The sequence below is a fragment of the Streptomyces sp. NPDC050564 genome (assembly GCF_044457265.1).
Taxonomy (GTDB): domain Bacteria; phylum Actinomycetota; class Actinomycetes; order Streptomycetales; family Streptomycetaceae; genus Streptomyces.
The window spans coordinates 337,455-387,710 of the sequence record NZ_JBITGS010000003.1; the positions used below are offsets into that span (position 1 = coordinate 337,455).

General features: G+C 69.1%; 44 protein-coding genes (1 of these 44 cut by a window edge). 13 read left to right on the forward strand and 31 right to left on the reverse strand.

Going from position 1 to position 50,256, the window contains the following annotated elements:
• The 14 genes from ACIBK0_RS07420 to ACIBK0_RS07485 all read right to left on the reverse strand — a co-directional run.
• Window positions 1–309: the start of a DEAD/DEAH box helicase gene (locus tag ACIBK0_RS07420; RefSeq protein ID WP_399076606.1), read on the reverse strand. 2,553 nt of this gene lie to the left of the window's left edge; the window shows 309 of its 2,862 coding nt (coding positions 1–309); its start codon is at window positions 307–309; the stop codon falls past the left edge of the window.
• A 40-nt stretch (window positions 310–349) separates the two neighbouring features.
• Window positions 350–1,240, reverse strand: a complete 891-nt coding sequence (locus tag ACIBK0_RS07425; protein ID WP_399076608.1) for a diacylglycerol kinase — start codon at window positions 1,238–1,240, stop codon at window positions 350–352.
• A 31-nt stretch (window positions 1,241–1,271) separates the two neighbouring features.
• The gene (gene tatC, locus ACIBK0_RS07430; protein ID WP_399076610.1) at window positions 1,272–2,219 is read right to left on the reverse strand and encodes a twin-arginine translocase subunit TatC; all 948 of its coding nucleotides are present in this window, start codon (window positions 2,217–2,219) and stop codon (window positions 1,272–1,274) included.
• A gap of 47 nt (window positions 2,220–2,266) precedes the next feature.
• Window positions 2,267–2,551 carry a Sec-independent protein translocase subunit TatA gene (gene tatA / locus ACIBK0_RS07435; RefSeq protein WP_399076612.1) on the reverse strand — a complete coding sequence of 95 codons (285 nt, stop codon included), beginning with the start codon at window positions 2,549–2,551 and terminating at the stop codon, window positions 2,267–2,269.
• Window positions 2,552–2,789: 238 nt separating this feature from the next.
• Window positions 2,790–2,984, reverse strand: coding sequence for a hypothetical protein (locus ACIBK0_RS07440; RefSeq protein ID WP_399076614.1), 195 nt, complete (start codon window positions 2,982–2,984; stop codon window positions 2,790–2,792).
• Between the two features lie 10 nt (window positions 2,985–2,994).
• Window positions 2,995–3,321, reverse strand: a complete 327-nt coding sequence (locus tag ACIBK0_RS07445; RefSeq protein WP_399076616.1) for a hypothetical protein — start codon at window positions 3,319–3,321, stop codon at window positions 2,995–2,997.
• Between the two features lie 20 nt (window positions 3,322–3,341).
• Window positions 3,342–4,367 carry a helix-turn-helix transcriptional regulator gene (locus ACIBK0_RS07450; protein ID WP_399076618.1) on the reverse strand — a complete coding sequence of 342 codons (1,026 nt, stop codon included), beginning with the start codon at window positions 4,365–4,367 and terminating at the stop codon, window positions 3,342–3,344.
• Between the two features lie 16 nt (window positions 4,368–4,383).
• Window positions 4,384–5,337: a helix-turn-helix transcriptional regulator gene (locus ACIBK0_RS07455; protein WP_399076620.1), complete on the reverse strand. Its 954-nt coding sequence runs from the start codon at window positions 5,335–5,337 to the stop codon at window positions 4,384–4,386.
• Between the two features lie 198 nt (window positions 5,338–5,535).
• A complete protein-coding gene (locus tag ACIBK0_RS07460) occupies window positions 5,536–5,907 on the reverse strand; it encodes an FKBP-type peptidyl-prolyl cis-trans isomerase (protein WP_369245382.1) in 372 nt (123 codons plus the stop codon).
• A 55-nt stretch (window positions 5,908–5,962) separates the two neighbouring features.
• Window positions 5,963–6,943 carry an FKBP-type peptidyl-prolyl cis-trans isomerase gene (locus ACIBK0_RS07465; protein WP_399076622.1) on the reverse strand — a complete coding sequence of 327 codons (981 nt, stop codon included), beginning with the start codon at window positions 6,941–6,943 and terminating at the stop codon, window positions 5,963–5,965.
• Window positions 6,944–7,092: 149 nt separating this feature from the next.
• Entirely contained in the window at window positions 7,093–7,761 is a 669-nt protein-coding gene (locus tag ACIBK0_RS07470) for a hypothetical protein (protein ID WP_399076624.1), read from the reverse strand.
• Window positions 7,762–7,775: 14 nt separating this feature from the next.
• Window positions 7,776–8,351 (reverse strand): matrixin family metalloprotease, encoded by a 576-nt coding sequence (locus ACIBK0_RS07475; protein ID WP_399076626.1) that lies wholly within the window; start codon window positions 8,349–8,351, stop codon window positions 7,776–7,778.
• A gap of 531 nt (window positions 8,352–8,882) precedes the next feature.
• Complete coding sequence (gene pafA, locus ACIBK0_RS07480; protein ID WP_059196529.1) at window positions 8,883–10,244, reverse strand: Pup--protein ligase; 1,362 nt, start codon at window positions 10,242–10,244, stop codon at window positions 8,883–8,885.
• A gap of 9 nt (window positions 10,245–10,253) precedes the next feature.
• Window positions 10,254–11,513, reverse strand: coding sequence for an MFS transporter (locus ACIBK0_RS07485; RefSeq protein ID WP_399076629.1), 1,260 nt, complete (start codon window positions 11,511–11,513; stop codon window positions 10,254–10,256).
• Window positions 11,514–11,650: 137 nt separating this feature from the next.
• Here ACIBK0_RS07485 and ACIBK0_RS07490 point away from each other — a divergent pair, with 137 nt between their 5' ends.
• Window positions 11,651–12,679, forward strand: a complete 1,029-nt coding sequence (locus ACIBK0_RS07490) for a LacI family DNA-binding transcriptional regulator (protein WP_399076631.1) — start codon at window positions 11,651–11,653, stop codon at window positions 12,677–12,679.
• 380 nt (window positions 12,680–13,059) lie between these two features.
• Here ACIBK0_RS07490 and prcA read toward each other — a convergent pair whose 3' ends face one another.
• The 5 genes from prcA to arc all read right to left on the reverse strand — a co-directional run bounded on the left by prcA (window position 13,060) and on the right by arc (window position 18,742).
• Window positions 13,060–13,806, reverse strand: a complete 747-nt coding sequence (gene prcA / locus ACIBK0_RS07495) for a proteasome subunit alpha (protein WP_369245386.1) — start codon at window positions 13,804–13,806, stop codon at window positions 13,060–13,062.
• 56 nt (window positions 13,807–13,862) lie between these two features.
• Window positions 13,863–14,708 carry a proteasome subunit beta gene (prcB, locus tag ACIBK0_RS07500; RefSeq protein WP_399076635.1) on the reverse strand — a complete coding sequence of 282 codons (846 nt, stop codon included), beginning with the start codon at window positions 14,706–14,708 and terminating at the stop codon, window positions 13,863–13,865.
• A 147-nt stretch (window positions 14,709–14,855) separates the two neighbouring features.
• Window positions 14,856–15,074, reverse strand: coding sequence for a ubiquitin-like protein Pup (locus ACIBK0_RS07505; RefSeq protein ID WP_006350198.1), 219 nt, complete (start codon window positions 15,072–15,074; stop codon window positions 14,856–14,858).
• A 155-nt stretch (window positions 15,075–15,229) separates the two neighbouring features.
• Window positions 15,230–16,741, reverse strand: coding sequence for a depupylase/deamidase Dop (gene dop / locus ACIBK0_RS07510; RefSeq protein WP_399076637.1), 1,512 nt, complete (start codon window positions 16,739–16,741; stop codon window positions 15,230–15,232).
• 234 nt (window positions 16,742–16,975) lie between these two features.
• On the reverse strand, window positions 16,976–18,742 hold the full coding sequence (arc, locus tag ACIBK0_RS07515; protein ID WP_399076640.1) for a proteasome ATPase: 1,767 nt from the start codon (window positions 18,740–18,742) through the stop codon (window positions 16,976–16,978).
• 253 nt (window positions 18,743–18,995) lie between these two features.
• On the opposite strand from arc, the gene ACIBK0_RS07520 reads away from it, so the two are divergent.
• Window positions 18,996–19,301, forward strand: a complete 306-nt coding sequence (locus tag ACIBK0_RS07520; RefSeq protein ID WP_399076643.1) for a ferredoxin — start codon at window positions 18,996–18,998, stop codon at window positions 19,299–19,301.
• 93 nt (window positions 19,302–19,394) lie between these two features.
• On the opposite strand, the gene ACIBK0_RS07525 is transcribed toward ACIBK0_RS07520, so the two are convergent.
• The 3 genes from ACIBK0_RS07525 to ACIBK0_RS07535 form a co-directional block, all read right to left on the reverse strand.
• Window positions 19,395–19,967, reverse strand: coding sequence for a hypothetical protein (locus tag ACIBK0_RS07525; protein WP_399076645.1), 573 nt, complete (start codon window positions 19,965–19,967; stop codon window positions 19,395–19,397).
• Between the two features lie 202 nt (window positions 19,968–20,169).
• Window positions 20,170–21,072, reverse strand: a complete 903-nt coding sequence (locus ACIBK0_RS07530) for a tRNA (adenine-N1)-methyltransferase (protein ID WP_339128330.1) — start codon at window positions 21,070–21,072, stop codon at window positions 20,170–20,172.
• Window positions 21,073–21,110: 38 nt separating this feature from the next.
• The gene (locus ACIBK0_RS07535; protein WP_399076648.1) at window positions 21,111–22,682 is read right to left on the reverse strand and encodes a site-2 protease family protein; all 1,572 of its coding nucleotides are present in this window, start codon (window positions 22,680–22,682) and stop codon (window positions 21,111–21,113) included.
• A 174-nt stretch (window positions 22,683–22,856) separates the two neighbouring features.
• Here ACIBK0_RS07535 and ACIBK0_RS07540 point away from each other — a divergent pair, with 174 nt between their 5' ends.
• Both ACIBK0_RS07540 and ACIBK0_RS07545 read left to right on the forward strand, forming a co-directional pair.
• Window positions 22,857–23,867 carry a RecB family exonuclease gene (locus ACIBK0_RS07540; protein WP_399076650.1) on the forward strand — a complete coding sequence of 337 codons (1,011 nt, stop codon included), beginning with the start codon at window positions 22,857–22,859 and terminating at the stop codon, window positions 23,865–23,867.
• A 14-nt stretch (window positions 23,868–23,881) separates the two neighbouring features.
• The gene (locus ACIBK0_RS07545; protein WP_399076652.1) at window positions 23,882–24,553 is read left to right on the forward strand and encodes a response regulator; all 672 of its coding nucleotides are present in this window, start codon (window positions 23,882–23,884) and stop codon (window positions 24,551–24,553) included.
• 71 nt (window positions 24,554–24,624) lie between these two features.
• On the opposite strand, the gene ACIBK0_RS07550 is transcribed toward ACIBK0_RS07545, so the two are convergent.
• The 4 genes from ACIBK0_RS07550 to metH all read right to left on the reverse strand — a co-directional run bounded on the left by ACIBK0_RS07550 (window position 24,625) and on the right by metH (window position 32,737).
• On the reverse strand, window positions 24,625–26,208 hold the full coding sequence (locus ACIBK0_RS07550) for an ABC transporter substrate-binding protein (RefSeq protein WP_399076756.1): 1,584 nt from the start codon (window positions 26,206–26,208) through the stop codon (window positions 24,625–24,627).
• Between the two features lie 66 nt (window positions 26,209–26,274).
• Window positions 26,275–27,876, reverse strand: coding sequence for an ABC transporter substrate-binding protein (locus ACIBK0_RS07555; RefSeq protein ID WP_399076655.1), 1,602 nt, complete (start codon window positions 27,874–27,876; stop codon window positions 26,275–26,277).
• Between the two features lie 422 nt (window positions 27,877–28,298).
• The gene (locus ACIBK0_RS07560; RefSeq protein ID WP_399076658.1) at window positions 28,299–29,000 is read right to left on the reverse strand and encodes an HAD family hydrolase; all 702 of its coding nucleotides are present in this window, start codon (window positions 28,998–29,000) and stop codon (window positions 28,299–28,301) included.
• 209 nt (window positions 29,001–29,209) lie between these two features.
• Window positions 29,210–32,737, reverse strand: a complete 3,528-nt coding sequence (gene metH, locus ACIBK0_RS07565; RefSeq protein ID WP_399076660.1) for a methionine synthase — start codon at window positions 32,735–32,737, stop codon at window positions 29,210–29,212.
• 268 nt (window positions 32,738–33,005) lie between these two features.
• Here metH and ACIBK0_RS07570 point away from each other — a divergent pair, with 268 nt between their 5' ends.
• The 6 genes from ACIBK0_RS07570 (at window position 33,006) to ACIBK0_RS07595 (ending at window position 40,015) form a co-directional block, all read left to right on the forward strand.
• On the forward strand, window positions 33,006–33,770 hold the full coding sequence (locus ACIBK0_RS07570) for an IclR family transcriptional regulator (protein ID WP_399076662.1): 765 nt from the start codon (window positions 33,006–33,008) through the stop codon (window positions 33,768–33,770).
• 371 nt (window positions 33,771–34,141) lie between these two features.
• On the forward strand, window positions 34,142–34,936 hold the full coding sequence (locus tag ACIBK0_RS07575) for an MIP/aquaporin family protein (RefSeq protein ID WP_399076664.1): 795 nt from the start codon (window positions 34,142–34,144) through the stop codon (window positions 34,934–34,936).
• A gap of 111 nt (window positions 34,937–35,047) precedes the next feature.
• Window positions 35,048–36,586 (forward strand): glycerol kinase GlpK, encoded by a 1,539-nt coding sequence (gene glpK, locus ACIBK0_RS07580; RefSeq protein WP_399076666.1) that lies wholly within the window; start codon window positions 35,048–35,050, stop codon window positions 36,584–36,586.
• An 8-nt stretch (window positions 36,587–36,594) separates the two neighbouring features.
• On the forward strand, window positions 36,595–38,211 hold the full coding sequence (locus tag ACIBK0_RS07585; protein WP_399076668.1) for an FAD-dependent oxidoreductase: 1,617 nt from the start codon (window positions 36,595–36,597) through the stop codon (window positions 38,209–38,211).
• A gap of 308 nt (window positions 38,212–38,519) precedes the next feature.
• Window positions 38,520–39,185 (forward strand): LLM class flavin-dependent oxidoreductase, encoded by a 666-nt coding sequence (locus ACIBK0_RS07590; protein ID WP_399076670.1) that lies wholly within the window; start codon window positions 38,520–38,522, stop codon window positions 39,183–39,185.
• 158 nt (window positions 39,186–39,343) lie between these two features.
• Window positions 39,344–40,015 (forward strand): FadR/GntR family transcriptional regulator, encoded by a 672-nt coding sequence (locus tag ACIBK0_RS07595; protein WP_399076672.1) that lies wholly within the window; start codon window positions 39,344–39,346, stop codon window positions 40,013–40,015.
• Between the two features lie 33 nt (window positions 40,016–40,048).
• Here the strand turns inward: ACIBK0_RS07595 and ACIBK0_RS07600 are convergent, their stop codons facing one another.
• The 4 genes from ACIBK0_RS07600 to ACIBK0_RS07615 are packed head-to-tail and all read right to left on the reverse strand — an operon-like array spanning window position 40,049 to window position 44,934.
• Window positions 40,049–41,068, reverse strand: a complete 1,020-nt coding sequence (locus ACIBK0_RS07600; RefSeq protein ID WP_399076674.1) for an ABC transporter permease — start codon at window positions 41,066–41,068, stop codon at window positions 40,049–40,051.
• Window positions 41,065–42,591 (reverse strand): sugar ABC transporter ATP-binding protein, encoded by a 1,527-nt coding sequence (locus ACIBK0_RS07605; protein ID WP_399076676.1) that lies wholly within the window; start codon window positions 42,589–42,591, stop codon window positions 41,065–41,067. Before ACIBK0_RS07605 ends, ACIBK0_RS07600 begins: the two co-directional genes overlap by 4 nt.
• 1 nt (window position 42,592) lies before the next feature.
• Entirely contained in the window at window positions 42,593–43,624 is a 1,032-nt protein-coding gene (locus ACIBK0_RS07610) for a sugar ABC transporter substrate-binding protein (protein ID WP_399076678.1), read from the reverse strand.
• Window positions 43,621–44,934 carry an enolase C-terminal domain-like protein gene (locus ACIBK0_RS07615; RefSeq protein WP_399076680.1) on the reverse strand — a complete coding sequence of 438 codons (1,314 nt, stop codon included), beginning with the start codon at window positions 44,932–44,934 and terminating at the stop codon, window positions 43,621–43,623. The genes ACIBK0_RS07610 and ACIBK0_RS07615 overlap by 4 nt, the downstream gene beginning before the upstream one ends.
• 269 nt (window positions 44,935–45,203) lie before the next feature.
• Here ACIBK0_RS07615 and ACIBK0_RS07620 point away from each other — a divergent pair, with 269 nt between their 5' ends.
• A complete protein-coding gene (locus tag ACIBK0_RS07620) occupies window positions 45,204–46,262 on the forward strand; it encodes a PAC2 family protein (protein ID WP_399076682.1) in 1,059 nt (352 codons plus the stop codon).
• Between the two features lie 54 nt (window positions 46,263–46,316).
• Here the strand turns inward: ACIBK0_RS07620 and ACIBK0_RS07625 are convergent, their stop codons facing one another.
• A complete protein-coding gene (locus ACIBK0_RS07625; protein WP_399076684.1) occupies window positions 46,317–47,252 on the reverse strand; it encodes an SMP-30/gluconolactonase/LRE family protein in 936 nt (311 codons plus the stop codon).
• 377 nt (window positions 47,253–47,629) lie between these two features.
• Between ACIBK0_RS07625 and ACIBK0_RS07630 the strand changes: the two genes are divergently transcribed.
• Both ACIBK0_RS07630 and ACIBK0_RS07635 read left to right on the forward strand, forming a co-directional pair.
• Window positions 47,630–49,390, forward strand: coding sequence for a S8 family peptidase (locus ACIBK0_RS07630; protein WP_399076686.1), 1,761 nt, complete (start codon window positions 47,630–47,632; stop codon window positions 49,388–49,390).
• 101 nt (window positions 49,391–49,491) lie between these two features.
• Window positions 49,492–50,151: a hypothetical protein gene (locus ACIBK0_RS07635; RefSeq protein ID WP_399076688.1), complete on the forward strand. Its 660-nt coding sequence runs from the start codon at window positions 49,492–49,494 to the stop codon at window positions 50,149–50,151.
• Window positions 50,152–50,256 lie beyond the last annotated feature (105 nt).

Sequence of the window (50,256 nt, forward strand, 5' to 3'; positions counted from 1 at the left end):
CTTGATCGGCGTCGTGTAGAAGCACTTCTTGCCCTGCTGGAGGGCCAGGTGGACGGCGAACTCGCCGACGACCGTCTTGCCCGAACCGGTGGGCGCGGCCACCAGGACGCCCTTGCCCCCCTCAAGGGCTTGGCAGGCCTCGATCTGGTAGGGGTCGAGGCCGAAGTCGTACATCTCGCGGAAGGAGGCGAGCGCGGTGGCCTGCTCGACAGCGCGCTGTCGTGCTGCCGCGTACCGCTCGGCCGGTGAGAGGTCCTCTGTCATCGTGCTTTCGAGACTACCGGGAGGCACTGACAACAGGACGATCAATATTCGGATCCGATGCTGTGAGACCCGCAGTCCTCGCAGCTCAGGGAACCGCCACCCGCACCGCCGCCGGTATGCAGCGCGCGGTGAGCGGCAGCGGGCCGAGCGGTTCACCGTCCGCGTACCCGGTGATGCCCTCCGCGACGAGTTCGACCTTGGCGGCCCGGTACACGGTGACCTTGGGGTGGTCGAGGTGGGTGCCCTTGTAGACCCTCGGGAACACTGTGAGCAGCGTCATACGGCTGCAGTCTCCGACGACCGTGATGTCGAACAGCCCGTCACCGAGGTCCGCGTCCGCGCAGATCCTCATGCCGCCGCCGTACGACGATCCGTTGCCGACGGCCACGAGCGTCGCCTCGATCTCCTGGACCTCGCCGCCGTCGAGCGTGATCCGGTACGGGAAGGGCTTGAAGGCGGCCAGTTCGGCGAGCATGGCGAGGTCGTACTTGAAGCGCCCTGTGGGCCATCGCATGCGATTTCCGCGGTCGTTGACCCGGGAGTCGAAGCCGGAGGCGAGGACGGTGCCGAACCAGGTGTCGCCCACCCGCCCCAGGTCGACGTCGCGCAGCCGCGCCGCCTTGAGGGCCTCGGCGATCCCGCGCCCCGCGGCCGCGGGGTCGCGTACGGGCAGACCCAGCGCCCGCGCGAAGTCGTTCCCGGTGCCGACGGCGACGAGGCCGAGCGGGGTGCGGGTCCCGGCGACGGCCTGCAGGGCCAGGTTCGCCATGCCGTCACCGCCGACGGCTATGAGGGCACCGGTGCCGCCCTCGACAGCGGCACGCGCGCGCGTGAGGGCGTCGTCCGCGTTCTCGCCGAGGATCGTGCGGACGGAGAATCCCGCCGCCCGCAAAGCCGAAGCGGCCGGCAGCGCCGCCTGGGCGCCCCGGCCGCGTCCCGCGGTGGGATTGACGAAGAGGGTGATCTCGCTGGTCACGGCCCTGACCCTACGAGGTCCGAGCGCTTTGTCAGGTCACGTCGTCATAACCGTTGACCCGGTCCGAACTCGCCTGCTCCGGCAGTGCCCGGCTGGCCGACACGGTCTCGACCTCGCCGACGTCCTCGGGTGTGAGGTCGAGGTCGGAGGCCTCGTCGTCGGCCGGGCCCTCGGCCTCGCGGCGCTGCTTGCGGCGGTCGTTGAGAAGCGAGAAGGCGACGGCACCGAAGTACAGGATCCAGATGGGTCCGGCGAGCGCCAGCATGGTCAGCGGGTCGGTGCTGGGCGTGGCCAGGGCCGCGAAGACCGTGATGCCCATGATCATGCCGCGCCACCAGCCGAGCATCCGCTTACCGGTGAGGATGCCCGTGAGGTTGAGCATGACCAGCAGCAGCGGCAGCTCGAAGGAGAGACCGAAGACGATCACCATGCGCGTGACGAGGTCTAGCAGATCGTCCAGCGGCAGCAGGTTGTTGACGCCGTTCGGCGTGAAGTCGATCAGGACCTTCGCGGTGGTGGGCAGCACCCTGTAGGCGAAGAAGGCGCCGCCGAGGAAGAGCGGAACACCGGTGCCGACGAACGCGTACGCGTACTTCTTCTCACTCTTGTGCAGGCCCGGCGCGACGAACGCCCAGAGCTGGTAGAGCCACACCGGCGAGGCGAGGGCGACGCCGGCCATCAACGACACCTTCAGGGCCAGGGTGAACGGAGCGAGCAGACCGTTGATGGTGATCTGCGCGCACTGCTTGCCCTTGGGCATCTTCGCGAGCTCGGCGAAGGTCTTCGGACACCCGACCGAGTCCAGGACCGGCTTGGTGAAGAAGTTGATGATGTCGTTGTAGTAGAAGGCGGCCACGATCGTGACGATGACGATGGCCAGCATCGCCTTCGCGAGCCGGTTCCGAAGCTCACGAAGGTGCTCCGCGAGGGGCATCCGCCCCTCGGGATCCTTCTCCTTGTTGCGGGCAGACTTGAGCAACCCACGTTCCCATCTCGTGCGGCGGGCCGGAGGTCACCGGCCCTGCGTCAGCGCTTGGTCGTGTCCGTCGGCTCGCTGACCGGGCGCGAGCTGGTCACGTCGCCGGGGGCGGCCTGGATGGTGCGCTGCGCGGGGGGCTGCTCGTCGGTGTTCGGCGGGCCGGCCGGGGTGGGCGTGCTGCCCTCGTCCTTCATCGCCTTGGCCTCGCTCTTGAGGATGCGCGCGGACTTGCCGAGGGAGCGAGCCATGTCCGGAAGCTTCTTCGCGCCGAACAGCAGGATGATGACGACGAGGATGAGAATGATCTCGGGAGCTCCGAGCCTTCCGAACATAAGTCTTTACCTTCTCACCGAGGCTGCATGGTCGGGGTGCTGTCCGATCGGCCGGACATCTGTCCGATCGTCGTGTTGACAGCGATCGTAACGCTCAGGGGTAAACGCGGGGCAATCCCTGTGCGTACTCCCAGTTCGCGACTCGCGCCTCGTTCTCCGGGCCGCGACCAGCAGCGTACCTGCCGTTGCCGGAAAGGTGACAGGGCGAAAGCCACTCAAAGCGCAACGCGCTCACGACTCACAGGGCATCCACAGAGCTCGCCGTACTCACGGTTGCCCGCTCCAGATCCTCCGCGGCCCTGCTGATGCGGCGCGCGGAGTCGGAAACCTGTCGGCCCAGACGCTCCGCCTCCAGAAAGACACGGACGGCGAGCACGCCGAGTACGGCGATTCCCACGAATCCCACAGCGATCGCAAACATCGGCCAGAACATGACGTCGACCCTAGAGGGTGGAGTGCAGGCGCAGGGTCCGCACCCCGCCGCCGGTGAGCAGTTCGACAATGCGCTCACCCGCGGGCTTGCGGACGGCGGAGCCGCACTCGGGGCAGGTGAAGGAGTAGAAGGTGGTGCGGCTGCTGCCGCCGATCGCCAGCCGCAGGGCGCTCGCCGTGAGCTCGAACCCGGCCCGGCAGTCGGGGCAGGCGGCCTTGAACATCACATCGACCACCCTTCTCATCCCGGCGAAGGCCGTCACGACCGACATCTCCGGGGCACCCGACGGCGCTCCGGCCCTCCCGGACGTGCCGGTCCGCTCCGGCGCACCGGACATCCCAGACATCGACGACGTGCTCAAAGGCCCTGCTCCTGCCTGTCGTACGGCCCGTCCTGATCCCCGTGCAGCCCGTCGAGCCCGTCGTAGGCGGCGAGCGCCTCGCGAGCCGCCTGCCGCGCGCTGTCCGCGAGGTCCTGCGGCGACACGATCCGGCCGTCACCGCCGAGGCGCAGCGCCAGCCGTCGCAGCGAGGCGGGATCGGGGGTCCGCAGAGTGATACGCAGGCCGCCGTCCGGCAGCTCATCCGCGCTGTCGTGCGGGTAGTACTCGGCGACCCAGCGGCCGCCCGGCCCGACCTCGACGACGACCTCGGGATCCTCGGCGGCGGGCTGCACCAGCCCCTCGGAGAGGTCCCGCAGCTCGACCTCGGGCGGCGCGGACGGCTCGTCCAGGATGCGGATCTCGGCGACCCGGTCCAGCCGGAAGGTGCGGCGCGCCTCGGAGCGGCGGCACCAGGCCTCCACGTACGTGTGCCCGACGCTGACCAGGCGGATCGGGTCGATCTCGCGCTCGGTCAGCTCGTCCCGCGAGGGCGAGTAGTAACGGATCCACAGTCGGCGCCGCTCGGAGATCGCCCGGTCGACGTCCGCGAAGACCCCGCCCTCGGACTCGAAGGTCACCGAGAGCCGGGAGCTGGCTCCCGCCGCCTCGCCCGAGGCGGCCTCCACCTTGGCGGTGGCGCGCAGCAGCGCCTGCCGGTCGCCCTCGCGAAGGCCGGGCAGCGTGGACACGGCACGGGCTGCCACCAGCAGCGCGGTCGCCTCGTCGGCGGCGATGCGCAGGGGCTCCGCGACATCGTCCGGGTTGTGCCACCAGATCCGGTCGCCGTCGGTGTCGATATCGAGCAGATCACCGCCGCGGAAGCTGGTGCCGCACAGCGGCAGCACGTCGAGATCGGAGATCAGCTCGTCCTCGGTGATCCCGAAGGCCCGGGCGACGTCGCCGACGCGCGCGCCGGGGCGCTCACGGAGATAGGTCACCAGGGAGAGCATCCGCCGGGTCTGGTCGATCGCGTTCGTGGGCCTGGCCGGTTTTCCTACCACTTTCTTACGTTCCCCCTCAGCCCTTGGCCACGGCGCGCAGCCGGTCCACGACGTCGGCCCGCAGCTCCGCGGGCTCCAGGACCACCACGTCGGGCCCGAACTCGACGAGCCAGGCGTCCAGGCCGTGCCCGTACGGAATCTCCAACTCGTCCCAGCCGTCGCCCAGTTCCCGTACGGAGACGGCCTTGGCCCGCAGGGGGTAGCCCGAGCCGGAGCGCAGCCGGATCAGCGCGGAGCGGTCGGCGATCTCCCCGGCCCAGCCGGCGACGGTCTCGCGCACGGTGACGACGTCGGGCACCTCGGCCGTGTAGCGCCCCGCGCGGGCGCGGACCTTGCCGGTGATCCGGGAGAGCCTGAAGACACGCTCGGCGCCGCGGTCGCGGTCCCAGCCCGCCAGATACCAGTGGCCGCGCCAGCACTCCAGGGCCCACGGCTCGATGTGCCGGGTCTCGGGGTGCGCGGCGGTGGCCTTGCGGTAGTCGAAGACGACGGGGCGGCGGTCGCGGCAGGCGAGCATCAGCGGCTCGAAGGCCGCCTCGTGGACGGGGATGTGCGGCTCCAGGGCGCCATGGGCCTCGTACGGGTCCACGTCCTCGGGCAGGCCCGCCGCCCGCAGCTTCTGCAGGGCACCGCTCGCCGCGCCGGCGAGGCGAGCCTGCTGCCAGACCTTGGCGGCGAGACCGAGGGCGGCGGCCTCCTCGGCGTCGAGCGTGATGGGTGGCAGCCGGTTGCTGTCGCGGCGGGCGAGATAGCCGACCTCGCCGTCGAGGTTCTCCACCGTCTCGATGACCAGGCCGAGTTCGCGCAGATCGTCCTTGTCACGCTCGAACATCCTGTTGAAGGAGTCGTCCGAGCCCGCTTCCAGATAGGCCTCGATGGACTCGCGCAACTCGCGCTTGCTGAGCGGCCGCCGTGTCCCGAGCAGACACAGCGCCAGGTTCATCAGCCGCTCGGCCTTGGCAATGGCCATCGATGCCCTTCCCTATGGTGCTTCCGACCGATGACCGTACCGCTCCGGAGTGTCGCGGCAAAAGCCGAGGGCCCATGCCCGGACAGGCATGGGCCCCAGGTGATCGAGTCCGGTCAGACCCTGATCACACGGCGTGTGAGGATCGGACCGAAGTCCGGCCCTCGTGATGATCGGACCGGAACCTGATCGCGGCGAGGATCAGACCGAAACCAGGTCGCAGACGAAGATCAGCGTCTCGCCGGGGGCGATACGGCCGCCGGCGCCGCGGTCGCCGTACGCGAGGTGCGCCGGGATGATCAGCTGGCGGCGGCCGCCGACCTTCATGCCCTGCACGCCCTGGTCCCAGCCGCTGATGACCTGGCCGACGCCGAGCTGGAACTCGAGCGGGGTGCCGCGGTTCCAGGAGGCGTCGAACTCCTCGCCGGTGGAGAAGGCCACGCCCACGTAGTGGACCTTGACGAAGTCGCCGGCCTTGGCGACCGGGCCGTCGCCCTCCCAGATGTCCTTGATCTCGAGGTCCGCCGGGGGCTCGCCGCCCGGGAAGTCGATCTCGGGCTTCTCGATGCTCACTTCATTACTCCTTGTTGCACGGCCTGCGTCCCGGACAGTCTCACAGACTCTGTGGTCAGACCGTGCCGAGGATATCGACCACGAAGACGAGAGTGTTCTTGGCCAGCTCGCTGCTGGGGCTGGCGCCGTAGCCGAGGGAGGGCGGGATCACCAGCAGGACGCGGTCGCCCACGTTCTTGCCGACGAGGCCCTTGTCCCAGCCGGCCACCACGGAGCCGGTGCCGATCTGGAAGGCGGTGGCGCCACCGTGGTCCCAGGAGGAGTCGAACTTCTTGCCGTCCTCCCACTTCACCCCTGTGTACTGGGCGATGAGGCCCTGGCCGGCCTCCACCTTCTTGCCGGTGCCCTTGATCAGCACCTGCTCCTTGAGGTCCTTGGGCGCCTTGGTGTCCTTGGGGATGGTGATGGTCGCCGCCTTCGGCGCGGGGGCCGACACCGTGGGCATGCCCGGCTCGGGTGCCGCCTGCGTCCCCTTGACATAGGCCTTGGCGTCGACACCGGCGGAGCCGACCGCGTCGACCACCCAGATCAGCACATCCTTGGCGGTGATGCCGGAGGAGGTGTTCAGCCCCGCGCCGATCAGGTCGCCGGCGGTGCCCTGCACCAGGATCCGGCTGCCCGTCTTCTGCCCCTTCACGGCGTCCAGGACCTTGGCGGGCAGCTGCTGGCTCTGCTTGCCGATCTGGTCGACGGACTGCTGCCGCGGGGTACTGGAGCCGGTGGTCGCCGAGGCCCAGGTGCCACCCAGCGCCTGACTGCTCCCCCACTTCTCGACGGTCCAGTCGAGCCGGACGAAGTCGGAGGCCTTGATCACGGCGCCGCTGCCCGTCGAGACCGTCTTGACCACGGTCTTGTCGGACGGCTTCCCGCTCTTGGGCACGGAGATCTCGGGCTTGGCCCCGAACTCCCCCTTGACCTGAGCGACGCCCGCTGACGCCTCGCTGTCACTCTTGTTGTCCGATCCGCACGCGGCGGTGAACAACAGGGCGGGAACGGCCAGCAGCGCGACGGCACGTCGTTTCACGTTGTAGTTCATCAGTCCAACTGGGAGTCGGGGGTGGGGGGCAATGGCCGCCACTCTACGACCTACTTGCACCCCGTACGGTCTGACGCGAGACACGCCGTCGCCCGGACCGGTGACCGGTCCGGGCGACTGTCAGCCCTGAGCGACCCGCGGACGGTCCGTCAGGAGGCCGTCTTCACGGACAGCGGGCGGAGCTTTCGAAGGAACTCCGTCCGGTTCATCCGGTCGGCGGGCCCTCCGTCGTACGCACCGCGCGCGTAAGTGGCGTCCACGACCGTGTCACCGGTTTCCCGGTAGAGGAAGTTGGGCGTGATGGCCGGTCCGCTCTCCGAGTCCACGGCCGTGTACTCGCTGCCGAAGACGACCAGCGAAGTGCCCTTCGTGAACGTCTTCTTGGCCGGGGCTTCCTCGATCGCGTACCGGACTCCGTCGGCGGTGCCGCCCATGGACCGTACGACGACCTCGGCGCCCTTCTTCAGCGCGCCCTTGTGGACCGTGTCGACCCTGACGACGACGGGCGTGTACACGACCTCGAACTTCGTTCCGTCGTCGAGCACGTCCGTGGCGTGCACATCGGGACGCCGGTCCACGACCGTGCCCTCGAAGACGTTCTCGTTCATCGGGAACGCGATCGCGGCCGCGGGGCTGCTGTCGACGGCGTACGGGTGCCCCTCGATGACGCGCACGGCCTTGGTGCCGGACTTCTTCGCCGTGCCCTCGTGCCCCCCGCCGGTGGACCCGGCGCACGCCGAGGCGCCGAGGGCGAGCAGGGCGAGAGCGGCCGAGGCACGCACCAGGGCGCGCGGCCTCACTGTGCGAACTGCACTCATTTCTGCTTCCCCCGTCAGTAGATGGCCCGGACGCCGGCTATGTCGTCGCTGTTCAGAGCGCGCCGGGTCCCCGTGTTGATGGTCGTCATGACCGACCCCTTCTCCGCGGCCGTGTACGCCGACCCGTCCGTGCAGGGGCCGGGCCACGGGTGGGCGAGGCCGGTGAAGTGACCGACTTCGTGCACGACGACCGTCTGGACGTCCGCCTTGCCCTGGCCGATGTTCTGACTGGCGTTCACCCAGGTGAAGCGGTTGGACAGGTGCAGCGTTCCGCCGTTGTGCGTGCGTCCCGACACCTGAGTGGCGGCGTACCCCGGCGCGTTGCCCATGAGGCTGGTGTAGCTGTAGGAGGCGCGGAAGGCGTAGATCTGCCAGCCGCCGGTGTACACGGGCGAGTTGTACCGCAGCGCGGAGCTGCTGCGGTTCCACTGCTTCAGGCCGCCGTTGAGGCCGTTCCGCAGCCCGCTGGGGAACGTGGTGTTGGCGCCGATGGTCTTCGCGCTGGAGGTGCTGTTCCACTTCGTCATGCCACTGCGGCAGTACGCCGCTGCGGGTGAAGCGGACACTCCGACCAGTGCGGTCGCGATCACGGTTCCCGCTGTGGCGAGAACGAGCGCCGCGCGTCCGTTTGTCTTGACAGAGCGCAAAATGAGCCCCCGTATGTGTGGTTGCTGCGAACGCGGAATGTCCCCCGGACAGGGGAATCCGCAGCGATATCGGCGATTTGGTCATGGTCATGCCGATGGGCCGAAGCTAACAGCAGACAAAGGAGACGGACCAGGGATATCTCGCCCGGACGGCACGTCAGAGGTGAGCCCGACCGACCTGGATTCCGGCGCGTCGCACAGGGCTGTTCGATCTCGCGTGATAGAGGGCCCACCGTGAACGGCGACCACTTCGTGGCGATTTGCTATGACGGACAGCCCTGAACACCCACAGGAAGGGATGATTCCACCCAGACCGCCCTACGCGGGGAATCGTGACATCTCTCTCACGGCCACGCACACACCGTGGGCAACAACCGGCGCCGTAGCACCAAAGATGCCCGATGCCCGGAGGTGGTCACCTCCGGGCATCGGGCATCCGGATCCGGTTCGGCACGCGAGCGGGCCGGAGCCGGCTCACATTCCGGCGATCAGCTTCTCCACCCGGTCGTCGACGGAACGGAACGGGTCCTTGCACAACACGGTGCGCTGCGCCTGGTCGTTCAGCTTCAGATGGACCCAGTCGACGGTGAAGTCACGGCGCTGTTCCTGCGCGCGCCGGATGAAGTCACCGCGCAGCCGCGCCCGGGTGGTCTGGGGCGGCACGGACTTGCCCTCGAAGATCTTCAGGTCGTTGCAGATCCGGGCGGCCTGCCCCTTCCTCTCCAACAGGTAGTACAGGCCACGGCGACGGTGGATGTCGTGGTAGGCGAGGTCTATCTGCGCGACCCGCGGGTGCGACATCGTCATGTTGTGCTTGGCGCGGTACCGCTCGATGAGCTTGTACTTCATCACCCAGTCGATCTCGGTGCCGATCCGGTCGAGGTCCTCGGCCTCGATCGCGTCGAGCGTGCGGCCCCACAGCTCGAGGACCTGCTCGACGGTGCCGGTGCGGATGCCGCGGCGCTCGCAGAAGTCCACGGCCTTCTCGTAGTACTCGCGCTGCACTTCGAGGGCGGAGGCCTCACGGCCGCTGGCCAGGCGCACCTTGCGGCGGCCCGTGATGTCGTGGCTGACCTCGCGGATCGCCCGGATCGGGTTCTCCAGGGTGAGGTCGCGCATGACCGTGCCCGCCTCGATCATGCGCAGTACGAGATCGGTGGCGCCGACCTTGAGGAGCATGGTCGTCTCGGACATGTTCGAGTCGCCGACGATGACGTGCAGCCGGCGATAGCGCTCGGCGTCGGCATGCGGCTCGTCCCGTGTGTTGATGATGGGCCGGGAGCGGGTCGTCGCGGAGCTGACGCCCTCCCAGATGTGCTCGGCGCGCTGGCTGACGCAGTACACGGCGCCGCGCGGAGTCTGCAGCACCTTGCCGGCACCGCACAGGAGCTGCCTGGTGACGAGGAATGGAATGAGGATGTCCGCGAGTCGGGAGAACTCCCCGTGCCGGGCCACCAGATAGTTCTCGTGGCACCCGTAGGAGTTGCCCGCCGAGTCGGTGTTGTTCTTGAACAGGTAGACGTCGCCCGCGATTCCTTCCTCGTGCAGGCGTCGTTCGGCGTCCACCAGGAGTCCTTCGAGAATGCGCTCGCCGGCCTTGTCGTGGGTGACGAGTTCCGTCACGTTGTCACATTCGGGTGTCGCGTATTCCGGATGTGATCCCACGTCGAGATAGAGGCGGGCACCGTTTCGCAGAAAGACATTGCTGCTGCGGCCCCATGACACGACACGGCGGAAGAGGTACCGCGCCACCTCGTCGGGAGACAGGCGACGCTGTCCCCTGAACGTACACGTGACGCCGTACTCGTTCTCCAGCCCGAAAATGCGGCGGTCCATGACTGAACATTACGCCCGATCCCCTGAGCTGAAACGGGGTTCGACGGCACGGTTTGGATCATTTTCCGATGAGACCGCAACCACCGCACCCTTCCCGGTAGCTGCGAGGACCCGCCCCGTGGCCAGCAGAACCACCAGCGCGGCGGCGCCCGCGGCCCCCGGCACGGCGAAGCCCCAGACAGCCCCGCCCCACTCGACTACGGGGCCCGCGAGGCCGGTTCCGACGGACGCTCCCACGGTGAACGTCGTCACAAGCCAGGAGAACGCCTCGGTGACGGTGCCGCGCGGCGCGTGCCGGTCGACGAGGACGAAGGCACAGGCGATGCACGGGGCCAGGAAGACTCCTGCGAGCGTGGTGAGTGCCGTCATGGCCACCGGGCCGGGCACCAGCGTGAGCGGCACGTAACAGACCGCCAGAAGCGCGACGAGCATCCGCAGTCGCCGCTCGGGCGTGCCGCCCCACTGCCGCATGCCGTACACGGTGCCTCCGACGAGCGCGCCGAGACCGATGCCCGCCATCAGCCAGCCGTACACCGCGTCCCCGCCGTGACCGTCGGCGTACGACACCGCGGCGACCGTGATGGAGCCCAGCGCGATCCCCACGAACAGGAACGCCCCGAGCAGGGCCAGCAGCCCGGCCGAGCGCAGCGCGCCGAGCCAGTGGGCCTCGCGCGGGGCCGAGCGCCACGCGCGCGAGGGCGGCGAAAGGACCACGGAGAGGGCGCCGAGGACACCGATGACGTTCAGGACGAGCAGCGCGGCCTGCGCGGACCAGAGCGACACGCACAGCGTCACGAGCAGCGGCCCGACCGTGAACATGACTTCCTGTGCCACCGCGTCCATGGCGTACGCGGTGTGCACCTGGTCCTCATTGCGGAGCACGGAGGGCCACAGCGCACGCAGGCCGCCCTCCAGGGGCGGGGTGAAGAGCCCGGCCACGGCCATCGACACGTACGCCGGCGGCAGCGGGTCCGTGCCCGCGAAGGCGAAGAGGCTCATCCCGAGGGCCGAGACGAGCGCGGCCGGCAGTTGGACGCGCGGCTGCCCGTAGAGGTCCACGAGCCGCCCGAGCAGCGGCTGACCCACGGCGTTGGCCACCCCGTAGACGGCGGCCAGCGCGCCGGCCAGGCTGTACGTGCCGCCCTCCGCGCGGATGAAGAGCACGACGGCGATGGCGGCGGTGGCGTTGGGCAGCCGCCCTGTGAGCGTGCCGACGAGCAGCCGTGCGGCATGCCTCGTCCTGAGGATCTCCAGGTATCCCTCAGCCATGTCCGCCTTCTCTCCGAAGCACCCCGGCCGACGAAGCGCCCCAGTCGATCCAGTGAACTCAAGTTTTACGTATAACTACCCGTGTCATACGTACCATGTGCGCTGTCCGGGAGTCCAGACGAGGGAGCAGGTCGACGGTGGCACGAGGTAGCACGCGCCCTACGAGCCGGGACGTCGCCCAGGCCGCCGGAGTGTCCCAGGCCGCCGTCTCACTGGTGCTCGGCGAGAAGTGGCGCGGCCGGGTCTCCGAGGCCACGGCGGAGCGCGTCCGGGAGGCCGCCCAGGAACTCGGCTACCGCCCGAACCTGGCCGCCCGCAACCTCCGCCTGGGCCGCACCCGTACGGTCCTGCTGGTGGTCCCCGCGCTCACCACGGAGTTCTTCGCGGGTGTCTACACCGGCGCGGCCCGCGTCGCCGCCGAGCACGGCTTCGGCGTGGTCCTGTACCCGTCCCCCGAGGGCATCGGCCCCGCCCGCAACCCATTCGGCTCGGCGGCAGCCGCCCTCGACGGCGTGATCGCTTCCTCCATGGCGGCCGACGCCCTCACGGCGATCCGCGGCGACCAGCTCCCGCTGGTCATGCTCGACAGCGACCCGGAGGGCAGCCTGGGCGCGGCGACGGTCAATCTCGACATCAGGGACGGCGTCCGGCAGGTCGCCGAACACCTCCTCGCTCTGGGGCACCGGCGCTTCCTGCATCTGGCGGCCGACATCGCCTCCTGGACCTTCGAGGTACGGGCCCGCGAACTCGCCACCCGCATCGCCCAGGTCCCGGGCACAGACCTCCGCACCACCCGCGCCCCCATCTCCATCGACGACGCCCTCGCCGCCGCGGCGGCCGCCCTGTCCGCCCCCGGGCCCCGCCCCACCGCCGTGGTCTGCGACGACGACAAGCTCGCCGCCGGCGCCTACAAGGCGGCCCGCCGCCTGGGCCTGCACATCCCCGACGACATCTCCATCACCGGCCTGGACGACCTGGCCCTGGCCCGAGCAATCGACCCCGAACTGACCACCGTCCGCCTCGACGCCGAGCTCTTCGGCGAACGCGGCATGCAAGCCCTCCTGGCCGTCCTGGACGCCCGCACGCCCCCACAGGGCGACATCCCGGTCGAACTGGTCGTACGAGGCTCCACAGCCCCACCCCGCCCCCCTCGGCGCCGCGACTAGCCGGCCCACCGCATCCGCACCTGGCGCCGATGCCGGCCCGGAAGGGTTTTCGCCCCCTCCCGCCACTACCTGGGGGCTGCCGCCCCGAGACCCCCGCATCGGCCTGAACGGCCTCCGCCCTACCAACCGCCGGACGGGCTGGCTGGCGCCGAGCGGTTCCGGCGCCGACCGTAGGCCCCGAGCTCAGCCCCGGCCTTCCGGCCTGCCGATCCGTTCGGATGCGGGCCGATGTACCGGCGCGGCCCCGGCCGACCACGGCGACACACGCACCCACTCACCGACCGGCAGGCGCCCCCGCCTCGCAGAGCCGCACCGAAACGTCACGCGCGCCCCGGCCGATCCAAGGCCGGGGCGCGCGATGGGCAAGCACAACGCCGAGGTCACTCCTCGTCGTCGGAGTCCTCGGCCTCCGTGGCGGTTTCCGCGCCACCCGCCTCCAGCAGGCGGTCCAGCTGACGCCCCACAATCCGCTTGAACTTCCGCTGCTGCGGCCGCGTCCGGTCCAGCACCGCAACCTCCAGGCGCTCTGCGGGAATCTCCCGCTCGCCGCCGTTCGGCTCCCGCGACAGCGACTGCACGGCCAGCTTCAGCGCCTCCGCGAGCGACATCCCGTCCTGGTGCCGCTGATCCAGATAGCTGCTGATCTGCTCGGCATTGCCACCGACCGCAACCGAACCGTGCTCATCCACGATCGACCCGTCATGCGGCAGCCGGTAGATCTGGTCACCCTCGGGGGTCTCCCCCACCTCGGCGACAACCAGTTCCACCTCGTACGGCTTCTCGGCCGCCGAGGAGAAAATCGTGCCCAGAGTCTGGGCGTACACATTGGCCAGACCCCGAGCGGTCACGTCATCACGGTCATAGGTGTAACCACGGAGATCGGCGTAACGCACACCACCGATCCGCAGGTTTTCGTACTCGTTGTATTTACCGGCGGCCGCAAAGCCGATCCGGTCATAGATCTCGCTGAACTTGTGCAGCGCACGGGACGGGTTCTCGCCGACGAACACGATGCCGTCGGCATACTGCAGCACGACCAGGCTGCGGCCGCGGGCGATGCCCTTGCGGGCGTACTCGGCCCGATCGGCCATGGCCTGCTGGGGTGAGACATAGAACGGCGTCGACACCGGTTATCCGTCCCTTTCTGTCGAAGTCACTGGATCACCTTGGTAAAGAGCCGGACTCAGAGCAGCGCGGCCCGCGGGCCGTCGGGCTGCTCAAGGCGCCGCTCCAGGATCGAGCGGGCGATCTCGGAGGACTCCTCGTCGGTGAGACGACGGAATCCCTCTTCGGTGATCACGGTGACGATCGGGTAGATCCGGCGGGCGACATCGGGGCCACCGGTCGCCGAGTCGTCGTCGGCCGCGTCGTACAGCGCCTGGACGACGAGGGTCGTGGCCTGCTGTTCGGTCAGGTCATTGCTGTAGAGCTTCTTCATCGCGCCGCGCGCGAAGAGCGAGCCGGAGCCCGTGGCGGCGAAGCCGTGCTCCTCGGAGCGGCCACCGGTGACGTCGTAGGAGAAGATGCGGCCCTTGCCGCGGTCCACGTCGAACCCGGCGAAGAGCGGGACCACGGCGAGGCCCTGCATGGCCATGCCGAGGTTGGAACGGATCATCGTGGAGAGGCGGTTCGCCTTGCCCTCCAGGGAGAGCGTGTCGCCCTCCACCTTCTCGAAGTGCTCCAGCTCCAGCTGGAACAGCTTCACCATCTCGACGGCCAGGCCCGCCGTACCCGCGATGCCCACCGCCGAGTACTCGTCGGCCGGGAAGACCTTCTCGATGTCGCGCTGCGCGATGACATTCCCCATGGTGGCCCGCCGGTCGCCGGCGAGTACCACGCCACCGGGGAACGTGACGGCGACGATGGTCGTGCCGTGCGGGGCCTCGATCACGCCCTGGACGGGCGGCAGCTGCCGCTTGCCCGGGAGCATTTCCGGCTGGTGCTCGGCCAGGAAGTCCATGAACGAGGACGAGCCGGGCGTCAGGAAGGCAGCCGGCAGACGCCCGGTGCTACGAGGGTTGGCTTCCACGCGATTCCTTCCACGTAGGCTGCGGCCCGCCGTGGACGGCCGAGCCGATCATCAAATCTGTGCACGGACCATACCCGCGCGAACGCCGGTCATCCGTCCCGGCGCCGACCAGCTGGATCGGGTCGGCTCCGGGACGGACAACTGGCGTTACTCGCCGCCCTTTTGGACGAAGGAACGCACGAAGTCCTCGGCGTTCTCCTCGAGGACGTCGTCGATCTCGTCCAGCACGGAGTCGACGTCGTCCGACAGCTTCTCCTGGCGCTCCTTGAGGTCCTCGGATGCCTGCGCGTCCTGCGTCTGCTCCTCGACCTCCTCGGTGGAACGCGTTGCCTTCTGCTGTCCGCCGCCGGTGTCCTTGGTCGCCATAACCCTCACCCCGCTCGGTTCGACGTTCTTGATCAGACCCTACAAGCAGGGTCCGACATCGGCCCCGCAGTTGCTACAACGTCCGGGGGCCACCTCGATGATTCCCGGACGTCGCCTGTTTCCACCCCGACCGGCCCGTGCGCTCCCCGGGCCGCTCAGCCGCCCGACAACACCCTGACCAGGTCCTCGGCCGTACGGCAGCGGTCGAGGAGCTCCTTGACGTGATTACGCGTTCCGCGAAGCGGCTCGAGGGTTGGGACGCGCTGGAGCGAGTCCCGGCCGGGCAGATCGAAGATCACCGAATCCCAGGAGGCCGCCGCCACGTCGTCCGCGTACTGCTCCAGACAGCGCCCGCGGAAGTACGCGCGGGTGTCCTCCGGCGGCTTGGTGCGGGCGCGGTCGACGTCCGCCTCGGACAGGAGGCGCTTCATCTTGCCGCGCGCCGCCAGACGGTTGTAGAGGCCCTTCTCGGCCCGTACGTCGGCGTACTGGAGGTCGACCAGGTGCAGCCGGGCGGCGTCCCAGTCGAGGCTGTCACGACGCCGGTAGCCCTCCATGAGCTCCCGCTTGGCGACCCAGTCCAGCTCTCCGGAGAGGCTCATCGGATCGTTCTCCAGGCGGTTCAGGGTGTCCTCCCAACGCAGCAGGACGTCCTTGGTCTGCTCGTCGGCGTCGGCCCCGAACCGTTCCTCCACGTACTTGCGCGAGAGCTCGAAGTACTCCATCTGCAGTTGTACGGCCGTCAGGGTGCGTCCACTACGGAGCGTGACGAGCCGCTTCAGTGTGGGGTCGTGAGAGACCTGGTGCAGGGTGCGTACGGGCTGGTCGACGGCCAGGTCGACAGCGATGAAGCCGTCCTCGATCATGGACAGGACCAGCGCCGTGGTGCCCAGCTTCAGATAGGTCGAGATCTCGGAGAGGTTCGCGTCGCCGATGATCACGTGCAGCCGGCGGTACTTCTCGGCGTCCGCGTGCGGCTCGTCACGCGTGTTGATGATCGGGCGCTTCAGGGTGGTCTCCAGACCCACCTCGACCTCGAAGTAGTCAGCTCGCTGACTGAGCTGGAAGCCGTGCTCGTGCCCGTCCTGACCGATACCGACGCGGCCCGCTCCGGTGACGACCTGGCGTGAGACGAAGAACGGAGTGAGGTGGCGCACGATGTCCGAGAAGGGGGTTTCCCGCTTCATCAGGTAGTTCTCGTGTGTGCCGTACGAGGCGCCCTTGTTGTCGGTGTTGTTCTTGTAGAGGTGGATCGGCTGGGCGCCGGGGAGCTGGGCAGCGCGCTCCGCGGCCTCCGCCATGATGCGCTCGCCGGCCTTGTCCCACAGGACGGCATCCCACGGGTTGGTGACCTCCGGGGCGCTGTACTCCGGGTGTGCGTGGTCGACGTACAGTCGTGCGCCGTTGGTGAGGATGACATTGGCGAGGCCGATGTCCTCGTCGGTGAGCTGGCTGGCGTCGGCGGCCTCGCGGGCGAGGTCGAAGCCTCGCGCGTCCCGCAGCGGGTTCTCCTCCTCGAAGTCCCAGCGGGCGCGGCGCGCCCGGTGCATCGCCGCCGCGTACGCGTTGACGATCTGGGACGAGGTGAGCATGGCATTGGCGTTGGGGTGACCGGGGACGGAGATCCCGTACTCCGTCTCGATGCCCATTACTCGCCGTACGGTCATGCGGCCCTCCTTGCCCGGCGGCGCCCTCGGTCGGGGACGCTGCTCAAGTACCGCTGGTGCTCCGGTGCGTGTGCGGTGCCCGTCCCCGCAACGCGCGACTCGGCGGTACGAAAGAGCCTAGAACGCCTTTGCGCTGGTGGGGAGATCATTTGCGTCATTGCTCTGCTCCAGCCGTGACCCGGAAAACAGTCGGCTGCGGGCACCCGGTGAGGGCACCCGCAGCCGCCCTGTCTTTTACAGGTACTGACCGGTGTTCGCCACCGTGTCGATGGAGCGTCCGGTGTCCGCACCCTGCTTTCCGGTCACCAGGGTACGGATGTACACGATCCGTTCGCCCTTCTTGCCGGAGATGCGGGCCCAGTCGTCCGGGTTGGTGGTGTTCGGCAGGTCCTCGTTCTCCTTGAACTCGTCCACGCAGGCCTGGAGGAGGTGGGAGACCCGAAGGCCCTTCTGGTTCTGTTCGAGGAAGGCCTTGATGGCCATCTTCTTGGCGCGGCCGACGATGTTCTCGATCATGGCGCCGGAGTTGAAGTCCTTGAAGTACAGGACTTCCTTGTCGCCATTGGCGTACGTGACCTCGAGGAAGCGGTTCTCCTCGGACTCGGCGTACATCTGCTCCACGGCGGTCTGGATCATGCCGTGGACCGTCGCCGACCGGTCGCCGCTGTGCTCGCCGAGGTCGTCGGCGTGCAGCGGGAGGCGCTCGGTGAGGTACTTCTGGAAGATGTCCTTGGCCGCCTCGGCGTCCGGGCGCTCGATCTTGATCTTCACATCGAGGCGTCCGGGGCGCAGGATCGCGGGGTCGATCATGTCCTCACGGTTCGAGGCGCCGATCACGACCACGTTCTCCAGGCCCTCCACGCCGTCGATCTCGGCGAGCAGCTGGGGGACGATGGTGTTCTCCACGTCCGAGCTGACGCCCGACCCACGGGTGCGGAACAGGGACTCCATCTCGTCGAAGAAGACGATGACGGGGGTGCCCTCGCTGGCCTTCTCACGCGCACGCTGGAAGACCAGGCGGATCTGCCGCTCGGTCTCGCCGACGTACTTGTTCAGGAGCTCGGGGCCCTTGATGTTGAGGAAGAAGCTCTTGCCCGTGGCCTGCCCGGTGACCTCGGCGACCTTCTTGGCCAGCGAGTTGGCGACGGCCTTGGCGATGAGCGTCTTTCCGCATCCGGGCGGCCCGTACAGCAGCACACCCTTGGGCGGGCGCAGTTCGTGCTCCTTGAAGAGGTCGGGGTAGAGGTAAGGGAGCTCGACCGCGTCGCGGATCATCTCGATCTGGTTTCCCAGGCCGCCGATCTGCTCGTAGCCGATGTCCGGGACCTCTTCGAGGACGAGCTCCTCGACCTCGCTCTTCGGAACAACTTCATAGACATAGCCGGAACGGGGTTCGAGAAGCAGGGCGTCGCCGGGGCGGATGGTGACGTCCAGCAGCGGCTCGGCGAGCCGTACCACCCGTTCCTCGTCGGTGTGCCCCACCACGAGGGCGCGCTCGCCGTCCTCGAGGATCTCCTTGAGGGTGACGATGTCGCCGACGCTCTCGTACTCCATGGCCTCGACCACATTGAGGGCTTCGTTGAGCATCACTTCCTGGCCACGCCTGAGCTCCTCGAGCTCCACGCTGGGGCTGACGTTCACCCGGAGCTTGCGGCCCCCGGTGAAGATGTCCGCCGTGCCGTCCTCGTTCACTGTGAGGAAGACACCGAAGCCTGCCGGCGGCTGTGCGAGCCGGTCGACCTCTTCCTTGAGGGCCACGATCTGGTCGCGGGCCTCACGGAGCGTGTTGGCGAGCCGCTCGTTCTGTGCGGATACGCCGGCCAGGTTGGTCTGCAGCTCGACGATCCGCTCTTCGAGAATCCTCGTGTGACGCGGAGAGTCGGCGAGCTTGCGTCGCAGGACGGCGATCTCCTGCTCAAGGTAGGCAATCTGCCCGGCGGGGTCATCGGACCCTCGTCCCGGGCGGATGCCGCGGTTCATGTCGTCGTCGTGGGCTGCCACGGTCCTCACCTCCTCCAAGGGGAGCTGGACGCTTCCAGACCCTACCTGGGTGGGTGTCGATTGAAACCCCTAGATCACAAAGACTGTCGAGGTGTGTCCGATCTTCACCCTTGCGCTCTCCCTCACGCCAGGGGAATACCCACCGAACATGATTGGGAAGCCGACGGAGGTAGGGTCGAAGTGTTCAACACCCGCCAGAGCTGGCCCGATTCCCCAGTCTTCGGATCGCTCGGCGCAGGAAACGGCAGGAGAAATGACCGTGCAGCAGGAGGCCGCAGTCGACGGCGAGGCACTCGAGGTCTGGATCGATCAGGATCTCTGTACCGGCGACGGGATCTGCGCTCAGTATGCGCCTGAGGTCTTTGAGCTGGACATCGACGGTCTGGCCTATGTGAAGAGCCCCGACGACGAGCTTTTGCAGGCCCCGGGCGCCACAACGCCCGTACCGCTGCCGCTTCTGCGCGATGTGACGGACTCGGCGAAGGAATGCCCGGGCGACTGTATCCACGTACGTCGGGTTTCGGACAAGGTCGAGATCTACGGCCCTGACGCGGAGTGACTCGCGAGGTACTCCGCGTCACCGACTGTCTGCTTCCTCACACCCTCCGCTGCGCGGAGGGTTTTCCTATGGTCCGGACGTCCGAAGGTGTGCTCACACACTCCGTGCTTCGGAGGGTGTCGAGCGGACGAACACGTCGCCCTTCCACTGCCACTTGGCGCGGTCCTTCACGTCCGGGCAGCAACTCGGCACGTCGGACGAGGAGTAGCCGAGCAGCGTGGCGGTGACGACTCCGTCGCGCAGCGCGAAGTCGGTGACGCTCAGGCGGTCCTTGGGATCGACCAGAGTCGCGACGACGCGGGGTTTCTTCGCGCCGTCGGCCTGGGTCAGGACGTAGACGCCGTTGGGCGGGGTGCCCGAGCCCGCGTCGCAGCGGACGACGGCCACGGTCTCCGGGCGGCCGTCGCCGTCGAGGTCTCCGGACGCCTTCTTCTGTACGAGGACCTTGGTGGGCCCGCACTCGATCGGGAAGTCGACACCGGCGGGGTCGGGCGCCGCGACGGCCGCCACCGATTTCGCCTCGGGGCCGGGCTGGGCCGCCCGCGCCGGGTCGGGCTGCAGGACGGAGGACAGCGCGACGACTCCGGCGATGGCGGTGGCCGTGGCGACCCACTGGATGGGGCTGGTGTGCGTGTGTGCCAGTTCCGGGACGGCGGATTGCTGCACTAGGAGTGTCTCCTGTGAGGGCTGTGCCGGTGGGGGTGTCCCGCATGGTGCCACACGTCACACCGCGGTGGAACGGCGGGGTCCGGACTTCTGGCGGCGCGTCAACAGAAAAGGGCTGTGGCCGAGTTCCCGGGCGATTTCGGGAACTCGGCCACATTTGTGGTGCGTTGGGTACGTCAGCGACAAGTGCGCGACGGATGCGTCAGCGGGCCGTGCCGCCGTCGGCGTTGGGGCCGGCGTAGTCCTCGCCGTACGCGCCCTTGGCGGGGCGGCGGCGGCGCATGGGCGGCTCGACGCCGTCCGCGAGGCGGCGGGCGGTGAGCAGGAAGCCGGTGTGGCCGATCATCCGGTGGTCCGGACGGACGGCCAGGCCCTCGATGTGCCAGTTGCGGATCATCGACTCCCAGGCGGTCGGCTCGTTGAAGCAGCCGATCTCGCGGATGGACTCGACGGTCCGTGCGAGCTGCGTGGTGGTCGCGACGTAGCAGCACAGGATGCCGCCCGGGACGAGCGCCTTGGAGACGGCCTCCAGGCACTCCCACGGGGCGAGCATGTCGAGGATGACGCGGTCGACGTCGGTGTCGCTCAGGTTGTCCTGGAGATCGCCGACGGTGAGCTGCCAGGCGGGGTGCGGGCCGCCGAAGTAGCGCTCCACGTTCTGCTGGGCGATCTCGGCGAAGTCCTCGCGGCGCTCGTAGGAGTGCAGCATTCCCTGGTCGCCGATGGCGCGCAGCAGGAAGCTGCTGAGCGAGCCGGAGCCCACGCCCGCCTCCACGACGCGTGCGCCGGGGAAGATGTCGGCGAAGGCCAGGATCTGCCCCGCGTCCTTGGGGTAGACCACGGCGGCGCCGCGGGGCATGGACAGAACGTAGTCGGGGAGCAGGGGGCGCAGCGCGAGATAGGCGACGTTCCCCGTGGTGCGGACAACGCTGCCCTCGGGAGCGCCGATCAGCTCGTCGTGCGGGAAGGAACCCTTGTGGGTATGGAAGTTCTTCCCCGCTTCGAGCGTGAACGTGTAGTGGCGGCCCTTGGGGTCGGTCAGCTGAACCTGGTCCCCGACCTTGAAGGGCCCGCGCCTGCGGGCGGCACCGGTCGGTTCGGACATGTGACCAGCCTACCGGCAGCTGAAGGGGCCGCCGACCACTAGGTGGGGCGGGCCATCGCCTTCACGAAAGCGCGCTCCACGTCGGCCGCGGACAGGACTCCGTAGATCTCGCCGGACTCCTCCACCACCAGGTACTCGGTGGCCGGGGTCGCACGCAGGACGTCCAGGAGCTCCTCGCCGGCGAGCTCGGCGGAGACGCGCATGCCGTCGGTGAGGTCCTGGGCGAGGCCGCTGACCGCGACCCACGGGCGGCGGTGCTCCGGTACGCCGACAATGGCGGCCTCCCGGACGAGGGAGAGCGGTTCGCCGTCGGCGTCGACCACGACCAGGGCCCGGGCGCCGGCGTCGTTGGCGCGGCGCAGGGCCTCCGAGAGCGGGGTGTTCGTCTCGACCGGGACCGCGCGGCGGGTGAGCGAGCGGGCGCGCAGCTCCGGCAGGTGTTCGCGCAGCCGGGCCATCCGGAGGCTGTTGCCGGCGCCGGTCCAGATGATCGCGGCGAGGATGGCGGCCAGTAGGGCGTCCGTGACGGTGTCCATGCCGCCGATGTTGTCCGGGGTGTCGCCGAGTGCTCCGGACTGGGTGAGCAGGGGCAGCCCGATCAGTACGGAGACGGCGAGGGCGCGGCCGACCCAGGCGGCGGCGACCGTCCCGCTCATCGGCCTGCCGGTGATCTTCCAGACGACGGCGCGGAGCATGCGGCCGCCGTCGAGGGGCAGTCCGGGCAGCAGGTTGAAGGCGGCCACGATGAGGTTGGAGATCATCAGGCCGGCCAGCAGGACGCCCGGGACGGTGCCCGGTTCGACGGTCTGCAGGGCGAGATAGAAGAGGCCGGACAGAATGAGCGAGAGCAGCGGGCCGACGAAGGCCAGCACGAACTCCCGGCCCGGGGTCTCGGCCTCCTTCTCGATCTCCGAGACCCCGCCGAAGAACTGCAGCTGAATCCGGCGCACCGGCAGCTTGAAGCGCAGGGCGGCGACGGTGTGGGCCAGCTCGTGGACGAGTACGGAGGCGTAGAAGGCCACCGCGAAGAAGAGGGAGACCAGGTAACGCGTGGCGCCGAGTTCCGGCAGCACACGGTCCAGCTGACCGCCGAACACCCAGGTGATCAGCGCGGCCACGAGGAACCAGCTGGGCGCTACATATACGGGCACGCCGAAGGGCCGCCCCATGAGCAGCCCACCACCGGGCTCCCTGCCGCGCCGCGGCGGCCGTCCCCGGCCGGTGCCGGACCGGGCCAAGGTCCGGGCGGACTCGGGTCCCGACGGCTGGGGGCCCGCCTGGACAAGGGTTTCCTCGGTGTCACCGGTGTCACCGGTGTCGGAGGGGGAGTCGTCCGGGCGACGCGGGTGCGACTCGGGTTCGTTCGAGGCATCGGTGGCGGTCTCGGCCTGTCCACCGGCGGGCCGGGCCTCGTCCGAGGCGTCGGGGTCGGCGTCGGACCGGGGCTCGGGGTCGCCGGTGGGCGTCGGCCCGGAGGGGCGATCGTGCCGGGCAGGTCCGGGCCGCTCGGTGTCCGCGGCCGGGCCCGTGGAGCCCTGGGGCCCCTCGTGGCGCTCGGTCGCTGCATCGGTACCGGACCGCGGCTGCCCGCTCCCGCCGCTCTCGTCCACGATGTCCCCTCGTTCGAAGCGTCACCCGCCCCGATCATGCGGAGCAGGAGGGTCTGTGGTCGATGGTATGCGGCCGTCGCGACGCGTTCCGCCCCGGCACCCCCTCCGTTTTCCCCGCCTTCGCCCACACCACGGCTGGGTCACTGTCAGTGGCGGGCCGTAAGGTCTGTCGTCATGGAGACCAGCACCGAGGGCGTCGCGGAGCCGGGCAGCGACGACAGCGCCGGGGCGACCGTACCGGCAGAGCGGACACCACGCGTGGCGACCGAGCCGACCGAAGCCGGCGCGACCGAAGCCGACGAGGCCATAGCGGCCGCACCGGCAGTCGCACCCGCCGCGCCGCCCTCGTCCCTGTCTCCCTCGCGTGCCAGTGACTTCATGCAGTGCCCCTTGCTCTACCGGTTCCGGGTGATCGACAAGCTGCCCGAGAAGCCGAGCGAGGCGGCGACGCGCGGCACGCTGGTGCACGCGGTCCTGGAGCGGCTCTTCGACGCACCGGCGACGGAGCGGACGGCGCCGCGCGCCAAGTCGTTGATCCCCGGGCAGTGGGACCGGCTGCGGGAGACGAAGCCGGACGTCGTGGAGCTGTTCGCCGACGACCCGGAGGGCGAGCGGCTGGCGCGCTGGCTGACCGAGGCCGAGCAGCTGGTGGAGCGCTGGTTCACGCTGGAGGACCCGACCCGGCTCGAACCGGCCGAGCGGGAGTTGTTCGTCGAGGCGCAGCTCGACTCCGGGCTCAAGCTGCGCGGCATCATCGACCGGGTCGACGTGGCGCCGACGGGCGAGGTCCGGATCGTCGACTACAAGACGGGCAAGGCGCCCCGGCCCGAGTACGCCGAAGGCGCCCTGTTCCAGATGAAGTTCTACGCTCTCGTGGTGTGGCGGCTGAAGCGGGTGGTCCCGCGCCGGCTCCAGCTCGTCTATCTCGGCAGCGGTGACGTGCTGACGTACGACCCCGTGATCGCGGACCTGGAGCGGGTCGAGCGCAAGCTGCTCGCCCTGTGGGACGCGATCAGGCAGGCCACCGAGACGGGTGACTGGCGTCCCCGGCCCACCAAGCTGTGCGGCTGGTGCGACCACCAAGCGGTATGTCCTGAATTCGGCGGTACTCCCCCGCCCTATCCGCTCCCGGTCAGGGCGCCGGAGTCCGGTGGTGCCGCGCAGGGCAGAATGGGGCCGGACTAGCGAAGGAGACTTACGTGGCCATCCGCGTCCTACTGGTCGACGACCAGCCGCTGCTGCGCACCGGCTTCCGGATGATCCTGGAAGCGGAGCAGGATCTTGCGGTCGTCGGCGAGGCCGGTGACGGTCTCCAGGCACTCGACCAAGTACGTGCCCTGCAACCCGATGTGGTTCTGATGGACATCCGTATGCCGCGGATGGACGGTGTCGAGGCGACCCGGCAGATCACCGGCCCCGGCCGGGACGGTCCGGCGAAGGTGCTCGTCCTGACCACCTTCGACCTCGACGAGTACGTGGTGGAGGCGCTGCGCGCGGGCGCCAGCGGCTTCCTCCTCAAGGACGCGCCCGCCAATGAGCTGGTGCAGGCGATCCGGGTGGTCGCGGCGGGCGAGGCGATGCTCGCGCCGAGCATCACGCGCCGGCTGCTCGACAAGTACGCGGGCCATCTGCCGTCCGGCGACGAGCCGGTTCCGGACACGCTGAACACGTTGACCGAGCGTGAGGTCGAGGTGCTGAAGCTGGTGGCACGCGGACTGTCGAACGCGGAAATCGCGGCCGACCTGTTCGTCAGCGAGACCACGGTCAAGACGCACGTGGGGCACGTCCTGACCAAGCTGGGGCTGCGCGACCGGGTGCAGGCCGCGGTGTACGCGTACGAGAGCGGGTTGGTGCGCCCCGGCGCGCAGTAGCCCACCCACAGCACACACGTCGAGGGCGCCCCCTTCTGGAAGGGGGCGCCCTCGACGTACGTACGGCGCGGTCAGCCCTTGCTGATCTCCCAGAAGCGGAACACGGTCGAGGCGTCGAGGCAGTACTCCAGGCCGTAGACGTTGTCACGGACCACGGCGTACTGCTTGGCCTGCCAGATCGGGATGACCGGCAGCTCGTCGGCCACGAGGTCCTGCAGTGTGCCGTAGTCGGCGTCCGTCAAGGAGCGGTCGCTCTCGGCGGCCGTCTTCGGGATGAGCCGGCCGGTGATCGTGCTGTTGGTGAAGTTGTTGTTCAGCACGTTGCCCTTGCCGAAGAAGGGGGCCGTGAAGTTGTCCGGGTCCGGGTAGTCGGGCACCCAACCCTTCACATACACGCCGTACTTGCCCTTGGCGATGTCCGCCTCGTACCGGTCGAAGGCGACGGACTTCACGGTCGCGTCGAACAGCCCGCTGGCGTTGAGCTGCTTGGCGATCGCATGGAACTCCGCGTCGGTGGACGGACCGTAGCGCGAGGGCGTCGACCAGAGGGTCAGCTTCACCTTGCCGGTGATGCCCTCGGCGCGCAGCGCGGCTTCGGCCTTGGGCTTCGAGGGGCGGGCGCCGTAGGTGTCGAAGAAGGACGTGTTGTGGCCGGTGATGCCGGCCGGGATGATCGAGTAGAGCGGCGTCGCCGTATCCTCGTACACCTCGTTGACCAGGGCGTCGCGGTCGAGCAGATAGGCAATGGCCTTGCGCACGCCGAGCTTGCCGGCGACCGGGTCGTCCATGTTGAAGACGAGGTGCTGCACCTCGGCGCTGCTGCCCTCGACGACGTTGATACCCAGGCCGGTGGAGGCGTTGTTCTCGATGTCGGCGATGTCGTCGGCGGCGAGGCCTCGGTAGGCGACGTCGATCTGATTGCTGAGCAGGGCGTTCTTCAGGCCGGCCTGGTCGCCGTGGAAGAACTTCAGTTTCACGCCGGAGTTCTGCACCTTGGCGGTGCCCTTGTAGCTGTCGTTGACCGAGAAGACGGCCTCGTCCTTGCTGAAGGAGTCCAGCTTGTACGGGCCCGAGCCGACCGCCTCGCCGTCCTTGCGCAGTCCGTCGGCGGCGTACTGCTGGTGGTCCACGATCGAGCCGGCGCCTGAGGCGATCTTGCTCGGGAAGGTGGCGTCGGCGTACTTGAGGTGGAAGACGACGGTCTTGCCGTCCGGCGCGTCCACCGTGTCGAGCATCGGGAACATGATCGCGGGACCGGAGTCGTCGTTGATCTTCAGCATGCGGTCGAAGGAGAACTTCACGTCCTTCGAGGTGAGCGCGTCACCGTTGCTGAACTTCAGCCCGTCCTGCAGCGTGCACTTGTACACCTTGGTCTGGGTGTCCGTGAAGGCGCACTCCTTGGCGGCCTCGGGCGCCGGCTCGGTTCCGCCCTTGGGGAAGCTCAGCAACGACTGGAAGACGTTGTTGAACAACAGCCAGGAACCGGGGTCGTATCCGGACGCCGGGTCGGTGGCCAAGACGTCGTCGGACATCCCCATGACCACGGAGGAGCCGCTGCCCCCGGAGTCGCCCGTCTCCGAGCCGCATCCGGTGAGCAGGCCGGAGGCCAGCCCCGCCACGATCGGCAGAACTGGCCACTGGTTGCGCATGTTCACGAGCATGTGCCTTGTCGTCGGGTCTCGAACCCCGGGGCCGTCCCGGCCCCGGGGCGGGGAGATCGGTCAGCCGATGCCGCGGCCGAGCTCCCACAGCTGGAGGGTCGAGGAGGAGTTGAGCGCCCACTCGGCACCGGTGATGTCGTCCCGCGCGGCGACATACTGCTTACCCTGCCACAGCGGCAGCAGCGGGACGTCGTCGGCCACGACGTCCTGGATGTCGGTGAGGCTCTTCGACGCGGTGAGACGGTCGGCCTCACGCCGGGACTCCGGGATCAGGTTGTTGATGATCTGCTTGTTCGTGTACGGCGACTTGAGGAAGTTGTCCTTGTCGAGGAACGGCGCGAGGTAGTTGTCGGCGTCCGGGAAGTCGGGGAACCAGCCCATGCCCCAGACGTCGTAGTCGCCCGCCCGCTCGGCCGGGACGAACTTGTCCCAGGTCGTGCCGGTGATGCTGACGTCGAACAGACCGCTGGCGTTGAGCTGCTTCTTCAGCACCTCGAACTCCTGCTTGGTCGCCGAGCCGTAGTGGTCGGTCGTGTAGTGCAGGGTGACCTTGACCGGGGTGGTGATGTTGGCTCCCGCGAGCAGCGACTTGGCCTTGCTGACGCTCGGGTCCCCGTACTTGTTGAAGAACGAGTTGGAGTGGCCGGTGATGGTGGCCGGGACCAACGAGTAGAGCGGCTCGGCCTGCGAGCCGTACACCTTGGCGACGAGTTCGCCGCGGTTGACGATCTGGGCCATGGCCTGGCGGACGGCCCGGGTCTTCACCGTCGGAGCGTCGGTGTTGAAGGCCAGGTAGCGGATCTCCAGGCCGGACATCTCGACCAGGTTGATGTTGCTGTCCGTGGCACTGCCGAGCTTGTTGATCTGGTCCGGCGTCATCGAGCGGGTCATCAGGTCGATGTCGCCCTTTTCGAGCGCGGTGCCCATGTCGGCGGCGCTCTTGAAGGAGCGCATCTCGACCTTGGAGTTCTTCACCTTCAACTGACCCTTGTAGTTCGGGTTCTTGGTGAAGACGGCCTTGACCATCGCGTTGTCCTTGACCTCGGACTCGAGGGTGTACGGGCCGGAGCCGTCCACGGCGAAACCGTCGCGGAGCTTGCCCTTCTCGTAGTCCTTGGGGTTCACGATGCCGGCCACCGGGGTCGACAGCTTGAACGGGAAGGTGGCGTCCGCGGTCTTGAGGTGGAAGATCACCTCGCGGTCACCCTGCGTCTCGACGGTGTCGACGGTGGACAGCAGGGCGAACACGCCACTGTCGGCCTTGAGCGACAGCGCGCGGTCGATCGAGAACTTGACGTCCTTCGCCGTAACGGGGTCACCGTTGGAGAACTTCAGGTCCTTGCGCAGCGTGCAGGCGTAGCGTTCGTTGCCGGTGTCGGTGAAGCCGCACCTCTCGGCGGCCTCGGGCTCCGGCTCACCGTCGCCACGCGGCTGGACCATCAGGGTCTGCACGGTCTGGCGGAGAATGTTCCAGGTGCCGACGTCGTACGCGTATGCCGGGTCGAGTGGAGCCGGGGCAGCCTTCGTCGCCTTGAACCCGTCCGTGGTGCCGACAACGATGGCATCGCCGCTGTTGCTCCCGCTGTCCGACCCACCACAGGCGGCGAGCACAGGGGCGAGCAGGCCGACCACGGCCGGCAGCACCAAAGTCTTGCGGTTCATGCTCGAGTTTCTCCAGAGCTGTCGAGTCCGTGTACCCGGCATGCAGGGGTGTCGCTGCGGATCACGGGGGTTGTGGCGATGTTCTCGCGATGAGATTAGTCCGCACCACCAGGACGGCTCACAGGGACCGGAGTTGGGTTTCCCTCACGCTGCGAAACCGGGCGCGGACGCACCGATAACCCGACAGCGGAAGGATTCGTACAGCGTTCCACTAATCAGGACACAAGGGCACGTCCATCACCCCCGAAAGGGGGGCAACTGCACACGTCACCCCGAATGTCGACCGCCTGTCGAGTGACGAACGTCACACCCTCAACTGGGTTGGCAAGTACCGGAATTCGGCCATCCGGCGGCGATCGAATTCCCGGCGGCAACCCTCTCCCGCTTTTCCGTGCATTCGGCTGTGCACGCTGGGTGAACGTCTAGCGCATTTGCGTCATCAAGCCGCGCAGAAAAGGCAGGTCGACCTCTTCGAGAGACGTCACCACCGTCCGCCGGGCGGCCGGGGCGATGGGCGCGACCGAGGGGACGGCGACCACCTGGCAGCCCGCGGCCTCGGCGGCGGCGACGCCCGTCGCCGTGTCCTCGATGACGGCGCACCTGGCCGGCAGCGCGCCGAGCCCGGAGGCCGCGAGCAGATACGGGTCGGGAAACGGCTTGGTCCGCTCCACCTCGTCGCCCGCGACGGTCAGGGCGAAGTACTGGGGGCCGATCGAGCTCAGGATGCGGTCGATGATCCGCCGGTGCGAGGCGGAGACCAGGGCGGTGGGGATCTCGTGCGCCGCCAGTTCGGCGAGGAGTCTGGCCGCGCCCGGCATCAGCGGCAGCGAGCGGCCGATACGGTCCTCGAAACCGTCGTTGAGCAGCACGGTCAGCTCGGCGAGCGGGATGTCGGCTCCGGTGGCCTCGATGAGGAATCCGGCACTGCGGGTCATGGGACCGCCGACCACCACATGGCGCCAGGACTCGTCGAGGACGTGGCCGAGGGACCTGAAGACCTCGACCTCGACGTCCCACCAGAAGCCCTCGGTGTCCACCAGGGTGCCGTCCATGTCGAGGAGTACGGCCTCCAGGGCAGAGCCTTCGGCCGTACGGGTACCGAGCGCGGGGACCGTACTGGTCATCCGGGCGCACCTCCTTGAGGGACGATCAGGCCGGTTGCCCTTTTTTGGGAAAGGGACAACCGGCCTGCAGTGGACCGACCAGTGTACGACTTATCCGATCAGCGCGCGTGCCCATACTTCTCGGGGCGCGTCGCGGTACGTCTCGGAGCACGTCGACGTGCCTTTCTCGGCGCCGTCGGCGTACCACCCATCGTCCGTCGCCGTAGGTCTCAGCGCGCGTTGAAGTACTTCGCCTCCGGGTGGTGAATCACGATCGCGTCCGTGGACTGCTCCGGGTGGAGCTGGAACTCCTCGGAGAGGTGGACGCCGATGCGCTCCGGCTCGAGGAGGCGGGCGATCTTGGCCCGGTCCTCCAGATTGGGGCAGGCTCCGTAGCCGAGCGAGAAGCGGGCGCCGCGGTACTTCAGGTCGAACATGTCCTCGATGGCGGCCGGGTCCTCACCGGCGAAGCCCAGCTCGGAACGCACGCGCGCGTGCCAGTACTCGGCCAGCGCCTCCGCCAACTGCACCGACAGGCCGTGCAGTTCGAGGTAGTCGCGGTACGAGTTCGACTCGAAGAGCTTGGCGGTCTCCTCGCCGATGCGGGAACCCACGGTGACGACCTGGAGGCCCACGACGTCCCGCTCGCCGGACTCCTCCGGCCGGAAGAAGTCGGCCAGGCAGAGCCGACGGCCACGGCGCTGGCGCGGGAAGGTGAAGCGGGTGCGCTCGTTGCCCTGTTCGTCCAGGATGATCAGGTCGTCGTCCTTGGACACGCACGGGAAGTAGCCGTAGACCACGGCCGCCTCCAGCAGATTCTCCGTCTGCAGCTTGTCCAGCAGCCCGCGCAGCCGCGGCCGGCCCTCGGTCTCGACCAGTTCCTCGTACGTCGGCCCGTCACCCGTGCGGGCCTGCTTGAGGCCCCACTGCCCCTTGAACAGGGCGCCCTCGTCCAGCCAGGAGGCGTACTCCTTGAGCTGGATGCCCTTGATGACACGGGTGTCCCAGAACGGCGGCTTGGGCACGGGATTGTCGACGGCGACGTCGGAGCGGACATGGCCCTCCTCGGGGCGCTCCTCGACCACCGTGTCGGCCGCGGCGCGCACCCGGCGCTGCTTCAGTTCGGGGAGCACCGCTCCGGGCACCCCGCGCTTGACCCCGATGAGCGCGTCCATTAGGCGCAGGCCCTCGAAGGCGTCCCGGGCGTAGCGGACTTCGCCCTGGTAGATCTCGTACAGGTCCTGCTCGACGTACGCCCGGGTCAGCGCCGCTCCCCCGAGGATGACGGGGTAGTCCGCCGAGAGTCCGCGCTGGTTCAGCTCCTCCAGGTTCTCCTTCATGATCACCGTGGACTTGACCAGGAGCCCGGACATGCCGATGACGTCGGCCCGGTGCTCCTCGGCGGCTTCCAGGATCGCGGAGACCGGCTGCTTGATGCCGAGGTTGACGACGTTGTAGCCGTTGTTGGACAGGATGATGTCGACGAGGTTCTTGCCGATGTCGTGTACGTCCCCGCGCACGGTGGCGAGCACGATGGTGCCCTTGCCCTCGGCGTCCGACTTCTCCATGTGCGGTTCGAGGTAGGCGACAGCCGACTTCATGACCTCGGCGGACTGGAGCACGAACGGCAGCTGCATCTGGCCGGAGCCGAACAGCTCGCCGACGACCTTCATGCCGTCGAGGAGGGTCTCGTTGACGATGTCGAGCGCGGGGCGGTCCTGGAGCGCCGCGGCGAGGTCGGCGTCGAGGCCGTTCTTCTCGCCGTCGATGATCCGCCGCTTGAGCCGCTCGTCCAGCGGAAGCGCGGCGATTTCCTCCGCCTTGCCCGCCTTCAGCGACTTGGTGGTGGCTCCCTCGAACAGGGCCATCAGCTTCTGCAGCGGGTCGTACCCCTCGGCGCGACGGTCGTAGATGAGGTCCAGAGCCGTCTGTACCTGCTCCTCGTCGAAGCGGGCGATCGGCAGGATCTTCGAGGCGTGCACGATCGCCGAGTCCAGGCCCGCCTTGACGCACTCGTCCAGGAAGACCGAGTTGAGCAGGATGCGGGCGGCCGGGTTGAGACCGAAGGAGATGTTCGACAGGCCGAGCGTGGTCTGCACGTCCGGGCGGCGGCGCTTCAGCTCGCGGATCGCCTCGATCGTCGCGATGCCGTCCTTGCGGGACTCCTCCTGCCCCGTACAGATGGTGAAGGTCAGGGCGTCGATGAGGATGTCCGACTCGTGGATGCCCCAGTTCGTCGTCAGGTCCTCGATCAGCCGCTCGGCGATGGCGACCTTGGTCTCGACGGTGCGGGCCTGGCCCTCCTCGTCGATGGTCAGCGCGATCAGCGCGGCGCCGTGTTCCTGGGCCAGGCGGGTGACCTTGGTGAAGCGCGACTCCGGGCCGTCGCCGTCCTCGTAGTTGACCGAGTTGATGACCGCGCGGCCGCCGAGCTTCTCCAGGCCCGCCCGGATGACGTCCACCTCGGTGGAGTCCAGAACGATCGGCAGCGTGGAGGCGGTGGCGAAGCGCCCGGCCAGCTCCTCCATGTCGGCCACGCCGTCACGGCCCACGTAGTCGACGCACAGGTCGAGCATGTGCGCGCCCTCGCGGATCTGGTCGCGGGCCATCTCCACGCAGTCGTCCCAGCGCCCGTCCAGCATGGCCTCGCGGAACTTCTTCGACCCGTTGGCGTTGGTGCGCTCACCGATCGCCATGTAGGCGGTGTCCTGACGGAACGGGACGGTCTGGTAGAGGGAGGCGGCGCCGGGCTCGGGCTGCGGGTGTCGTTCGGGGGGCGTGACCCCGTTGACGCGCTCGACGACCTGGCGCAGGTGCTCGGGCGTCGTACCGCAGCAGCCGCCGATGAGGGAGAGACCGTAGTCGCGTACGAAGTTCTCCTGGGCGTCGGCCAGCCCCTCCGCGTCGAGCGGGAAGTGGGCGCCGTCCTTGGTGAGGACCGGCAGACCGGCGTTCGGCATGCACAGCAGGGGAATGCGGGAGTGGCGGGTGAGGTAGCGCAGGTGCTCGCTCATCTCCGCCGGGCCCGTCGAGCAGTTCAGGCCGATCATGTCGATGCCGAGCGGTTCGAGGGCGGTCAGCGCGGCGCCGATCTCGGATCCGAGAAGCATCGTGCCGGTCGTCTCGAAGGCCATCGAGACGAGCAGCGGGATGTCGACGCCGGTCGCCTCCATGGCGCGCCGGGCGCCCAGGACCGAGGACTTCGTCTGGAGCAGGTCCTGGGTGGTCTCGACGATCAGGGCGTCCGCGCCGCCGGCGATCAGGCCCTCGGCGTTCGCCTGGAATCCGTCGCGCAGGGTTCCGTAGCCGACGTGACCGAGGGTCGGCAGCTTCGTACCGGGACCGATGGAGCCCAGGACCCAGCGCTGACGACCGTCACGGGCGCCGAACTCGTCCGCGACCTCGCGGGCGATGCGGGCCCCCGACTCGGAGAGCTCGAAGACACGGTCGGCGATGTCGTACTCGGCCATCGCGGAGTGGTTCGCCCCGAACGTGTTCGTCTCGACGCAGTCGACGCCCACCGCGAAGTACGCCTCGTGGACGGAGCGGACGATGTCGGGGCGGGTGAGGTTCAAGATCTCGTTGCAGCCTTCGAGATTCTCGAAGTCCTCCAACGTAGGGTCCTGCGCCTGGAGCATCGTGCCCATCGCGCCGTCGGCCACCACCACACGGGTGGCGAGGGCCTGGCGGAGTGCGTCGATGCGCCTTCGGCTCTCGGCAAGCTCGGACGAAAGGGACGGGTTCGGCAACGAGGCCATGAAGGTGCTCCCTGGAGTGCGACGGCTGTCGGCTTTGCGCTTCCCATGGAAGGCGCACGCCGTCAGGGTAGCCCGGAGCACGCGGAAGGGTCAGGGGCGTCCACGGGGCGGACGGGCGTGGCGCGTGCGACCGCGGGGTGAAGACGGATGCAACACATGACGGCCACCCATTAGCGGGAGGTTGGCAACGACCGGTAGTGTTCGACATTGCCGAACGGCGGCAGTGAGTCGCGCGCCGGCGGTCGAAGGGGACGGAGGCAGCACGGGGATGGCACGGAACATCCAGTCGCTCGAACGGGCGGCGGCGATGCTGCGGTTGCTCGCGGGCGGGGAGCGGCGGCTCGGCCTGTCGGACATCGCCTCCTCGCTGGGCCTGGCCAAGGGTACGGCCCACGGCATACTGCGCACCCTTCAGCAGGAGGGCTTCGTCGAGCAGGACACCGCCTCGGGGCGTTATCAGCTCGGCGCCGAGCTGCTACGGCTGGGAACGACGTACCTGGATGTGCACGAGCTGCGGGCGCGCGCCCTGGTGTGGACCGACGACCTGGCCCGTTCCAGCGGTGAGAGCGTCTATCTGGGCGTGCTGCACCAGCAGGGCGTCCTGATCGTGCACCACGTGTTCCGGCCCGACGACAGCCGCCAGGTCCTGGAGGTCGGGGCCATGCAGCCGCTGCACTCCACGGCATTGGGCAAAGTCCTGTCGGCGTACGACCCGGTCGCGCACAGCGAGGTCGTGGAAGCCGAGCGCAACGCGTTCACGCCGCGCACGATCAGTGAGCTCGACGAGTTCGAAGGCGTGCTCGACCTGACGCGGGCGCGCGGGTACGCGGACGACGTCGAGGAGACCTGGACGGGGGTCGCGTCGATCGCCGCGCCCATCCACAACCAGCGGCGGATGCCGGTCGGCGCGGTGGGCATCACGGGGGCCGTCGAACGTGTCCGCAAGAACGGGGAGCTGCGCCCCGACCTCATCGCGGCGGTACGCGACTGCGCCCGCGCGGTGTCACGGGATCTGGGCGCCGGCCGGTTCTGAACCCACGTACACCCACGTACGCCCCCGCCCCCACGTATGTCCACAGGCCGGCACGTCATCGACGTGCCGGCCTTTCGCATGCCTCCCGCGACCACGAAAAGTGCCCGGTCGCACGCGGTGCGGCGCCGCCTCAAGATCGATAACTCGCGGCGATCAGTAACGATCCTGTTTTCGATTACAGAGCCCTTGACGAGCTGGTAACGCGGAAGCAAGACTCCCGTCCATCGGTCGACATTGTCGAACACCTACCGGCAATACGCGCTAGAGTGTGCAACGCCAAGGGCCGATATCGCTCTCACTCCCCGAGAGCACGAACCACCGGAGGGACCCGGGGTTCGGCTTCCCCTGGACGAAGGACAAAGGAGTCGCGGGTGTCCAGCTCCGACATCTTCATCGGCGAGACCATCGGTACCGCCGTACTCATCCTGCTGGGCGGTGGCGTGTGCGCCGCCGTCACACTGAAGGCCTCCAAGGCGCGCAACGCCGGATGGCTCGCCATCACCTTCGGGTGGGGCTTCGCGGTACTGACCGCGGTCTACATCTCGGCGCCCCTCTCGGGTGCGCACCTCAATCCGGCCGTGACGCTCGCGCTCGCGATCAAGGACAACGACTACAGCAACGTCGCCACCTACTTCGCCGGTCAGCTGCTCGGCGCCATGATCGGTGCCACGCTGGTCTGGGTCGCCTACTACGGTCAGTTCCACGCACACCTCACCGACCGCGAGATCGTCGGCGGTCCGGGTGCGCAGGCCACCAAGACCAAGGCCGTCGAGGCCCAGGAGACCGGCGCGGGCCCCGTGCTCGGTGTCTTCTCCACCGGCCCCGAGATCCGCAATGTGCTGCAGAACCTCGCCACCGAGATCATCGGCACCATCGTGCTCGTTCTCGCGGTCCTCACCCAGGGCCTGAACGACAACGGCAACGGCCTGGGCACCCTGGGTGCCCTGATCACCGCCCTCGTGGTGGTCAGCATCGGCCTCTCCCTGGGCGGCCCGACGGGCTACGCGATCAACCCGGCCCGTGACCTCGGTCCGCGCATCGTGCACGCCCTGCTCCCCCTGCCCAACAAGGGTGGTTCCGACTGGCGCTATGCCTGGATCCCGATCGCCGGTCCGCTCATCGGCGGCGCGGTCGCAGCAGGCATATACAACGTCGCCTTCGCCTGAGAGAAACCGCTGAGAGCAAGGCCTCCCCAAGCCGTACGTCTCACAGCACCACTCCTCACAGCACAGCGCCGTAAATAGAGCCCTTTCATACGGAACTACCAGGAGCACACCGTGACCGACGCACACACCGCCGGCCCCTTCATCGCCGCGATCGACCAGGGCACCACCTCGTCCCGCTGCATCGTCTTCGACCGCGACGGACGCATCGTCTCCGTCGACCAGAAGGAGCACGAGCAGATCTTCCCGAAGCCGGGCTGGGTCGAGCACAACGCCGCCGAGATCTGGACCAACGTCCAGGAGGTCGTCGCCGGTGCCATCGAGAAGGCCGGCATCACCCGCGACGACATCAAGGCCATCGGCATCACCAACCAGCGTGAGACCACGCTGCTGTGGGACAAGAACACCGGTGAGCCCGTCCACAACGCCCTCGTCTGGCAGGACACCCGCACCGACGCGCTCTGCAAGGAGCTCGGCCGCAACGTCGGCCAGGACCGCTTCCGCCGCGAGACGGGCCTCCCCCTCGCCTCGTACTTCGCCGGTCCGAAGGCCCGCTGGCTGCTGGACAACGTCGAAGGCCTGCGCGAGCGCGCCGAGGCGGGCGACATCCTCTTCGGCACCATGGACACCTGGGTCATCTGGAACCTGACCGGTGGTGTCAACGGCGGCAAGCACGTCACCGACGTGACCAACGCCTCCCGCACCATGCTGATGAACCTGCACACCATGGAGTGGGACGACAAGATCGCCGAGTCCATCGGCGTCCCGCTGGCGATGCTGCCGGAGATCCGCTCGTCCGCCGAGGTGTACGGCGAGATCACCGGCGGCAAGCTGGGTGACCTGCTCGGCGGCATCCCGGTCGCCTCCGCGCTCGGCGACCAGCAGGCGGCCCTGTTCGGCCAGACCTGTTTCTCCGAGGGCGAGGCCAAGTCCACGTACGGCACCGGCACCTTCATGCTGATGAACACCGGTGACAAGATCATCAACTCGTACAGCGGGCTGCTGACCACCGTGGGCTACCAAATCGGCGACCAGGCGCCGGTCTACGCCCTTGAGGGCTCCATCGCCGTCACCGGTTCGCTGGTGCAGTGGATGCGCGACCAGATGGGCCTGATCAAGTCCGCCGCCGAGATCGAGACGCTCGCGTCCTCGGTCGAGGACAACGGCGGCGCCTACTTCGTGCCGGCCTTCTCCGGTCTGTTCGCCCCGTACTGGCGCTCCGACGCCCGCGGTGTGATCGCCGGTCTGACCCGGTACGTCACCAAGGCGCACATCGCGCGCGCCGTTCTGGAGGCCACCGCCTGGCAGACCCGTGAGATCACCGACGCCATGACGAAGGACTCCGGCGTCGAGCTCGCGGCCCTCAAGGTCGACGGCGGCATGACCTCCAACAACCTGCTGATGCAGACCCTGGCCGACGTCCTGGACGCCCCCGTGGTGCGTCCGATGGTCGCCGAGACCACCTGCCTCGGCGCTGCCTATGCCGCCGGTCTCGCCGTCGGCTTCTGGTCCAACACCGAGGACCTGCGCGCCAACTGGCGCCGGGCCGCGGAGTGGACCCCGAACATGGCCGCGGAGACCCGCGACCGTGAGTACAAGAGCTGGCTCAAGGCCGTCGAGCGGACCATGGGCTGGATCGAGGACGAGGAGTAAGAACCCGCATGACCAGTCAAGCCACCCTGCAGTCCGTGCCTGCCCTCGGTACGCACCCGGCCTCCGGCTCCAACCCGAGCCGCGCCGAGACCCGGGAGCAGCTTTCCAAGGCGACGTACGACCTCCTCGTCATCGGCGGCGGCATCCTGGGCATCTCCACCGCCTGGCACGCCGCGCAGTCCGGGCTGCGGGTGGCTCTGGTCGACGCCGGCGACTTCGCCGGCGCCACCTCTTCCGCCTCCTCCAAGCTTCTCCACGGCGGTCTGCGCTACCTGCAGACCGGCGCGGTGAAGCTGGTGGCGGAGAACCACTTCGAGCGCCGTGCGGTCTCCCGCCAGGTGGCCCCCCACCTGGCGAACCCGCTCACGTTCTACCTCCCCGTGTACAAGGGCGGTCCGCACGGCGCTGCGAAGCTCGGAGCGGGCGTCTTCGCCTACTCCGCCCTGTCGGCGTTCGGCGACGGCGTGGGTCACCTGCTCAGCCCCTCGAAGGCCGCGCAGGACGTGCCCGAGCTGCGCACCGACAACCTGAAGGCCGTGGCCGTGTACGGCGACGACCAGATGAACGACTCCCGGATGGCCCTGATGACGGTCCGCGCGGCTGTCGAGTCCGGCGCCGTCGTCCTCAACCACGCCGAGGTCACCGGCCTGCGCTTCACCAAGGGCCGGGTTACGGGTGCGGACCTCAAGGACCGCACCAACGGCGAGGAGTTCGGCGTCAACGCGCGCCTCGTGCTCAACGCCACCGGCCCCTGGGTCGACCACCTGCGCAAGATGGAGGACCCGAACTCGGCGCCGTCCATCCGCCTGTCGAAGGGCGCGCACCTGGTCCTGAAGCGCACCTCCCCCTGGAAGGCCGCGCTCGCCACCCCGATCGACAAGTACCGGATCACCTTCGCCCTCCCGTGGGAGGACATGCTGCTGCTCGGCACGACCGACGAGGAGTACGAGGGCGAGCCGGGCGAGGTCGCGGTCAACGAGCAGGACATAGCCCAGATCCTGGACGAGGCCGCGTTCTCCATCCGGGACCAGCAGCTGTCGCGTGACCTGATCACGTACTCCTTCGCGGGCCTTCGTGTGCTGCCGGGCGGTCCCGGTGACACGTCGAAGGCGAAGCGCGAGACGGTCGTCACGGAAGGCCGTGGCGGGATGCTGTCCGTCGCGGGCGGCAAGTGGACCACCTTCCGGCACATCGGCCGTACCGTCATGAAGAAGCTGGAGGCCCTGCCGGGCCAGCCGCTGGGCGAGGACTTCGAGCCGATCTCCGAGCTGCCGAAGAAGCTCCCGCTTCCCGGCGTCGCCAACCCGCGCGCGGTCGCCCACCGGCTGCTCGTCGACGGCCCGGCACCCGGCCCGCGCATGGCGGCGGACACCGCGAAGCACCTGGCCACGCACTACGGTTCGCTGGCCTTCGACATCGCCCGCCTGGCGAACGACAACCCGGAGCTGGGCGAGCGCGTCCACCCGGACGCGCCGGAGATCTGGGCGCAGGTCGTCTACGCCCGGGACAACGAGTGGGCCCAGACGGCCGACGACGTGCTGCGTCGCCGTACGACGCTGACGATCCGCGGGCTTGCCACGGACGAGGTACGGGGCAAGGTGCAGGACCTGCTCGACAAGAAGTAGGCATCCGGCGGCACTGAAGGGGCGGTTCCCACGGGGGGAGCCGCCCCTCTCGCGTGTTCGGGCACCTGAGAGAGGTGTTTCCGGCACGCTGCCATACCGCGTACATACGCCCGCAATGTCCCGGACCGAGAGTGGGAGGATGCCTCCGGTCCCCCTCTCCGGACTCGATCTCGTGCCCATCTCCTCCGGCTCCGACGCTCCGACCGCGCTGCGCAACACGGTTGAACTGGCACGTGCGGCGGAGGAGTTCGGCTATCGCCGCCACTGGGTGGCCGAGCATCACCTCAATCCCGGCGTCGTGCAGCTCCGTGCCCGCGCTGGTGATCCAGGCCGTGGCGCAGGCGACCCGGGAGATCCGGGTCGGCTCCGGCGCCGTACTGCTCGGCCATCAGACGCCGCTGTCCGTGGTGGAGCAGTTCGGGATCCTCGACGCCTTGTTTCCGGGCCGGATCGATCTGGGGCTCGGGCGGTCGGGGCGGCCACGGAAGCCTCCCGCGGCGGCCGGTCCGGGGCAGGGCACGTTCACGGACGAGGGTCTGTGTCTGCCGCCCCGCTTCACCGGCTTCGCCCGGCTCCTCCAGTCCCCGCGCTTCCGGCTCCAGTTGAGCCTCTTGCAGCAGCCCGGCGCCGAGGCTCCGCCGTACGAGGAGCAGGTCGCCGACATTCTCGCGCTGCTGGCCGGGACCTACGCCGACGAGGACGGCACCGAGGCGCGGGTGGTGCCCGGTGCGGGGGCGGATGTCGACGTGTGGATCCTCGGCAGCAGCGCGGGCGAGAGCGCGGAAGTGGCCGGGGCGCGGGGGCTGCCCTTCGCCGCGAACTATCACGTCTCGCCCTCCTCCGTCGTGGAGGCGGTGACGGCCTACCGCAAGGCGTTCCAGCCACTGCGTCCGCTGCACGACCCGTGGTCCACTCTCGCGTACGCCGCGCACTCGGCGGACGTACGGGACACGTCGTCGACGGCAGGGTCCTGATGCGGGACCGGGCGCTCCCGACGCTCGACGAGGCGTCGGCCCTGGCCGACCCTGGCGGCCCTCACCTGATCCAACATCGGCTTCTCTGCCCCGTTCAGCCCACTGAACCCCCATAATGGCGTGAGACATCGGATGTCTGAGCGACAGGGAGGCCCGCCATGGCAGTCACCGATGAGGCGATCGAGAAGATCAAGGGAATGATCGTCTCCGGCGCGCTGCGCCCCGGCGACCGGCTGCCCAAGGAGAGCGAGCTCGCGGCCGAACTGGGACTGTCCCGCAATTCCCTGAGGGAGGCCGTTCGCGCCCTGTCGCTCATCCGCATCCTGGACGTACGGCAGGGCGACGGCACCTATGTCACCAGCCTGGATCCCCAGCTTCTGCTGGAGGCGCTGAGCTTCGTCGTCGACTTCCACCGCGACGACACCGTGCTGGAATTCCTCGCGGTGCGCCGGATCCTGGAGCCCGCCGCCACGGCGATGGCGTCCTCGCGCATCAGCGAGCAGCAACTGGACGCGCTGACCGCCCAGTTGGACGCCCTCGGCGCGGCGCCCTCGGTGGAGGAGCTCGTCGCCTGCGACCTGGAGTTCCACCGGGGCATCGTGCAGAGCTCCGGCAACTCGGTGCTGTGCTCCCTCCTCGACGGCCTCTCGGGACCCACCACCCGGGCCCGCATCTGGCGCGGTCTGACCCAGGAGGACGCGGTCAGCCGCACCCTGCACGAGCACCGGGCGATCATCGCGGCGCTGCGGGACCGCGACGCGGAGGCGGCCCGCTCCTGGGCCACCGTCCACATCGCCAGCGTGGAGCAGTGGCTGCGCTCGACGCTGTAGTCCCCGGGGAAGGCTCGTGGTCCGCTGGACATCTCAGTCCTGTTTCTCGCCGCTCGCGAACCGCGAGATCACCAGCGCCACGATGATGATCGCCCCGTTGAGGAACTGGTTCCACAGCGCGGGCACCCCGCCCAACGTCATGACATTCACGACGAGTTGCAGGGTCAGTACGCCGGTCAGCGCGCCGAAGAGGGTGCCCCGGCCGCCCTTCAGACTGATCCCGCCGATCACCGCCGCCGCGAACACCTGGAAGATCCAGCCGTTGCCCTGCGTCGCCGCGACCGAGCCGTAGTGGCCGGTGTAGAGGACGCCGGCGAAGGCGGCGAGCAGCCCGCCGATCGCCAGGACGATCCAGGTGAGGCGGTCGACCCGGATTCCGGCCGCGCGGGCGGCCTCCGGGTTGCCGCCGATCGCGTACAGCGCGCGCCCGTGCCGGAACCAGGCGAGCGCGCAGCCGCCGACCGCGAAGAGCGTGAGGCAGATCCAGACGGCGGCGGGCGCTCCGAGCCAGTCCGTCTTGCCCAGGTACCGAAAGGATTCGGGCACATCGGTGATCGACTTGCCCTCGGTGATGCCGATCTGGAGGCCACGCAGCATGGTGAGCATGCCGAGCGTGGCGATGAAGCCGTTGACGCGCAGCTTGAGCATCAAAAAGCCGTTGACGCCACCGATCAGCAGACCGGTGAGCAGACAGACGGGAATGCCCGTCCAGACGGGGAGCAGGCCGAGCCCCGTGAAACGGCCCCCGTGCGTCGGCAGCACCAGCCACATGGCGATGACCGGCGCGATGCCGATCGTCGACTCCAGGGAGAGGTCCATCCGGCCACAGATGAGGATCAGCGCCTGGCCGAGCACGAGCAGGCTCAGCTCACTCGACTGCTGGACGACGTTGATGAGGTTCGTGGAGGTCAGGAAGACCGGCGAGACGATGTAGCCGATCACCATCAGGACGAGGATCACGGGGACGAGCGAGAAGTCGCTCCAGCGCACGTACCGTACGAACTGCAGAGATCGTTCCTTGGCGGCGGTCGGCGGCCGCAAGGTATCGGTCATGCTCCCTCTTTCTGCCCCGCCACGGGGGACTCCCGTTCGCCCACACCCTCCATGGCGGCCACCAGCTCCCGGTCGGTCCACCCGGCGCCGAACTCCCCCACCACCCGCCCGTGGAAGAGCACCAGAAGCCGGTCGCAGACCCGCAGATCGTCCAGCTCGTCGGAGACGATCACGGCCGCCCGCCCCTCGTCGGCGACCCGTCGTACGACGGAGAGCAGGGCCTCCTTGGAGCGGACGTCGACCCCGGCGGTGGGGCGCAGCGCCACCAGGGCGTACGGGCGGCGGGCCAGCGCCCGTGCCACGACGACCTTTTGCTGGTTGCCGCCGGACAGCCCCGACACGGGCTGGTCGGGTCCACGGGTCTTGATGTCCAGCGAGCGGATCACGGAGGCCGCGAACTGCCTGGTGCGGGACGGGAGCACGGTCCCCCAGGGGCCCAGCTGGTCGGCGACGGTGAGCGTGGCGTTCTCGGCGACACTGCGGCCGGTGACGAGTCCCTGCCGGTGCCGGTCCTCGGGGATGTAGCCGATGCCCGCCTCCAGGGCGTGCGGCACGCTGCCGGTCCGGATCGCTTGTCCACGGACGCGGATCGCGCCCGCCGTCGGTGTCCGCATGCCCACCAGCGTCTCGCCGAGCGCGGTGCCGCCGCCGGCCGCCGCTCCGGCCAGACCGAGCACTTCACCGGGGCGCACGGTGAAGTCGACCGGCTCGAACTCGCCCTCCAGAGCGAGCGCTTGCGCCTCCAGGACCGGCTCGACGTCGGCGCCGCCTGTCCGTCGCGGCTCCCGGTCGGCCACGGCCGACGCCTCCTCCCCCGTCGTCGCCGCGACCAGGTCCGCTTTGGCCAGGCCCGCCACCGGTGCCGTCAGCACCCGACGGGCGTCGCGCAGAACGGTCACCGTGGAGCAGAGCTCGTACACCTCCTGGAGGTGGTGCGAGATGTACAGGAACGCGACCCCGTGCGCCTGGAGGTCGCGGAGTTTGTCGAAGAGACGCTGGATGCCGTGCGCGTCCAGCTGTGCGGTCGGCTCGTCGAGGATGATCAGGCGGGCGCCGAACGAGAGCGCCTTGGCGATCTCGACGAACTGCCGCTGTTCGACACTGAGTTCCTTGGCCCGCACACCTGGGTCGACGTCGACGCCGTACTCGGCCAGCAGCGCCCGCGCACGGGAGCGCAGCCGCGGCCACCGGATGAACCGCTCGGCGAACCGGTTGAGGAACAGATTCTCCGCGACGGTGAGTTCCGGCACGGCCATCGACTTCTGGTAGACGCAGGCCACCTTGGACCGCCAGGCCGCGGTGTCCCCGTAGGGCGGCGCCGGCTCCCCGTCGAAGCGGACGGTCCCGGCGTCCGGGCGGTGCAGCCCCGTCAGCACACTCACCAGCGTGGACTTGCCCGCGCCATTGCGCCCGACGAGCGCGTGCGACTCGCCGGGCCGTACGGCGAGGTCGACACCGTCCAGCGCGAGCGTCGGCCCGAAGCGCCTGCGGACGCCCTGCGCGTGAACTGCCGGCGCCGTCACGCTACTTGCCCAACTGGTTGGCCCAGAGCTTTGGATCGTCCGCGTTGTCCTTGGTGACCAGCGGCGCCGGCAGCTGGTCCTCGTACCCGCCCGGGATCTTGATGATGGTGGAGTCGTGGTCGGTCCCGCCCGTCTTCACCTTGACGCCGTCCAGGGCCTGCTTCGCCCAGTAGAGCGCGTACTTGGCGTACAGGTCGGCGGGCTGCGAGACCGTCGCGTCGATCTTTCCGGCACGGATCGCGTCCAGCTCCTGCGGGATGCCGTCGTTGGAGATGATCGTGATGTGGCCCTTGGACCCGGCGGGCTTGAGCAGCTTCTTCTGTTCCAGCAGGGCCAGGGTCGGCTCCAGGAAGACACCGCCGGCCTGCATGTAGATCCCGCTCAGGTCCGGGTTGGCGGCCAGCGTCGACTGGAGTTTCGCCGACGCGACCTCGCCCTTCCACTCGGTGGCCAGTTCGAAGACCTTGATCTTCGGATAGTTCCTGGTCATGCACGACTTGAACGCCTCGGAGCGGTCCCGCCCGTTGATGGATGCCAAGTCGCCCTGGAATTCCGCGACTTTGCCCGTTCCCTTCAACTGCTCGCCGAGATACCTGCAGGCCTTCTCGCCGTACGCGCGATTGTCGGCCCGTACGACCATGTAGACCTTGCCCTTGTCGGGGCGGGTGTCGACGCTGACGACCGGGATCTTCTTCTCCTGAAGGGTGTTGAGCGTCTCGGCGACCGCGCCTGTGTCCTGCGGGGCCATGATCACGGCCTTGGCGCCCTGGTCGGTGAAGGTCTGGACGTTGGCCGCGAGCCGCCCGATGTCGTTCTGGGAGTTGGTCAGCGGCAGCGTGGAGAGCTTGTCCGCCTTGATGTCCTTCTTCACGTAGTCCTGGTAGGAGTTCCAGAAGTCGCTGTCGTTGCGGGGCATGTCGATGCCGATCCTGTCGCTCGAAGAGCCGCCGCCCGAGTCCCGGTTGCAGGCGGCGAGCACGGTCGAGGCCAGCAGGGCGGCGCAGGCCAGCGCGGTTGTCGTACGCAGTCTCATCGGGTGCCACTCCCTTTCGACGTCTGCCAGACGGGCCCGTCCGGATAGGAATGCGCGGCGATCGACTCGGGGCGCATCCGGGCCGAGAGGCCCGGGGCGCTCGGCGCCCGGTAGCGGCCCGCCACGACGACCGCCGGGTCCGTGAAGTGCTCGTGCAGATGGTCGACGTACTCGATGACCCGGTCCTCGCAGCTGCCGGAGACCGCCACGTAGTCGAACATCGCCAGGTGTTGGACCAGCTCGCACAGCCCGACCCCGCCCGCGTGCGGGCAGACGGGGACCTGGAACTTCGCGGCGAGCAGCAGGATCGCGAGGTTCTCGTTGACCCCGGCCACCCGGGCCGCGTCGATCTGCACGAAGTCCACGGCGCGGGCCTGCAGAAGCTGCTTGAAGACGACGCGGTTGGCGACGTGCTCGCCGGTGGCGACGCGCACCGGCTGCCCGTCGCGGACGGCCGCGTGGCCGAGTACGTCGTCGGGACTGGTGGGTTCCTCGATCCAGTACGGCTCGTACGGGGCCAGGGCCGCCATCCACCGGACCGCCTCCGCGACGTCCCAGCGCTGGTTGGCGTCGACCGCGATCCGCACACCCGGGCCGACCGCCTTGCGGGCCAGGCGCATGCGCCGGACGTCCTCCTCGATGTCCACGCCGACCTTCAGCTTGATCTGGGTGAAGCCGTCGGCGACGGCGTGCTCGGCGAGGCGGACCAGCTTGGCGTCGTCGTAGCCGAGCCAGCCGGGGGTGGAGGTGTACGCGGGATAGCCGTCCTTGATCAGCCGCTCCGTCCGCAGGGCGCGGCCGGGCTCGGCGGCCCGTAGGACGACCAGTGCCTCGTCCGGAGTGAGGGCATCGCTGAGATAACGGAAGTCGACCAGGGAGACCAGCTCCTCGGGGGTCATTCCCGCGAGGAAGCGCCACACGGGCAGGCCCGCGCGCCGGGCCGCGAGGTCCCAGGCGGCGTTGATCACCGCGCCCGCCGCCATGTGCATCACCCCCTTCTCGGGCCCCAGCCAGCGCAGCTGCGAGTCGTGCGTGACCGCGAGATGGACGGCGGCGAGATCGGCCGCGGTACGAGGAACCGGACGCCCGACGATGTACGGGCGCAGCGCCTCGATCGCCGCGGCCACGACCTCATTGCCGCGGCCGATGGTGAAGCAGAAGCCGTGGCCTTCCGATCCATCGGAGGTCTGCAGGACCAGATAGGCAGCGGAGTAATCCGGATCCGGATTCATCGCGTCCGAGCCGTCGAGCTGCTCCGAAGTGGGAAAACGGATGTCGTGCACCTCGAAGCCGGTGACGGTCTCGTCCATGCGTGCCCCTTGTCGCCCACTGAACATCGGACCTCGCGGTCATCCGACGTATAGCGCGGCCCCACGACAACGTCCATGGCCCTCGGTGAAGTTGCCCCAAGGACAGCTCGGATGACTGAGGGGTGGCCCAGGGTGGCGATCAAGAGTGTTTCCGGGCCCTCGGCGGGGCAGTGATCCGTTCACTCCCCCGTGCAAGGGGGCTGCGGAGGCCCCCTCGGAACGCCGTAAGGTTGGGGCGTACGCGAGGGCACGTCGGAAGGAGGCGCTGGGTGATCGAGCTGGAGGGGGTTCCCGAGCTGATCGACCCAGTCATGGTGGCCGCGTTCGAAGGCTGGAACGACGCCGGCGACGCCGCCTCCACCGCGGTCGCGCATCTGGACAGAGAGTGGAAGGGCGAGGTGTTCGCGGCGCTGGACGCCGAGGACTACTACGACTTCCAGGTGAATCGCCCCACGGTGTGGCTGGACGGCGGCGTACGCAAGATCACGTGGCCGACCACGCGGCTGTCGGTGGTCCGGGTCGGCGGCGAGAAGCCGCGCGACCTGGTGCTGGTCCGCGGTATCGAGCCGTCGATGCGCTGGCGCTCGTTCTGCAACGAACTGCTCGGCTTCGCGCACGAACTGGGTGTCGAGCTGGTGGTGATCCTGGGCGCCCTGCTCGGTGACACCCCGCACACACGTCCGGTGCCGGTCAGCGGGGTCACCTCCGATCCCGATCTGGCCCGCACCATGGACCTGGAGGAGACCAAGTACGAGGGCCCCACGGGCATCGTCGGCATCCTCCAGGAGGCGTGCACACACGCGGGCGTACCGGCCGTGTCGTTGTGGGCGGCCGTACCGCACTATGTTTCGCAGCCGCCCAACCCGAAGGCGACGCTGGCCCTCCTCAACCGCCTGGAGGACCTCATCGACCTGCGCATTCCGCTGGGCGAGCTGCCCGAGGACGCGCGCGCCTGGCAGCTCGGCGTCGACCAGCTGGCCGCCGAGGACAGCGAGGTCGCCGAGTATGTGCAGACGCTCGAGGAGGCCCGGGACACCGCCGAGCTGCCCGAGGCGTCCGGCGAGGCGATCGCCCGCGAGTTCGAGCGCTATCTGCGCAGACGGGACGGCAGCGGTCCGGCGGCGGGGGCCGGGGGCCACGCCACGGAGAGCGGCGACACCGCCTCGTACCTCCGCGACAGCCCCAGCGGCCGCACCCGGCCGCCCAAGCCGCAGCGGCCGGAGACGGACGCCGGATCCGAGGCCGACACCGGACCCGACACTGCGGCCGACAGCGGACCCGATGCCGACAGCCGGGAGACCGGCTCCGAGGACTCCTCGGAGGACTGAACCAGCAGGGGCGGTGCGCACCGTGCACACCGCCCCTGAATCATCGGAGGCCCGTCAGACCCGGTCCACCGTCACCACGTCGTACTCGGTGTCCGGCGTCGGCTCGACGTCGAAGCGGGCGTTCGGCAGATACAGCCGGTCGCCCCACGCCGCGACCGTCGTCGGGATCCTGAAGCGCGGGTCGGTGATCCGGGCGATCGCCGTGCCCTTGGTGCCGGAGGCGTTCAGGCGGAAAACGTCGATCAGGTTCTGTTGCTGCTGAACGGCGTAGAGGGTGCGGCCGAGGAGCAACAGGCCGTCTCCGTTGGGAAGTTCGGACCCTCCCAGGTCCACGGCGGTGGCCACCCCGGTCCGCGGGTCCACCCGCATGAGTCCGCCGCCGCCCGCGATCGTGTTCACCACGAGCAGCGCACGGCCGTCGGGCGTGCGCTCGATGCCGTTGGCGGTGAAGTCCGGGCCCTGCTCCCAGTCGCCGCTGAGCGGCACGGTCGTGACGGCACCGGGTTCACCGTGGCTGCCGAGCGCGAGCCGGTAGAGCCGCGCCTGGTAGGAGTCGGTGAACCAGGCGGCGTCCGGGGTGAGGATCACGTCGTTCACGAAGGTGCCCCCGACGGCGTACACCTTCTCGATGTCGCCGCTGCGGACGTCGACGGTCCGCAGCTCGCCGCTGCCGCCGCCGGCGAGGAAGAGCCTGCCGTGACGGCCGATCTTGAGGCCCACGGTGGGGTGCTCGGCCCCGAGGCCCTTGCTGATGATGCCGCCGCGCCCGGTGTTCAGGCTCGCGCGGTAGATGTCGCCGCCTGCGAGCGACCCGAAGTACGCGAACGGTGCGGAGCCGATGGTGATGCCCTCGGGCTGGAAGCCGTTCGGCAGGGGGAATTGATTGGGCCGGCGTTGTTCGGCCGCGTGGGCGGTACCGCCCAGCAGCGCCGCTCCTCCGAGGGCGGCGGTCGCGGTGAGCAGTCTTCGACGTGCGAAGGAACGGTGCATGGAGCGTCCTTCCGCAGGGGGCCGGCTCGAGCCGGCCAAGGGGTCAACAGCCGCTGCCACCCCATCACATGACATACACCCCCGCAGCCTTTGGCCGGATTGCGGCGTGACATCTGTTTCAAGACGGATTGCACAGCGTTCCCCATTCAACTTGTTTTCAAACCAAGTTGGCGAAGGTGGGGTGGACGAGTCGCCGTCGCCGTGCCAGGTTGTGCCCCGAAGGCGCGGCCCGGAGACGGGACATGGCACCGCGTCGTCCCGCGACAGAGCACCGCAAGGACTCATGGCACGGCAATGAACAGGGCACGGCAGTAGACAGGCACGGCAGAGCACACCCATGGACCGGCACCCGCATGGACCGAAGGGAGCGGTACGCGATGACCGACCAGGTACAGCCGGCGCAGGGCCCGGGAACGTCCGGGCCGGGGCCCGACGGAGCGGGATTCACCTACCGAGGAGCCGAGCAGGAGCTGATCGTCGTCGCACGCCCCGAGGCCCGGCTCCGCGCCCGGGCCGAGGGCGTCCGCTCGGCGGTGGGCGCCGACGTATCGGCCCTCAACATGTTCCTCAGCGACGAACAACTCACCCTGGAACCGCTGTTCGGCAGCGAGGAGCGACTCCAGCAGTCGCAGCAGCAGTCCGCGGCGGCGGGCACCGAGAGCGGGCCCGACCTCGCGCTCTTCTACCGGGTGCGCGGCGTCGAGAGCCGCGCCCAGGAACTGCGCTCCCGGATCGCCGCACTGCCGGAGATCGACACGGCGTACGTGAAGCCCGGCGCCGTACCCGCCTCCGTGGGGTCGGTGGGGTGGACCGAGGAGAGCGCGGACGGCAGCCGGCGGGTGAAGGAAGGGGCGCCCGTCACCCCCGACTTCACCAGCCGTCAGGGCTATTTGCGCCCTGCGCCCGAGGGCATCGACGCGTACTGGGCCTGGCAGCGGCCGGGCGGTACGGGCCAGGGCGTGACGGTGATCGACGTGGAGGGCGCCTGGCAGCTCGGGCACGAGGACCTGGCCGCGAAGCTCGCCGGCGTCGTCGTCGGCACCCCGCTGACGGACCTCGCCTGGCGCAACCACGGCACGGCTGTCATCGGGGTGATCGGCGGCGACCGCAACGAGTACGGCATCACCGGCATCGTGCCGGACGCCGTGACCGCGGCCGCGTCCTTCCAGGGCATCGGCACGGCGGCCGCGATCCACGCGGCGGCCGACCGGCTCGGCCCCGGCGACATCCTCCTGATCGAACTGCACGCCCCAGGACCGCGGTTCGACTTCGAACAGCGCGATGACCAGCAGGGCTACACAGCGATCGAGTGGTGGCCGGACAACTTCGCGGCCATCCGGTACGCGACCGCCAAGGGCGTCATCGTGGTGGCGGCCGCCGGAAACGGCGCCGAGTCGCTCGACGACGCGGTGTACGAGCGCCGCCCCGCCGAGTTCCCCGAGTGGTGGCGCAACCCCTTCAACCCCTCCAACCAGTCCTCCGGCGCGGTCCTGGTCGGCGCGGGCGCACCGCCGCCCGGCACGCACGGCCGCGACCACGGCCCGGACCGCTCACGGCTCGCGTTCTCCAACTACGGGGCACGCGTGGACGCGCAGGGCTGGGGACGCGAGGTCACGACCACCGGCGGCTTCTGGGACCGGCCCGGCGATCTGCAGGGCGGTGCCGAGGAGATCGGCTGGTACACGGACACGTTCTCCGGGACCTCCTCCGCCTCCCCGGTGGTGGTCGGCGCCCTGGCCGCGCTGCAAGGCATGCTCAAGGCGGCGGGCCAGGAACCGATGTCCCCGGAGCGTGCGCGCGCGGTGCTGCGGGCCACGGGCTCCCCGCAGCAGGACGCGCCGGGCCGACCCGCATCCCAGCGGATCGGCAACCGGCCGGACATCAAGGCGGCGGTCACCCATCTGCTGCCGGAGGCGGTCGGCTCGGGCCAGGCCGAGCGGTACTGGGACGAGCTGCTGCCGTATCCGCGTGAACTCCCGCCCAGGCTCCGGTTGTACGTGTCCGGCGCCTGGCGCAACCTGAACAACCCGTCCCCCGAGATCCGTCAGGCGGTGCACACCGCGTTCGCGGGGGGACGGCCCGACGTACGTGTCTGGTTCTCGGACGACGAGATCGTCGGCCTGGTGGTCACGGGCTGACCGTCACGGGCCGGCCGTTACGGGCCGACCGTCAAAGGCCGACCGTCACGGGCCGACGGAACCCAACCAATGCTCAACCAATGAGGGAAGGTGGCACCCGCATGAGCACCACCCCGCAGATGAGCCAACTGGGACAGCAGCAAGGACAGCACATGGGCCAGCAGGGCCCGACCACGGCACCTCCGCAGCAGTTCGGGCAGCAGCAGGGCATCGGCCAGCAGCAGCCGTACGGTCAGCAGGGCATCGGCCAGCAGCAGAATCCGTCGCAACAGATGCCGCAGCAGATTCCGCCGCATCTGCAGCAGCAGCTCCAGCAGTTCGGGCAGCAGATGCAGCAGCCGTACGGTCAGCAGGGCATCGGCCAGCAGCAGAATCCGTCGCAACAGATGCCGCAGCAGATTCCGCCGCAACTGCAGCAGCAGCTCCAGCAGCTCGGTCAGCAGCAGCCCTTCCAGCAGCTGCTTCAGCAGCTCGGCGGGCAGCAGCAACAGCAGCTGGGCCAGCCGCTGGTCCTGCCGAGCGCTGTCGAGAGCCAGGCGCTGGTGAGTGGCGTGGCCACGCGCTTCTGGGACGTCGTCACGCCGCTCCCGGGCCAGCCGTCGATTCTCTACCTGCTCATCAACAACGTGTGGCACGGCCTGGTCAACCCCAACCAGGTGACGCATGACGAGGTCCAGGAAGCCTTCGCCTACGGGCAGCAGGTCATCGGGATCTACGACTCCACCAGCGGCGCCATCCAGGCCGTCATCGTGAACAAGTAGCGGCGGACGGCTCCTCGCACAGAGGGGGGGGGGGGGGGGGGCCCCCCCCCCCCGCCCGCCCCGGGGGGGGGGGGGGGGGGGGGGGGGGGTTTTTTTGGCCCCCCC

Excerpts from the sequence above, each read along its gene's own strand:
- ACIBK0_RS07505 (WP_006350198.1), bottom strand. The coding sequence starts at position 15,074 with ATGGCGACCAAGGACACCGGCGGCGGACAGCAGAAGGCAACGCGTTCC.
- dop (WP_399076637.1), bottom strand. The coding sequence starts at position 16,741 with ATGACCGTACGGCGAGTAATGGGCATCGAGACGGAGTACGGGATCTCC.
- ACIBK0_RS07585 (WP_399076668.1), top strand. The coding sequence starts at position 36,595 with ATGACCAGTCAAGCCACCCTGCAGTCCGTGCCTGCCCTCGGTACGCAC.
- ACIBK0_RS07540 (WP_399076650.1), top strand. The coding sequence starts at position 22,857 with ATGGAGACCAGCACCGAGGGCGTCGCGGAGCCGGGCAGCGACGACAGC.
- pafA (WP_059196529.1), bottom strand. The coding sequence starts at position 10,244 with ATGGACCGCCGCATTTTCGGGCTGGAGAACGAGTACGGCGTCACGTGT.
- ACIBK0_RS07630 (WP_399076686.1), top strand. The coding sequence starts at position 47,630 with ATGACCGACCAGGTACAGCCGGCGCAGGGCCCGGGAACGTCCGGGCCG.
- ACIBK0_RS07595 (WP_399076672.1), top strand. The coding sequence starts at position 39,344 with ATGGCAGTCACCGATGAGGCGATCGAGAAGATCAAGGGAATGATCGTC.
- ACIBK0_RS07455 (WP_399076620.1), bottom strand. The coding sequence starts at position 5,337 with ATGGCCATTGCCAAGGCCGAGCGGCTGATGAACCTGGCGCTGTGTCTG.
- ACIBK0_RS07635 (WP_399076688.1), top strand. The coding sequence starts at position 49,492 with ATGAGCACCACCCCGCAGATGAGCCAACTGGGACAGCAGCAAGGACAG.
- ACIBK0_RS07465 (WP_399076622.1), bottom strand. The coding sequence starts at position 6,943 with ATGAACTACAACGTGAAACGACGTGCCGTCGCGCTGCTGGCCGTTCCC.
- ACIBK0_RS07485 (WP_399076629.1), bottom strand. The coding sequence starts at position 11,513 with ATGGCTGAGGGATACCTGGAGATCCTCAGGACGAGGCATGCCGCACGG.
- ACIBK0_RS07440 (WP_399076614.1), bottom strand. The coding sequence starts at position 2,984 with ATGTTCTGGCCGATGTTTGCGATCGCTGTGGGATTCGTGGGAATCGCC.
- ACIBK0_RS07530 (WP_339128330.1), bottom strand. The coding sequence starts at position 21,072 with ATGTCCGAACCGACCGGTGCCGCCCGCAGGCGCGGGCCCTTCAAGGTC.
- ACIBK0_RS07625 (WP_399076684.1), bottom strand. The coding sequence starts at position 47,252 with ATGCACCGTTCCTTCGCACGTCGAAGACTGCTCACCGCGACCGCCGCC.
- metH (WP_399076660.1), bottom strand. The coding sequence starts at position 32,737 with ATGGCCTCGTTGCCGAACCCGTCCCTTTCGTCCGAGCTTGCCGAGAGC.
- ACIBK0_RS07520 (WP_399076643.1), top strand. The coding sequence starts at position 18,996 with ATGACCGTGCAGCAGGAGGCCGCAGTCGACGGCGAGGCACTCGAGGTC.
- ACIBK0_RS07615 (WP_399076680.1), bottom strand. The coding sequence starts at position 44,934 with ATGGACGAGACCGTCACCGGCTTCGAGGTGCACGACATCCGTTTTCCC.
- ACIBK0_RS07560 (WP_399076658.1), bottom strand. The coding sequence starts at position 29,000 with ATGACCAGTACGGTCCCCGCGCTCGGTACCCGTACGGCCGAAGGCTCT.
- ACIBK0_RS07555 (WP_399076655.1), bottom strand. The coding sequence starts at position 27,876 with ATGAACCGCAAGACTTTGGTGCTGCCGGCCGTGGTCGGCCTGCTCGCC.
- tatA (WP_399076612.1), bottom strand. The coding sequence starts at position 2,551 with ATGTTCGGAAGGCTCGGAGCTCCCGAGATCATTCTCATCCTCGTCGTC.
- ACIBK0_RS07570 (WP_399076662.1), top strand. The coding sequence starts at position 33,006 with ATGGCACGGAACATCCAGTCGCTCGAACGGGCGGCGGCGATGCTGCGG.
- ACIBK0_RS07470 (WP_399076624.1), bottom strand. The coding sequence starts at position 7,761 with ATGAGTGCAGTTCGCACAGTGAGGCCGCGCGCCCTGGTGCGTGCCTCG.
- ACIBK0_RS07445 (WP_399076616.1), bottom strand. The coding sequence starts at position 3,321 with ATGTCCGGTGCGCCGGAGCGGACCGGCACGTCCGGGAGGGCCGGAGCG.
- ACIBK0_RS07610 (WP_399076678.1), bottom strand. The coding sequence starts at position 43,624 with ATGAGACTGCGTACGACAACCGCGCTGGCCTGCGCCGCCCTGCTGGCC.
- ACIBK0_RS07600 (WP_399076674.1), bottom strand. The coding sequence starts at position 41,068 with ATGACCGATACCTTGCGGCCGCCGACCGCCGCCAAGGAACGATCTCTG.